Raw genomic sequence first — 57,671 nt, 5'->3', positions numbered from 1 at the left:
GATTGCTATCTATATACAGGGTCATTTAATGGTGGATCTCCGTAATGATTTGTTTTAATATAACACCATTTGTAGAATTATGGTAAGTGATACGTTCTACAGTACCAGAGATATACTCTTTATTATTTTGACCCCAAACTTCCGAAAGATTTACGTAATATAAATTTATACCCCTGATATCTCTAATGTTGTTTATAGAAAAGACTTGTAATGCACTGTCAGACCCTTAATTGTATAGGGTGCCATACAATATGTTACGTAAATCTTTTGGAAGTTTGGGTTTGAATATTGTGCAATTAATATGACTATTTTCTCATTAATATCTTAATTTTAGCGCAATAGCTCTGTTCTGAGCAATTAGAATAAGCTTTACTTGAATAATAAGTCTATTTTGGCTGCTAGAATAAAATCATTTTCGGTAAGACCATCAATTTTATGTGTCCATATTTCAACGGCACATACTCCCCAGGCAATCATTAAATTAGGATGATGAGCTTCGGCTTGCGCAAGTGCTGCAATTTGATTGGCAAAGTGCATAGCGCCAATAAAGTTTTTAAATTTATACTCCTTGTATAAGTGCGTAGTATTATTAAGCACCCAATCATTATTTAACTCTATAAATAACCTGTGAGCCACTTCTTGAGATAAGGCTGATGCCTCTCCATTACATGGCGTACATGTTTTTTCTATTAAGTGTATATTAGATGTATCCATATTTATTCAAAGTCTAAAGACTTACTATTAATCATATTCTGGGGCAATGCCAAACAAGTGGCTTCTATCTAGATCTACATCACCAACTATACCATCTATTCTACCTTTACTGGAATGTTGCCACCAAACCCATCCTTTATCTTGCCAAGTGGTTGGAATGGTTGGTGACTTTTCTTTTGTCCAATGTGCTATCCATAATTTATAGGGACTAAAATCATATTTTTGCCAAGCCACTTTGTTCTCCCAATAATTAGGGCTACAATAGATATATATATTATTAAATGTTTTATTTAAGGCCACTAGCAAACCATATAATGTATCAGCCATTTGTTCGGGTCCAACATTTTCATTCAGTTTTTCTTCGACATCAATAGCTAATATATCATTACATACATCAAAATCACATTTTGCTACTAATGCTTCTTTAATATTAGTTATTTGGGATTCAGGAAGTTGATAACCTTTTAAATAATGATATGCAGCTGCTTTAATATTATTATTTTTCATTCCAACCCAATTACTTAAGAATTTAGGATCTTGATAATCGCTTCCTCCAGTAACTTTTGCTATAGCAAAGTTGATACCAACTTCTTTTACTTTCTGCCAGTTTATTTCTCCCTGCCAATGAGATACATCAATACCATTATCATACTTATCTTTTGCCATTTTTAGTCCTCCAGTTAGTTAACCTGATAATATAACTTAATTATAGAAAATTCAGGTTAGTGAGATTAATTAATAATAGAATGAAGTAATTATTAAATTTATGGTTTAACCCCGACTATGGATACCGTCTTAGGAGTCAAGAAGAAAAGTATTATGTTTAAGCATAGAATTTAAACAGACAATAATCTTCCTCATAACAGCAACAAGAGCAATTTTAGGAGCTTTACCAGCGTTAAGTAATTTATTATAAAAACCTTGCATAATTTTATTATAGCGAGTTGCAACCAAAGCCGCCATATAAAGAGCTTGACGTACAACAAATCTACCCCCGGTAATGTGAGCTTTATAGACTTTCTTACCACTTTCGACTGTTTTAGGAGCAAGGCCTACAAGAGAGGAAATCTCTTTATTACTAAGTTTGCCTAATTCTGGAAGCTCAATTAATAGCACTCTGGCTATTTTCTTTCCTACTCCTTTATAACTAGTAATAATTTCCTGCTTCTTACTTAAATTGTCATCTTGAGTAATCAGAGCCTCAATATCCTTTCTAATCTGTTCTAGCTGCTTATCCCCCAAATTTAATAGACAATTTGTGTAAAATTTATTAAGAATTGATAACCTTATTCAAGGCCTAACAATTAGCTGTAACCATGAATAATATATAGCTTCATTGTGTATCTTTAACGACTAAGCATAAGGTACAAGGTTTGCTATTTCAGCACAAGACTCATTACTTCCTATCATACTGCTGTCATATATACCGCTATCATCTGAGATAAAGGAATCAATTGTTTTACGCTGCTGCGAATTATCATATATAGAGGTATTATCTGTATCATCTAATCTTTGGATCTTTGCTTTAGGATAATCCTCTATCTTTTCAGTGTTACTTATTCTCTTATTATCGATCTCCAAATCTACCATTTCTTGTCCTTTACTATACCAAGCGCCTAATATTTGATTATGCTGAATTTCATAGGTTGTCTTATTACTGTTAGAACTTATCGTCTCTATGTCTTCTTTAGTAATGCTGTGTAGTGGTGAATTCATGACGACTAATTTTGCATATTCAATAAACTGGGTAATAGATATATGATTTATACTTAAATCCTTAATGCGTAAACTCAATGTATTATCTAAACCAGAACAAGCTATTCCAATATCTTGTAATATGGAATATACCTTAAATCCACAATTCTCACCAATTATTGAAATGACTTTTGCTGTAGTACTCATTGATGAATCTAATAAAACTTCTATTAGTACCGCTTTATTAATAACACCTTCTACAGTTTTTTCTGCAATTACATAGAACTTAGAGATATTTTGTTCATTACTCTCCCATTTATCATTAGCTATATTAAGGTTTAAGCTCTTTTTAAGATCTTCACGATTTTTCTCTATATTCTCTTCATATATCTTTATATCTATAAACTGTTTTTTAGTTATTTCTTTTAATATTATTCCTATGTTTTCAGGAGTATAGCCACTTACTTTTTCTTTCTCATTCTCCCATTCTGATGTTTCTTCAGATTCAGTTTCAGACTGTTCACTATTCTTGATAGATTCAGTATCATTTTCACTGGCAGTACGTTCAGAAAATATATCTATATTATTATAGCTTGTGATATATTCCTCCCATACTCTAAAAAATATCTCACTTTGTTCATTTGGTAAAGAAGAGTACCTTAGTATAGTTTTGCCAAAATTTTCCTGATTTAAGATTTCATCATCTCTGAATGTTTTATATTCTTCCTTAAAAGCATATTCTAAATCTTTATCTGTGTTCGTAACTTTTCTTGTTAAAGTAGTATATATAAGCTTTTCATTATGATCTGTTAATTCTATAGCATTTAGTATTATTTTAAACACATTGCGAGCGGCGTTAATATTGTGGCATAATTCCTGATTTGACATATTAGAATTATTCAAATCTATAGTTTCTGCATAATTTTTTAATAACTGTTTTAATTCCTCTTGAAATCTACTTAACTCAATAGATGGTGTAGATATCAACCGTTTTATTTTGTCATTTAACGCTTTAACTTTTCCACCTTCTTTTGTATATTCTGTATGCGATTTAATTTTATGAAATATTAATTCTGCTTTATCTAACTGCATTGCACAAAAAGCTATAGATCTTTTTATAATAGTTTGTTGTAGAGCAACAGACGCATGTTCATAATGAGGTATTTCTTGCTGTTCTTTATAAGCATCAGTAATATATTCTTTAAGACAATTAAAGGTATCATTTAACTTTTGATCGACTCCATATATGTTAACTAACTTGCCAAATGTGCTTTCTTCAAAAGGTTTATTGACTAAGTGATGTGCTATACTTTGGAAAATTGTGGTAATTGGTATTACATGATTACCACAATTACTGTCTGTACTACCCTTATCTTTTATTGCTTTACCCCTATTTATTGTTAAGCTTTGAATATGATAATCACCGTTATTGTTTTCTGTTAATTCTAGATCTATATTAATATTTGTAGTTAGATAGGTATCTAGTACTTTTAATACTTTGGCTTTAATTTCTCGTGTTAATGGGGCATTGCGTAAACGAAATTCTTTCAATGCTGTATTAAAAGAAGTGTCATTTTGGTCTTCTTCAATTGAATTTAAAAAAATATAGTCTAACCATTCTTGTTCTTTAACTGGCATATCACAGTCTGAATGTAACCATAGACAGATCTTCTTCTCCAGAATTTTTATGTCTTTTCCCTCAGAACTTTGAAAATTCAAATATATATCTAACAAATCACAAATTTTCTTATCCCAATAATCTGGATCTTGTTCCTTAGAACATTGTGCTTGTAAATATTCCTTAATTTCGTATAGTGAAATATTGCTATTCTCTTGATTAAAAAATAATAAGTATTTTGCAATTGCAGAAGAGCTACCCTCAGATACTTTTTCTACTAGTGCATTTTCTATTCTTATAATATCAGCTGGATAGGCTTGTTTTTGTAAAGAATTATTAAATTGTACTATCTGTTCTTTTAATGTATTAAGTGCTGGTAATCTTTGCAATCGATTAATTAATTCTAGATGACTGTATTGATTGCTATCTTGAAATGGTTCTATCTCAAGTTTTAACAGCTGTTCATTAATTTTGTTTAGCCTTATTTTTTGTAATTTGCTATATAGACAATCCTGTGCTAAATCTTCTGATGATATATTACTTTGTTCTTTTTCCTGTAATTTGATCGATACATACGCATCTGCTATCTTTTGTTTCTCAGATTTGGTGAGTTGAGGTGCTGTTAATATGTTAAAAGCATTATCTAACTTTCTTATTAACTCTTCTTGTGATATCTCTGTTGCTCTTATATACTTTTTTAATGCTTTAAATAATATTCTAGCATCACAATTAGATTGATCATAATTATATAATGCTGATTGTAGTGCATCAGAGTTAAATAACATCTCTTTATTATCTGTATCCTTATCTTCTAGGGGCATAGCTTGTATTAGTATACTTGTGTTGTTTAGAATGACGTTATTACCAACATCTGTATTATATTTGTATATATATTTTTGGTTATGCCATGTAATCTCTTTTTTTTTATCTAATATCTTTCTTGTTTTAGCTATGGGCTCCATTGAATTGGATGTTAACTTTCTTTTTGTCATATCTATTTTTACAAAAAATGAAATAAAGGTATAAAACTATCAAAAACTCCAACTCTCTATTTGTAATCAAAAGTTGTTAAGTAATTTGATCCTAAAAACTTTATTTAACAATATCTATTCTGCTCCTATTTTTTGAATTTATATACACGGCTTTGCTCAGGTCCTTTCATTCTATAGTTAAGTTAGTTGAATTTGAGCACAAGGCATAAACCCTAGAATTACTAGGTGAGTAACGAATAATGACCTACTGAAGTGCAAATCATTTAACGGTGGTTCTTAATATTATTACTAATATAACAAAATCCTTAAAGAATTTATATAAAATTTTTAGATATCCACTTATTATATCTCTAAAACTTTTAATGGGAAAACTAATTAGACTCTATATTGCACTTACATCCATCCCTAGTGCTCCTAATTCCTCAAGCATACAATTAGAATTATTATTACTATAACACGCTTTAGGCAACTTTGCTTTTAATTCATCGTCTAATTCTTTTTTTTCAATATCTAAAGTAATTGGTAATATAGGTAAATCGTATACCATCTCTATAAGCATAAGTAATTTTTGTCTAACATGATTATATAAACTATCTTCTACTAATTCATATTCTGCGTGCAATACATCTAAAATCATTGTGTTAAACATATCTTGCTCTTTCTCACTTACTAAGTGAGAACCTCTATTATCTTGTAGTGCAAGCAATATTTGAATTATTTTGATACTACCTGCGTCATATCTTAAATAATTATCTATTGCATAATAAAGTGCAGTGTGGTTATTACTATCTTCAAGATTAATATATTCTCTTAACTGCTCTATATCATTTTCAAAAATACCTTGCCAGTTAGTAATTAAGTAACTAACTAATAACTTAAAAACTTCAACTTTATAGCCTTGAGCTGCTATTATTAAAGCTGTTTCATTATTTTGATTTTGTTGCTTAATGTTTATTTGTGGATGAGTAAGAAATGCTTGTACAATTTCTGTATTGCCAATTCCGACTGCTAATAAAAACGGCTCATCATTGTTAGGGCAACGTATGGTTGGTACAGGAATACTTTTGTTAATATCTATTTCAAAACATTCTAGTAAATATTTAACGGTATTGGAATCTTGGCGTAATATTGCATCTGTTAATAATGTGTTGCCATTTTCATCTAATTGGTTAATATTCATTCTATTTACAAAACTGATGCTTAGTTTAGGAAAACTATTGATTACCTCCATAAGCATAAGTAATTTTTGTCTAATATTATTATGTAAACTATCTTCGTCCAATTCATATTCTTTATCCAATTCATCTAACAGCATTGTGTTAAACATATGTTGCTCTTGCTCGCTTACTAAATGTTCACCTCGATCATCTTGTAGTGCAAGCAATATTTGAATTATTTTGATACTATCTGCATCATATCTTAAATAATTATCTACTGCATAATAAAGAGCAGTGTGGTTATGGCTATCTTTCAGATTAATATATTCTCTTAACTGCTCTAAACCATTTGCACAAATATCTTGCTTGTTAGTAATTAAGTAACTAATTAATAACTTAAAAACTTCGACTTTGCAGCCTTGAACTGCAATTATCAAAGCTGTTTCATGATCTTGATTTTGTTGCTTAATGTTTGTTTGTGGATGAGTAAGAAATGTTTGGACAATTTCTACATTGCCAATTCCAACTGCTAATAAAAAAGGTTGATCCTCATCCTTAACACCACATATTACTGGTATAGAAGTGCTTTTATTGATATCTATCTTAGGCCAGTCTAACAAAGATTTAACGGCTTTTGCATCGTGACGTAATATTGCGTCCTTCAATAAGGTATTGCTATTTTCATCTGTTTTATTAATATCTCCTATTATATCTACAAAATTCATTTTTAATGTAGGCAAACTATTTATTACTTCTATAAACCTAGGTAGTTTTTGACTAACCTCATATAAGCTAATTTCGTCAACTTCATATCCTTCATTCAATGCACATAAAAACATTATGTCAACCATATTTTGTTCTTGCTTACTTACTAAATGTTTACCTCGATCATCTTTAAGCGCAAGTAATGTTTGAATTATTGCAATATTATCTTCATGGAGATTTAAATAATTAGCTACTGCATAATAAAGTGCAGTATGATTATGCCTATCTTGAAAATTAATATATTCTCTTAACTGTTTTAAATCATTTTCAAAAATATCTTGTAATTAGGCAACTAATAGCTTTAAAACTTCTACCTTATTAGTTTGAGCAGCTATTATTAAAGCTGTTTCATGATCTTGATTTTGTTGCCTAATATTTATTTGTGGATGAGCAAGAAATGCTTGTACAATTTCTATATTTCCTATTCCAACTGCTAATAAAAAAGGTTGATCTTCATCTTTAACACCACGTATTGCTGGCATAGAAGTGCTTTTATTGATATCTATTTCAGGCCAATTTAACAAAGATTTAACAGTTTTCGAATCTTGTCGTAATATTGCGTCCTTTAATAAAGTATTGCCATTTTCATCTGCTTTATTAATATCTCCTATTATATCTACAAAATTAATGTTCAATGTAGGTAAACTATGGATTATTTCCTTAAGCATAAGTAATTTTCGTCTGACCTTATATAGACTACTCTCATCAGATTCGTATCCTTTACCCAAGCCTTTTAAAAGCATTGTATCAAACATATTGTGTTCTTGCGTACTTACTAAATGTTCACCTCTATCATCTTTAAGCGCAAGTAATGTTTGAATTATTTCAATATTATCTTCATGGAGATTTAAATAATTAGCTACTGCATAATAAAGTGCAGTATGATTATGCCTATCTTGAAAATTAATATACTCTCTTAACTGTTCTAGATCATTTTCAAAAATATTTTGTAAATAGGCAACTAATAGCTTTAAAACTTCTACCTTATTAGTTTGAGCAGCTATTATTAAAGCTGTTTCATGATCTTGAGTTTGTTGCCTAATATTAGTTTGTGGATGAGCAAGAAATGCTTGTATAATTTTTACATTTCCTATTCTTACTGCTAATAAAAATGGCTCATCATTGTTAGGGCCACATACTGCTAGAATAAGAATACTTGTATTGATATCTATCTCAGGATGTGCTAGTAAATATTTAATTGTTTTTAGGTCATCGCTTAATATCGCATCCTTTAATAGTGTGTGCCCATTTTTATCTGATTTATTAATATCTATTTTATTTGAAAAATTTATTTTTAAGGTCGGTACTTTATTATCTATGTTTTGCAGACACACAGATAATGTTTGTAGAGCTACCTTTGTTTGCGGTTCTTCTATTTGATCTATATAGCAATCATTGAATTTGTTATCTTTTTTGTTATTGTTGATATTAGTTTTTATATGACTATGCTGATCATTTTGTCTTGGTGATTCTGTAATCAATAAAGGTTTATTCCTCTCTTCAGCAGGAAGTTGCTCTATTTTTGTTTTTAGATTCAGGCTCGTTTTACTATCATTAATAGTGATAGTGGTATTGTCATTGTAATTATATATTGCTATCTGCGCTATCTGCTGATTATTTAACTGAAGGATCTGATTAGTATCACTTAGTTCAATATTGTTAACTATAAGGTGAAAAGCAAATTGATGATTAGTAAACATCGTTCTAAGCACAGAGACAGTACTTTCATTATATGGTTTCACAGGATTAGTGGTTAAGTCTAAATGTTCCCTTGGTTTTCGTAATGCAAACACTATATTACTACTATTTTGATATGTATTAGTAGCATTATCGTTTAATGAAAATCTGCTATTTATATTTCGTACTACAATAAACTCTTTTATCTCAAATTTATATAGTCTGGAAATAGGCTGTTTTACTGCTCTAACTGGCTCTTGAGTTCTTAATATATTCACAAGGGGTAAGTATGCTGTTTGATATAAAGATCGATATATGTTATATATCTTTTCTTTAATGATTGATGGCTCCCTTTTATATTGCCAATGTGCTGCTTTGCCATATTGTGCAGTCTTATCCATTTCCTGAGTGCGTATTTGGATTTCGATATTTCTTTTAGTTGGACCAATAATTACAGTATGTAAAGATTGATAGCCATTAGATTTTGGTAGGCGAATGTAATCTTGAAATTGTCCTTTAACAAGCGGGTATTGGTTATGAATAATAGCAAGGGTCCTATAGCATTGCTCTACATTATCAACTATAATTCTAAATGCTAGAATATCGTATAATTGTTCTACACTAACGTTTTTCTGCAGCATTTTTAACCAGATAGAATAAGGAGATTTGATTCTTCCTAATATCTTTGCTTTAATACCGGCACTATTGAGATCATTATGTAATAAGTTAATAATCTTATTTATCAAAGCTTTTACGTTGTTACCAGAGATTGTATATAGATGGCTTAAAATATATTCTCTGGTATCTGGTCGTAGGATTTTTAAACAAATTTCTTGCAGCTCAATTTTAATTTCTTCTAGTCCAATTCTGGCGATTAAAGGGACGTAAAGTTCCATTATTTCTAATGCAGAAATAGTATATTTTCCAATCGAGGGACTTACGCTAAATACACTAATGTTATGTAGTAAATAGCTTAGTTTTATAAATAATACCTCTCTAGCTACTTCTTCTGGTATTGAAAATAATGAGTTGAAAAATTTCTGAGCTTGAATAGTGTTATAAGGCAAGTAATTAATTGTTGATAATTTAATGATATTATCCACTATATTAGCTATTTCTACGCCAAAACGATTTGCAATTACTGATAGCTGTAAATCTGTTGAGGACAAATCTATCTTTGTGAAAACAGTAGATAATATACCTGCAATGAGTGCATTACTAGTTGGATAAATTGCTAAAAGAATTTCAGCTATTTCTAATGGGTAAGTACTATGGTTGCCATGATACACAACATAATCTATAGCTTTTTGTAATCTTTCTTCATTAAACTTAACAATAGTTTTAAAGAGCATAAATGCAATATTGAATTATGCGACTTGTTTGCTAAGTTGTAGATACCTGCCTTAATCATAAGAATGTGAACATATAGCATTAGGTCAAAACACTTTAGGAAAGTACTAAAATGCAGTACTAGGGTTACTGCATTTTGTCCTTTAATTAAATTTTGTTGTGTTCCTAAAACTAGCACATCCTCTCCATCTTTGATGACATTGGTGCTGGGAACTATAAACCATGCAAACAATCATGCCCTATCACCTTTACGTAGAAAAGCGCTATTGTATAGTGATAGGATTCCCAGCATAAAGCTCAGGAGTCCGATATTACAGTTCGGAAAGACTGTTGTTTGTACGGTGTTTTAGTACCAGGCTTGTGACGATAATAGAAATTGTAGAACTCGTCAATATTTAATTAAAATTTATTAATTACAATTAAATATTTTTCATTGCTTATATTATCTTTCTCTCTTTTCATAATTAGTACTCAGGGCCTTCTAATGAAATAAGGAGGCTGATCTACACGACAAATCCTATAGAAGGATTTCATCGTTAGATCAGAAAATATACTAAAACCAAGGGAGCATTTACTAGTGAAAATGCATTGTTTAAACTAGTATTTTGTGCTATAAAACAGATTACTCCAAAGTGGAATATGCCAATCTCAAATTGGGCATTGATTATTTCTCAGCTCGATATTTTCTTCCCAGAAAGGTTGAATTTTAAAGCTTAATTTGCTACCTGATACAGTTCATTGAACGTTCTCATTCTCTGACGAAAAATAAACCTGCGATCAATTGTAATTTCGACTTTCCTCTAAATTATAACCTTATCCCGAATTAACGTTATAAGGTTGTACTTCAGCGCACTCTCTCTTCTCTGGGTACATTTCACTCTAAAGCTTTAAACCTCTTACATTTAGGTTCATCATCATCCATAGATATATCCAGCTCTATTATTGTCCGTTTTTTAGGTTTGCGGCTATAATGTGCTCTAGATATATCTAACTCTAAAGCTTTAAACTTTTTACGGTTAGGTTGATCATCATCTATAGAGGTATCTAACTCTGTTATTTTACGTTTTCTAATATTAATTTGATTCAGTAAGGGTCCTATATTATCAATATTATCATCTTGCCCTTGTTGTGGGCTTTGATTTGGTGGTGTTGTTGCTATTAGTGGTATATTGACATCATTTGTTACAACTCTACTATCCACTATTCTATTAACAGCTAATGTATCTACAATAGGCTGGCTTTGGGAGTCAGTATCCTGACTGGTGAGTTCAAAGTTTATTTCTGGATTTAGGTTAGTAATATTAGTATGCCTGATTGTATCACACTGAGGATTGTCATCAAACTGCCTAACCATATTAAGTTGCATAATTGCGTCATTCAGTTGATTTATTGTACAAAACTGTCCTGCTGCTTCGTTATGATTCACTTCGGCAAGTTGATTAACTGTATTAACAAAGTTATTAGCTACTTTAAGATGATTAATTGTGTTAACAAAGTTATTATCTGCCGCAAGCTGAGTAATTATATTAACAAAGTTATTATCTGCCGCAAAGTTATTAGTTATAGCGAACTGTTTAACTGTATTAATAAAGTTGCTATCTTTAGCAAGTTGTTTAACGGTGTTATCCACGTTATTAGATTTAGCAAGCTGATCCATCATACTTACAAAATACTGATTTGGAATAAGCTGATTAACTGTATTAACAACGTGATTAGCTTCAGCAAGCTGATTAACTGTATTAATAAAGCTATTAGCTTCAGCAAGCTGTTTTGTTGTACTATTATAGTTAGTAACTGCATAATGATGTTGTATTTCATGAGCAAAGTTATTATGACCTGTTCCAAGCAGCTTGGTAGCTACAGCCAAGTTATTAGTTACAGTAGGTATACGAACGTTAGTAAGATACTGAGCTGCAGCAAGCTTACGATCTACAATAAACTTATAAGCTGCAGCAAGCTGATCAACTGCATGAATATTATAAGCTGCAACATATTCACCAGATATAGTAGCAAACTGAGTAGCTGCAGCAAGCTGATCAGTGATAGTATGCTGATAAGCTGCAATAATTTGAGGAACTCTCACAATCTTATTAACGATATCAAACTGACTAGCTGCATTAAGTTGATTAGCTGTATTAATAAACTGATTCACTACATAATAAAGTTGGTTAGTTGTATTAATAGAATAATTCGTTACATTAGGCTGCGTCACTACCGTAGCAAGGTCATGTAGTGCATCATGAAATTGAATAGCTGCCGCTACTTGATTCTGGTTAAAAAACTTAGAAGGTATAACTACCCGATCAACTGCGGTAGCACCTTGTACTGTGACAATTGGTTTAACTATCAACATCTGATGCTCCCCAGAAAGAGTATGAGCATTATAAACGCGAGCAAGAAACAGAATTACTGAATCCTGATGTACTGCACAAAAGTTTTTAATTATATTAACAACCTTATCTTTAATCTCCTGAGTAACCTGACTAACTGTTTCAAGACGAGGTATAACTTCCATAGTGCGATGAAATCCATCAAGATGCGGAACATCATACACTTTTATAAAAAACAAATAGTCCGGTTCTAGGATCATTTGAGGCGGGTAGAGAATATCAAGAAATTCATTATCTGCACTCTGGGTGGGTGTATCATTTGTGAGATTTCTTATAATCTGTTCACGCCCAGTAGCTGGAACATCTCTATCAACTTGTTCTTGTTGCAAAGTAAGATTATCTGAAAGATCAGCAACCTGAACATGTGGTAAGATAGCTATAGTACTACTTACAGCACTTGCATTACTTTCATTATTACCTTGTACAGTCGAAGTATCTACAGCATGTTCACTATCTTGATTATTTTGAACAACTACAGCATTTGTACCGTTATCTACATTAAATAACCCCCCTTGCTTTTCTTCGACCAGCAGTACATTTTCTGAGGTATTTTGATTATTTGAGGTAGTTGCAGTAGAAGCTACTGTAGGAGATAGAACTAGCGCAGAATCTGCTCCTGCTTTTACGCCAGTTTGGTGAGATGCTCTAGGTACTGCTCGTTTTACTCTCTGCTGTGAGGTAGCTGGTACTGCTAATATCGCAGGTGGTGGTGTATTACTTGTAACGCTAGCTATAGTATTACTTACAGCACTTGCATTACTTTCATTATTACCTTGTACAGTCGAAGTATCTACAGCATGTTCACTATCTTGATTATTTTGAACAACTACAGCATTTGTACCGTTATCTACATTAAATAACCCCCCTTGCTTTTCTTCGACCAGCAGTACATTTTCTGAGGTATTTTGATTATTTGAGGTAGTTGCAGTAGAAGCTATTGTAGGAGATAGAACTAGCGCAGAATCTGCTCCTGCTTTTACGCCAGTTTGGTGAGATGCTCTAGGTACTGCTCGTTTTACTCTCTGCTGTGAGGTAGCTGGTACTGCTAATATCGCAGGTGGTGGTGTATTACTTGTAACGCTAGCTATAGTATTACTTACAGCACTTGCATTACTTTCATTATTACCTTGTACAGTCGAAGTATCTACAGCATGTTCACTATCTTGATTATTTTGAACAACTACAGCATTTGTACCGTTATCTACATTAAATAACCCCCCTTGCTTTTCTTCGACCAGCAGTACATTTTCTGAGGTATTTTGATTATTTGAGGTAGTTGCAGTAGAAGCTATTGTAGGAGATAGAACTAGCGCAGAATCTGCTCCTGCTTTTACGCCAGTTTGGTGAGATGCTCTAGGTACTGCTCGTTTTACTCTCTGCTGTGAGGTAGCTGGTACTGCTAATATCGCAGGTGGTGGTGTATTACTTGTAACGCTAGCTATAGTACTACTTACAGCACTTGCGTTACTTTCATGATTACCTTGTACAGTCGAAGTATCTACAGCATGTTCACTATCTTGATTATTTTGAACAACTACAGCATTTGTACTATTATCTACATTAAATAACCCCCCTTGCTTTTCTTCGACCAGCAGTACATTTTCTGAGGTATTTTGATTATTTGAGGTAGTTGCAGGAGAAGCTATTGTAGGAGATAGAACTAGCGCAGAGTCTGCTCCTGCTTTTACGCCAGTTTGGTGAGATGCTCTAGGTACTGCTCGTTTTACTCTTGTACTGAATAACCGATACATTTTAGTATTATAGCTCTTAAGCTTACTAGCTGTGCCCAGAGGAATATTAAAATTAACTCCTATATAAAAATTACCTTTCTTATTATTAAATAATTTTTTATTATATACTAAGTATTCAGCTTCTAGACTCATAATGCGGCTTACTTCATATATTATATTTTGTCCCCATCCCCATATTTTTGGTAATCTTTTTGATTGAAAAACATATCCTGTTACTCCTATCCGTAATCTGTCAAATTGAGGATGAGCATAACTTACACTTAAATCTACACCATTAAATATTTGCTCGTGTACCTTCAACTTATCATTCACTAACCCACGGTAGTTATTTTGTTTAGCAACAATACGCTTTGCTGCACGCGTGGTAGGTAAATTAAATTTTTTCTTCTTAGTTAAAGCTAAATAAATATTTGCTTGACTTTGCCACGTAGAAGTTAGGAAATGTGCATTAAAACCAGAATAGGTATAATAGTGTTTAAGGTTAGATTGAATACGATCAATATACGGCCCTGTACCAACTACCACATCATCAGCAAGTTGATAACGATACACTAATCCTATGTTAAACTTACGATTGCTGTTATTATCAATAATATACCCTACATCTAGAAATAGTAATGAATTATCAGCTTGAGTAATAGGTATAAAAAAGGCCAGGTTACTAGTATTATAATTCAAGTGCCTTGTTTTAAAAGTGATATCTAAATATGGCAATATACGCTGCTTTACATTAGTTTTATATTCAATAGCAGCTAGAACAATATCAATATTTAGATATTGATAGATTATAACTGTTAAAAGTAATACCGTAAAATAACTAAATTTAATTTTTGTAGTATAATCTATACAGCTCATATAACTAGCTAAAGAATCGCTTTCAATATTTTTTTAGGGCTCCAGCTCTCAAAAGGTTCAAGCGAAGAACAATTAGCACGACCATAAAACAAATTTCCTGCAACTCAGCTGCAATTTCTTTGAACTCAAGTTTTTCCATTAACGGGATATAAATTTCCATGATTTCTAAAACAGTAGTAATATGTTGCTTAAGTGATGGATTTAAGTTAAAGACACTAATATCATGTACTAAGTAACTTAGCTTGATACATAATACTTCTTTAATCATTTTTTCTGACATTAGCATTAATAAGTCATAAAATTTCTGACCTTGAGTACTGTCATAAGGTAAATAATTAATTGTTGATAACTTAATAACCGCTTCTACAATATTTGCTACTTCTCCACCAAAATTATTAGAAATTTCTTGTAACTGCAAAATAGCCGTGGGCAAAGTGGCTTCCTTTAAAGTGCTAAATAACAACCCTGCAACGAGTGTATTAGTAGTTGGGTAAATTTCTAGAAGAATGGCAGTTATTTCAAATAGATAAGCGCTATAGTGGCCACGATAAATAATATAATCTATAGCTTCTTGTAATTTTTCTTCATTAAGCTTAACAATACTTTGAGTGAGCATAAATATAATATTTGTAATATTGAATTATGCGACTTTCTTGCTAAGTTTAGGGAAGTGATTTTACTGAATCAGCAAATAAACATATAAAGCTTCCCTTTGATACAGTGATATTGGGAGCTAAAAACCATGCAAACAATCATACCCTATCACCTTCACGCAGAAAAGCGCTATTGTATAGTGATAAGACTCCCAGCATAAAGCACAAGGAGTCCGATATTACAGTTCAGAACAAACCGTTGTTTGTATGGCGTTTTTAGTACCAAAGTTATTAACTTTAATAGAAATTGTAGAGCTCGTCAATATTTAATTAAAATTTATTAATTATAATTAATTATTCTTCATTGCTTATATTATCTTTCTCTCTTCTCTTAATTAGTACTCAGGGCCAATTTAAGATAATCCCAGTAGGTAAGCAGTTTCATTATTTTCTTGTAAAAATTTTGTGTTGGCATTATTTATTGTTAAGTTAGATATTCCTTCTTCTGTGGTAAGATAATAGTTACGATGTAGGTTACTATTGGACATCTCACCTGAATCAAGGTTATTCTGCTGTGTAACAATAGTTTTGTTAGCATTTTCTCTAATTTCTGTTAATTCTTCTTTTAAAGCATTAATATTATCCTGTAAATCTTCTATGTCATTTGCGCTAATAGTGATTTTATTTTTTAAATTTACCAACTGACTGTTTATATACGCTATTATATATTTTGCTTCTTCCTTTAAAAATATGTCATTAGGTGAAGTAGTTGAGATTTAATCTTACATTTAGTAAAATAAACAAATTATTAAATGGAGATTAAAATGAATTTAAATCAGAAAATAATAAGACCAAAAATAGGATTACTTGAACTAGCAAAAAGCTTAGGAAATGTATCTAGTGCATGTAAGACAATGGGGTATAGCAGAGATAGTTATTATAGATTCAAGGAATTATATGAGAATGGTGGCGATGAAGCCTTGTATGAAATAAGCCGTAAGAAACCCATATTGGCTAATAGAGTTGATCCTATTGTAGAGAAAGCGGTATTAGACATGGCAATAGAGTACCCCGCTTATGGTCAACTTCGTGTATCGAACGAATTAAAAAAAGATGGGATTTTAGTATCTCCCGGCGGCATTAGATCTATCTGGCTTAGGAACGATCTCAATAATCTTAAGAAACGGCTAGTAGCTTTAGAAACTAAAATGGCTCAGGATGGCATTATACTTACGGAAGCTCAATTACGTGTCTTGGAGAATCGTAAGAATCTTAAAGAGGCACATGGGGAAATAGAGACAGAACATCCAGGCTATCTTGGTTGTCAAGATGTTTACTATGTTGGCAACTTTAAAGGAATAGGTAAGGTTTATGGTCAAACTTTTATCGATAGCTATTCCAGGGTGACGGATGCCAAATTATACACAGACAAAACAGCTATAACCTCTGCTGATATGTTAAATGATAGAGTTCTACCTTGGTACGAAGAACAAGGTATTCCTATACTACGTATATTAACTGATCGTGGTACTGAATATAAAGGAAATATAGAACATCATGCCTTTGAATTGTTTTTAAGTATTGAAGGAATAGAACACACCGTTACAAAAGCATATTCCCCTCAAACTAACGGGATATGTGAGAGGTTTCATAAAACCATGAAAAATGAGTTTTATGATACTGCAATGCGTAAAAAGATTTACAATTCACTTTTTGAATTGCAAAAAGATCTTGATACCTGGTTACGTTATTATAATAACGAACGTCCTCATTCTGGTAAGTATTGTTATGGTAAAACGCCTATGCAAACCTTTAAAGATAGTAAAAAATTAGCGTTTGAAAAAAATAATGAGATCTTGTATCTTGAACACTTATCTGACAGTCAAAATTTATCTGACAATCTAATAAGTTAATTTATGGGGTCTGTAAGATCAAATCTTGACTTCTACACATTAGGTTTTTGTGTACTTAATGCTCTCAGTTCTTTTTTAGCTTCTTCTATTTCTTGTTGTTGTATTTTTAACGAGGCTGTTGTCTCTGCTGTACTTAAGAATAACAATTCTTGTTCTGCATCTTGCTTCTGTACTTTATTACTCTTTAACCATTTATAACATTTAGTAGCATAATGTACTATATATTGTATTAAGGTTAGGTGTTCGTTTACATAATCAAATATCCGAGGTTCATAATATGGTATGTAGATCATGCTAGTCTTTGTTCCTTTACACATTATTGAGGGTGTGCCTTGCCATTCTACAGAATGACAGGAATTGAAAACATCATCATTATAAATAATTGGTGGTATACAAGTTTCGCTACTGCTTTGAGGAGCTATTAAAACCTTACTCTTACCTGCATTACATCCTATTCCTATCACTATTTCAGTATCTGTAGAAGTGATTTTTGTCAATCGGCACCCTTGCAGTGTTGCATCCCTATTAGTCTGGATTACGGTCTTACTGTTGTTGTAAGGAGCAAGAATATGGTCACTATTTTTACTCGGAAATTTTACTATATTTTCAGCTTTATTAGCGATATCACTATCCTCAGAAGAAAAAAGGCCGCTAAAGAAGTGAGTTAAATACGATTTATAATTAGGGATCAGGCTCTTACCCTTAGTTATCCAAACTAGACCAGGGTGGATCCACGATGATACTTTACTTGCTCCACTTGAAACTGCAGGTTGTTGATTTTGGTAATGCTCAGATATAGTTTTACTAGACTTAAAATCTATAGTATCCCTATCTAAATTATTAATATTACTAATTTTAGCGTGAGAATTCTTATCTCTCTTACTTCTATGGCTAAATGACGCTAAATTATGGTCAGATGGTATATAATTACTATAATTTTGTATATTTAGGAAAGTTACATCTCCAGGCACAATATCTTTTACAATACATCCTTCCTTTAAAGGATCTATATTATTAAATGATAATTGCTGCATTGTAGCTAATTGTTCAGTAGTACATTTGGTAAAATCTAATAATCCTTCCTTATGTAATAACATTGCTCTATTATTTTGGTCTATATCCCAATTAAATATTTTTGCTACTGTACCTAATAACCTTCCGTCAGCCTCATGAGTCGTACACCTTATTAATAAGTTATCACTCTCTTTAAGAAAGTTAATATTCCCTATTATTGTCACTTTACTTAAATCTAATATAGCAGTTTTGCCTGTATTATTAGGCTGATTTATATATATATTACTTTCTTGTATTAGGTTTAGTGGTCTCTGAGGGTTAAGGTCATAAATTATATAAGAGCCTTGAAGCAGATGTACCAGATAGTTATTTATCTCTTGTGCTTGGGCTACTTTCTCATAAAATTGTGTTGTATTTAATTGCTCATTCCTTAATTGAATTGTAAGAGAATATATTGGTAATATTTTATCATAAAAATTGTTAATAATTATGATTTTATGTAGTTCCTTCAATTCTAAAATTAAACTTTGTTCTTGTTGATACAAACCTAAATCTGCGCTATAGTCTAATTGAGGTATAGATAAAATTTGGTAGGTATTTAATTCTTGCGCTTCGAGTACAAGTATAGTTTTGTCTTCAGGAATTATAAGTAATAATCTCTTATCTACTATAATTTCTTCTATTTGAAATTCTCCACTTTATATTGTTAGATCATAAGTCGCATTGTTATTAATAACTTTAAAGATCCTACTATTACCAAATACCAATGCATTATGTAATAATATTTTACCAGATTTTTGTAGAATAGCTTGTTCATCAGTTTCTTGATATCTTATTTCTATATCATCTTGTTTACCAAAAAATTTTATATCTATATTCGATAATTTAAATATAATAGAATCATATTGGTCTGTAGTATTACCTTGGGCATCAATTGTGATCGCATGATAATTATCAATTAAGTAGAAACTATTGCCTGGATTTAAAGATAAATAAAAAGCTTTAGTGGGGGTGCTCTTTAATTGTTCTACTGATATATAATCCATAGCTGGTAATGTTTCTATCAGATATTTTGTAGTTAGCGTCTTTGCAGAAACACTAACTTTAAGCTTGTTATTATTGAGTTGTTGTAATTTTTGGATAAATTGTCTTTCATTATCTGGGTTAGACAAGCAGATAATGTTGATATGTAGGTCTTTTACTATATGTTCTACAAAACTCTCTTTTTGTTTTATTATTAATATCAATTCTGTACTACATTCTGTACTACATTCTGTAGCTATATCTTCTTTGATAAAAAATTGTGGTCTTGCAAATTTTTCCATATCATAATTATGGATCTTAATTTTTCTTGTTGAAATATCTGAATTAGCAAATTTTATTTCTAGCTTTTTTATGGTATGATAATATTTTATTTCTTCTATTTCATCCAGCTGATACAAAAAATAATAGCTTTGCATGCCATCCTGCACAGCATCTACAGTAACATCCCCCTCTTCTTTTGGTATTGATAATAGTAAATTATTTACTGAGTTAACAATAATTTTATCATTTCCATGTAATACAATAATTGTATCATTATAAGTATGATTTAATTGGATATTATCCCCTCCACCGTGCAGATCAATATATTTGAAAGCGGTAGTTATATTTACTTTCTGTGGTTGATGAATGCCATAAAATATCTCTACATTATTAATTTTATCTAAGGTTGTTTCAAAAAAATCTCCCTCTATAAATATAATATCTTGCTCTCCTCCTGCACCATCAATGTGCTGAAAATCAGTATTATTATTTAAAAAAAATATGTCTAAATTGCTACCTCCTTTATACTTACCATTATTTTTTATGATAATATGATTAGTATCATCACCTGCTTCTACAATATCTAAATTTTGATATGCCACAGTTATATTTTGCTTAATTGTAATATTTGGCTTAACTAAAGCTATGGCATTATGGCACGAGTTTTTGATATTATATAAATTAGGATTATTCCCTATATTATAAACAGTTTTTCCACTAAAATCTGGCGGGCGCACATTATGACATAGCGCTATAGAAGATTTGATATTGTCAACATCATGGTAGTGACAATCCCAAGTAGGACCTGTGCTGGATGGCAAAGTTGATATTTGCTGCTTTGTATAGTCTTGCTCATTAGGAGCACAAGCTACATTCTCTTTAAAAATATAAGAATTTTTGTTAGAAAACTTATTTTCATCTTGAAAAGATACAATATAAGCTGTACTTAATATTGCAGAGTCAAGCGTAAAATTATGATTATTTTTTAATGTGCATGCGCATGTATTAGGAGAAAAGACCCCATTAAATTTTATTGGGTGATATAAATAATAACTATCGCATTTATATGGGCTCTTCAATAGACCTTGATAATATCCTTGTGGTCTACACATTATCTTTACAAAATTATACTGGCTTGTCTCTACAATATGGGGCAAGGAGGTAACATAAACATCCAATGCTTTATTGTGTTGTAAAGTATCATATGTATTTTGGATAAAATTTTTGTATATGTTATATATTTCTATTTTTTCCTGGATATTATTTGGCAACGGCCTACCTATAAGGTTACGAAAAAATATTTCTACCTTTTCCTCAGCAGAACATGCTACTTCTGCACATACTTTTTCTACGCCAATAATTGACAAAGCAACTGTTTCTGCAATTAAAACCCCCACTCCTATTGTAGCAGGAATACGAGTTGCTTTGCCAAGTAAAAAACTTTCTAATTCCCATGCATCCAATATTATAAAGAGTGCATTTGTAGTAATTTTTACATCAGCAGCTTTAAGATCATAAGTATTATTAACTGTATATTTCTCTTTTATTGCTGCTTTTAGCTCATATACATTCAATATTTGACTTATTAAACCTCCTATTTTCGCTCGTATTGTTGGAAAATTTGAATTAGTACCTAAAAAGTTCGTAATTGTTTCCGCCATTAAATCAGATAATTTTGGTATCCCATAGATTATAGCCGCAGTACGCATAACAGTTTCAGTATTACCTGCTACCAAGCCTTGCGCTAATAATAGTGTTCTGCACTTATCTGCTACATTGTGGAATGTCTTAATAAGATGATTATTATCTATTTTAATATCGCTGTGAACATCAGCTGTTGCAGCTAACTCATTTGCTAATTTTTGATATGATTCTGCGCTCCCATATTTCTTATAATTGTTAGAATCGATACAAATTAGTCCTCCTATATTTCTTTTATCCCTACTACTACAAAATCTTTTATTTTGCGGTGCATGAAGTTCTGATTCGGAAGCCGAACTATGATCAATTAACTGAGCTACACCTCCTCTTGTTTTTACCTCTTCAACAGACCAGCTAATAGAAATTGGAATTGATTTAGCTATACCATATATAGAGGAACTATCCTGATATTGTTGACGTATAATTTGAGCAAATCCTTTATCCAATTCATTGGTTAAGTGATTTTGATTAGTGCCTGTTGTGACCTTAAATTCCATGACAATAGCTATCTTTAGGTCTAGGCTGCGAGGAATAACCATAAGATCTAATCTCCCAATACCCATTTCCTGATTAGAAATCAAAGTATAGTGATTATTATGATTTGATAAGAGACCTAACATTCCTCCATGATAAAACGCTTCTTTAGGGGTTGCTGTAGCAAAAACGTCTTTCCCCTGATTCAGTAATGATTGTGCATATCCTAATAATTGATTATCATATTTTGCTTGATGATATATTTGCTGTAATATGACATTTATCGGAGAGGTAGCTTTAACTAATTCTTTAGTATTGCTTACAGTTAATGGAGCTTGGATAGTAATACTCTCATATTTTTTGATCTGTGGCTTTTTATCTTCAAATGTTAATTGTACATAGTGAATATGAACTTTTACATCTGGGGATATATTAATTTTATGATAATATTCTGCAATGTGCTGATTTCTGATTATTTCATTCTCTTCATGAAAACCGTAGATAATATGTTTGTTATCTAAAGTAATAAGAAAAGCAAAATTATCATAAGGCTGTTTTTCAGTGTAAAATACTCTGGCACTAGTTGTACTGTCACTTATCCCATCTAATAACTGCCCCATTGCAAGACCAGGGACAAAATCAGGGTTTCTCTTATTAATATCATGACAACTAATTACAGATTGACAAAATAATTGCATATTATGTTCAAATGCAATATCTCCTTGCACTAATAGATGAAAAAGACTATTTGCGCCTAAAATACTATCTATTTTTTGAATATTGCTTTGAACTTTCGAGTGTATTATGATAGTTTCATCAACCTGGCAATAGGCAATAGCTATATTTCGAGCAGACTCAATATTAGAATATTTATTTAATGTAGCTGCATAGTGCGTGTTATCAATTTGTTTATACGCATTATCTAATTCTTCACTTAATTTTTTTTCCGAAGTAGCATGCTTTAGCTCAATGATTAAAGCTGTTTTTTGGTTATTATTTTTGGGAATAATTGCAATATCAAAACGTCCCTCACCAGATTCTTTATTAGATTGAATAGTAATATCTATAGTCCGTCTATTGGCCAAGAGTGTACCAATTATACTACCGTGTAAATAAGCTTCATCTAACTTAGCACCTTTTGCTGTTAGAGAATAAGCTTGCATCATGTTTTTAAGCTTATTACTTAACGAATCACTAATATCGTCACTTAAAAGAATATCGCCTCTTAAAGAAGTATTAATGAGGTCTTTGATATTAATCAGGTCATTATTGATGGCTATTCGTGCTAGTTTTGCAGTACTCGCAGGTAAAACATTTGGATCTTTATAAACTGTTTCATAAAATTGATTATAAGTTAATGCCTGAAGTTGGCCATTTTGATTAATATCTAATTTACGAGGCGCTAAAATGTGGCGTATCTTTGATGTCTTAACACTGTCATATAACTCTGCCGGCGTATCATAAAATTCTATACCACGCTGCGCCTTTTCTATTACCCCTACCGCAATTCCTATAATATTAACTGGCTTGCCTGTACTATCTATCGATTGTTCTTGTAATAAATTCTTAATTTCTTCTTGTGAGAGTGATGCATATGCTGCTTGTGCATATACTTGTAAGTTTAATAATTCTATGTCTAAATCTCCTAATGTCTGCTCTTTATTTCTATTGGGATTTAACTCACTTTGTAAGGCTTCTAATTGAGTTTCAACTAATGACTCTTTAGTAACGCGGCTTTTTTGACGGGGCTGTCCATATTTTTTTGCTACATCAGCTATAGCTTGATAAGAATCAGGATTTCTATTCCCTATATTAACTAAATTTAAAACATATATTTTCTCTTGTGAAACCATAATATATGCTTGTAGATCAAAAATAATTTTTTGTGCTTCTGGATAATAAAGTTTATATAGCGAGTATTTAGTGTCCTGTTGAGCAGATCCTAACCAACTATCAAATAAAGCAGGTGAAAAACTATATTTTGATATATCATGACAACTTAAATAATTTTAAATAAAAAGATTTTAAGTCTTTAAGAAACTTCGAAACATTATCTTCAAATAAATATTGTAATAATTCTTTTGTCATAAATCTTAAGAAGTAAAATTTGGTGTCTTGAGAATTCTTGCTTAAAAAATAGGATATCCCTATTGGTATGAGCACATATTGCGCTTTATCGCTCTTTGACTAACAATTATTTGCATCCAGTTGATATTTATTAACTTTTTTAGTTTGACGGCAAGAGTTATTTGGCTATACTTTATGTCAGAATAGTTAAGAATTATCAAGAAAAATGAATAAAGAAACTATATTAGAAAAAATAAATATATTAAAAACCATACAGGAAAATGCTTTAACTTACTTTGATAACGAGGGTACGGAATTAAAGAGTGATGAAGAAGTAGTTGAAAGCTTATTGCGCAATGAACTATCACTTTCTATTAATTTTCAATATCCAGACAAAACTTTGATTAGAAATAAGGAAGTAATTAAAATTATTGCTGAACTTTTAACAAATACCTCCATTATCTCTGACGTTACTCTTGTGGATACTGGATTAGGAGATAAAGATGCTTCTCTACTTGCTAATGCCTTAGCACTCAATAATTCAGCAACTTATATCAATTTAGGAGAGAATGATATAGGAGAGAAAGGGGCAATAGATATCGCTAAAATGTTAGAGGTTAACAATTATATATTTGAAATATCTTTATATAAAAATCATATAGGAAATGTAGGAATAAAAGCCTTTGCTGAAACTTTAAAATATAACAATTTTTTAATTAAAATAGGTTTAAAGGGTAATAATAGAACGGAGATCGCAGATTACGCTGAAATCGAAAATTTACTTGATTGTAATTTAAGAATAATGAAGAACTTACAGCAAAATTGGAAATTAAAACCAGATAGTATTGGTGTATATGAACAACATCTGCTATCTCTTTATCACCAATATACTGGAGAATATGCAGTACCTAAACCTACGCAAAAAGTATTACTAGCTAAATATTTACAATTGACTACTTTCAGCAGCGAGAGCTTGAAAGTTTTAAATTATGATATAGGAGAAAAAATAACCCAACATTTTACCCTTCTTAATGAACCAACTTTAATGCAAGAACGTAAAGGAGAAGATAACATTGCTAGTGCTGGATATATATATACTAATTTAGATATAGATACTATACTCACACTGCGATTAAACGAGGTTGGAGCCAAAGTACAACAGTTAGAAGCAACTATAGGCAATAATATTGTTGAAGAATTAGATAAAGTGACAAATTTTTTGCAAGATACTGCTACTAATTGTACTATTATACTACCATATAGCTTAAATAGTTACCATTGCGTAGGATTAATTTTTACTACTGATCATCAATCTAATACTGTTTCTATCAGCTATTTAGATAGTTTAGGTATAAGAATCCCAAATAAGCTTGCTATAGAACTACAAAGAATATCTAATATTATAAATTATAAAGTAGACATTCAAGAAAAAGAGAGCTCCACTAATGAAAGCAATCCTTTTAACTGTGGACCTTTAACTATAGAAAATTTTATTAAGAATATTGGTTACAAGTCTTATGAAGCTGATGATATGCGTTTAATGCATCAAGCTCTAATAGCACAAACGACTCATCACCAATCTAACTTGTTAGGACAAGATGAAGTAGCAATGCATACTATGTGTGATTCATATACCTGATTACAATAAAGACGTAAGGTTAAATAGTTTGTAGAAGTCAAGATTTGATCTTACAGGCAGGGTATTATGTAATTCTTGTTTATAAGCCTCTCCCCGATGGACTAGGCGGCCTAGGTATCTTAGAAGATGACTGTCCAATATTGATGGTATTTCCTTCATTTTTATACTTTGGACTAATTTTCACTTGTTTTACTAGTTGTTTGTTAGATTCTTTCTGACACTTTTCTAGGAGAGAACCCACAACAGCAGCATTATTATCAACAGCTTTCCTTTCCTCTAATTCTGAGATTAGATTAGTTAACCTATTCACTATGATTGAGTTAGATTCGATATCTTGTGGAATATCTTTTCGGATATTTTTCATTATTGCTTGGAATATCATCTCAGGCTCTTGTTGTATCATTGTTGATGATAGCGCATATTCGCCCAATTGATTTTTAGCATTAATATCAGCTCCCCATTCAATTAATTCTTTTATTAATTCTTTTTCTAATTCTGCATCTTGTCTTTTCGTTGCTAGATGTAACGGAGTGTTGTCATCTTTATCTACAGGATTAATATTAGCTTCCGATTTAATTAATTCTTGTACTATAGGTAAGTATCCCATTTCTGCTGCATAATGTAACGGAGTCTTCTTAACTTGCTCTATAGCATTAACGTCACTCTTACCTGTTATTAATACCTTTACTATTTCTAGGCAGTTATTGAACACTGCTATATGTAGAGCAGATCTTTCTTGTTTGTCCCTAGCGTCTATAGTAGATTTCTTATCTATTAATTTTTTTACCATTGATACATTCCTCGCATCTATTGCGGCGACATGTAGTGGAGTGTTATCATTAGTGGTTTTAGTGTTAACATCAATTCCGAGCTCTATGAATGTCTCTGCTAGTTCTACGTACCCTTTTCTCGCTGCTGTATGAAGTACAGTGTAATTATCTTGACCCTTAACTTTAATGTCAGCTCTAAGGTCTATTAATTTATTTGCGACTTCTAAGCGTCCCTCTTGTATTGCTAATATGAGTGGAGTGTAATCATCCATATCCTTGGCGTTAATGTCAACTTTATACTTTTTTATTAATCTCTCTGTTAGTTCCAAGTATCCATTTCTTGCTGCTATATGTAATGGGGTGTAATCGACTTGACCCTTAGCGTGAACGTCAGCTCCCTTATCTATTAATCTATTTGCTATTTCTAAGTGTCCCTCTTCTATTGCCATAATAAGTGGTGTATTAAAAAATTGACCCTTAGCGTTAATGTTAGCTCCCAACTCTATTAATTTATTTGCTAGTTCTAAGTGCCCCATGTTTATTGCTATCATGAGTGGAGTATTACCCAATCGACCCTGAGCGTTAATGTCAGCTCCAAGCTTTATAGATTCCTCTGCTAGTTCTAAATATCCATTTCTTGCTGCTATATGTAATATAGTGTTATTATCTCTATTTTTTGCAGCTAAATCTATTAGAGAAATTATTTGTGGTAAATTAGTGGCAGGGAGGTTACTATTTGCTCTAAAAATTCCATTTAATAATGGCTCACTACTAGTTATGTCAAGCTTAGTACCAGCTATTTTATATTTTTCTATCTCTTGAGTATTATTAGTGAATATAGCACGACCTATCTTTAAAGCTTCTACTGGTCTATTGTACTTTCTGTTATCATCTTCAATAATTTTCTTTAAGGTGTCAATTACACCAGTGGCAAGCGCATAATCTTCTAGACATGTATAATTTTCATCAAATTTTACAGAATCAAATCCTTCTAATTCTTTCCGAGTTGCAGTATATACGAAATCAGCAGAGCTTAATCGTTTGTTTTTTAATTTCTCCAAGAGGCCCGGTTTCACCACATCTATAGCTTTATCATGACTTAGGCCAGCTAATTCTTTTGGTCCCTGCTCTTGGTTATCACGATAATAATTACGGGTTATATTCCATAATTTTTTTAGATTATTGTAAAAGTTTTCAGTGTTAAAGTAACGCCAGGCCTCTAATGTCTCATGATTTGTTGCCATTAATTTTACTTCTTCTGGTCTTAATATACCCTCCCGTACTAATGGATGATCCGCCATATCTACGCTATTGGGTTGCGACTTTTTTTGTAAATCTGCTTGTTTTTGTCTAACCTCTTCTGCAATTTGTTTACTACTAGCTTGTTCAAGTTTTTTATTATATTCATTTATTAACTGTTGTTTTTCTTGAGACAATTTATCAGCCTTCTCCTTATCATCTACGTCTTTTAATTGCAGATTTATATTATAGAGCTTTATAGCAAATTTATACTCCTCCCTACTTTGGTGTTCCCATTGCTCTTTCATCTGTGATAGCTTTTCCTGTTTATCTTTTTCTCGATTCTCTCGTCTTTGTTGTAGCTTTGCCTCGATATGTTCTTTCTGATCTTCTGGCCTCCTGGAAGCGCGTATTTCCTGATCTTCTCTTTCATATCTTGCATTAATTAATTTAAGGAAAATGTCTTCTTGTCCAGAGTCATCTTGTTTTGGTTCGAAATCTTGATTCAAAAATTCGTCTACTTTTTGGTTACATAATTTTTTATCCTGCTCAATTCCTGCTAATTCCTTTATACGGTTTTGTTGTGTTTCAATATGACCTATATTTTTTTCTAATAGTTGCATCCATTCTTTGTTATATTGTTCTATCTCAGAAGTTTCAGGAGAAATGCCAAGAACTTGTTTATAAAAATGGTCATATGTTCCAATAATAGATTTACATTCGTCTATTGTAAGTTTCGTCAACTCTTGATCTAGTATTTGTAAATCTTTTGGTAATGAAATTTCCAGGTCTCTTATTTCTTGATCATTACTTTTCCAATTTTTAAGTTCATCTTTAACATACTTTAATAAAGCAACTTGCTGTTCATATTGTAACGGCAATATATCATCTTTTAGATTATTTATATTAAATTGAATTGCTGCTATAAATTCCACTGCGTTTTGTCGCGAATCTTTTGTCATATGAACCTATCTATATAATTTATCATTTTTGTAAAATTAAACAATTCTAGAATGAACTCAAGTTAACTATTCAAGCATTTTATAAATGTGATTTTTTACACTTAAAACAACTTCTTCGGCACTTTCCATTTTTGTTATCTTGTGGTTAGAACAAGTGTATGTTATCTAAACTAATCGAACTGACACTCTCTTTTGCTGGGTTTCTGCTATATCTTTTAACTGATATTTGATCTCTTTAGCTATCTTTGATTCTGGTTTAATATATCGCATTACCTGTTTATCTTTACCTATCGCTATCAGGTAATCTTCTGGCACTACGTGGCTTTTGCCTTTAAAGTCGTATATGACTATATCACGAAATCTAGCGTCCACTAAGTGATAATTAGGATTAAATTTATTTTGCATGGTTTGTAAATCTGCTATTATTTTGTGTTCAATCGTTGTAGAGCAGATTTTATTGCTATAGGTGATGAAAGTTTTAAGCCCGTGATCTTTGTAGATTGGTAGAGCAGTGGTGATATTTTCTGGGGAAACAAATCTTTCTAGTGATTTTATTGCATTTTGGAAGGTTTGTAATGTCTGAACATTATTAACAGTTGCTCCCTTGGAAAATTCTAGTTCGATAGATTTTATCTGATTATTCTGATGTCCTGTTGCTAATTTCTCAATCTCTGGTACTATCAGTTCTCTTATTGGTTCTGGTCCTTGCGTTTTAAGCATGTCATGGCACTATTAACAAAGTAATTTTTCTAGATAATTTTTATCTTTTTTGCTATTAAATTTTGATAATCTGCCAAATTTAAGTCACTAGTAGTGTAAAAAACTACAATAATTTTGGTTCTAAAACGTTATTATTAGCCGATTAAGGAACTTTGTTAACAGTGCCATTACTATGCGCTACCGGCCTTAAGGTTATTGGTAGATTAGCATTGGATCCATATGCGCAAAGCTTATATTCAACAGATAGTAGTGATTTTAGATTCCTGCAAGATGCCCGGAAGAAAGGCATCAGTAAAGATGAAGCGATCAAAGAATTAGCTAAGAAGTATGGGAAATTGCCAGATTTAGATGTAGTTAAAGCTAGCACAAGAGGAGAAGGAAATAGGATTAGGGCAGGTAAGTAAAGTGTTTAAGAATCAAGGCAGCAATATAGCATCACTATTAGTATTATCTTTAATTTTTTATTAGGGATAGGACTTGGTTGGCTGAGTTTTTTACTATTTGGCGATATGGCAGCAAATACTAGAGTCCTATATGTCTCACAGAAAGAGATCCTGCAGCTGGAGCAAGTAAGGGTTGAGGCGGAACAAGAGGCCAGTTTATTCTTTGGTAAAATAAGCCAAGCTTTAGGGGAGATACAAGTAGTTGCTAAGAATTATCAGAATCGCCGAAGTAAAGTAATATTTGTAGCAGATGAATTGGTCACTGGTGATAATGTTCATTCAATTAGCAAACAAGTTCATAGGCAGATGATAGATAAATTAAGAGTAAATAATAGCAGTAGATAGGAAGATGAACACAAAAAAATTAATTGAGAATGAAAAGAATCAAAAAAAGATATTGCTTAATAGTACCATAAACAGTACTATTAATAAACATTTTAATAAGGAGTAACTATGTCATATTTAATAGCAAGTGAAGCTAGAAAGAACTTATATAAATTGATAGATCAGGTGGCTGAACAACACGAACCAACAATTATCAAAGGAAAAAGAAATGCTGCAGTGTTAATTTCTCAGCAAGATTGGGAAGATATTCAAGAAACATTATTTGTAGCAGCAAATAAAGAATTAAGTGAGTCAATAATCAAGGGTCTTGCTGCTGATTTTAAAGATTGTCAGACAAAATTGGTGGATTAACCTAAATGTATAGTTTGTATTATACTAGTGATGCTTGCAAAGATTTTAAAAAAATTAAGAAATCGCCTTTGCAGACACAGATGCTCAAGTTATTAGAAATAATAAAGAATGATCCATTTCAAAATCCTCCACCTTTTAAAAGATTAAGAGGTGTGTATTTGGGAGCATATTCAAGGCGGATTAATTTACAACATAGATTGTTTTATGAAGTAGATGAGGTAGGCAAGCGAATAAAGGTGCTGCGCATGTGGAGCCATTATGGCGACAATTAAGAAAAGCAATCTAGTGATAATAATATTATTTCTTTTTGAAACAGACTGTGTGTTAGCCAAAGATTTTGGTAAGTATGGGTCAGTATTTGCCATAAAAGAGGAAGGGTTTATGGCGATGGTCCAGCGTAAGTTACAGCAGGTAGATATTGAGTATCACTATAGAAAGATGATAGAGATTGCTAAGGAAAGAGTAACAAATCCTTGGCCCATTATAGGTATTAGTAGAGCAGCAAAGGTACGAGAGTTTTATTATGATCCGACTTATATATTAGCTGAAGATATCGTACTGCCATGTGGGAAAATACTACATAAAGCAGGTGCAAGCGTCAATCCATTAGATCATATGGATTTATCAAGAAGATTGATCTTTGTTGATGGTAGAGATCAGCTGCAAGTTACCTGGTTAAAAAATCAGATATTGAATATTTCTACTAATAGTGAAGATAACAATATAGAAGATCGGGTTATTCTAGTAGGAGGTAAGATTTTAGATTTACAAGAGGAGTTAGGCACGCTTTTGTATTTTGACCAAGCGGGGGAGTTAACTAGCAAGTTTGGTATTAAGTTTATGCCAGCTATAGTAGAGCAAGAGGGTAAGAGTTTGAAAGTAACAGAAATCTTTATAGAGGAATAATAAAAGAAAAAGCATTTATTGTTAATCAAGTTAGTACTAAAATAATCTAGCTAATCTAGATTTAGTAAGGAGGATCCATATGGACAAATGGCAATTACATGACGCAAAGAATAAATTAAGTTACTTAATTGATATAGCAATGGCAGGTAAACCTCAATTAATAACAAAAAGAGGAGACGATGCTGTAGTGATGATGTCAGTATCAGAATATAATAAAATAACTAAACCAAAAATTGGATTAAACAAGTTTTTACTCCAAGGACCTAAGTTAGACGATTTAGAAATAACACGAGTTGTTGGTAGAGTAAGAGGTGAAGATTTATGAAATATTTATTAGATACTAATGTAATTTCAGAGCTTCGAAGAAAAGTGCCTAATATTCAAGTAATAGAATGGTTAGAAAAAATTGATCCCAATCAGCTTTATTTAAGTTGTATTACCATTGGTGAGATTAAGATGGGAGCCCTTAAAAAAGCCAAAAAAGATCAAGTATGATTACTGATTTTATTTGTTTAGAAAAATCTAGCTTTGACGTAGCCTATATGAGTGAATTTGACGTTACCTGGAATGATGAGAAGTTACAGAATTTATTAAACCCGGAAGCCTGATTGTTTGCAAGCCCTTTAGCACAAGAAGTGTGTAGTCCTAGACTGTGCAAGTAGCACCTTATCGATGCCGCTAGATAGGATGTTTTGGTGTGCTGGTTGCTTATGGCCAGTTAAATTAATTGCCCCTATCACATGCTTCCTTTTCCAACCACTAAATGTTGGTAAAGTTTTATCTTGATTCTTTCTTATCCAACCACAACGTGCTTTTGTTTGATACTGAGGATGCACGCTATCCATAAAATATATAGCTTCTTTAGCCTGAAGATTCCCTTTTAACAAACTATATTCTAACTTAAATAATTCTTGCTTATCTACATCAAGTCTGCCTGGCACAATCTTGGGCTTTTGATATACAAAATCTAATCTGCTCGATAGCTTTGTTACTCCTGCTATTGTATAGGTAACACCGTATTTTCCTTCTATGTAATTGCTGATATCTTTTGCATAAACATAATTACACTCTTCTAAATGTTCTATTAATTCTTTTTCTGCCAAAGTACTTAATTTGCTTGTGCTACCGCCGTTAGCTGTCTCTAATTTATTAAATTTTTGATAATCTCTTAAGTGCTTTCTTATCGCTTCTTTACTTAATAATAATGCTTCCACTATTTCTTCATAGCTCCAACCTTTATCATATAGCAAAACTGCCTTGATTCGATCGCACACTCTTCTATCTCGCTCATTACCATGACGTGATTTCAGTGATACTCGCTGCTCAGATGTTAAAATATTCCTCTTAACTTTATTCTAACTTCTTTCCTCACTTCTTGCAATTCTTCAGGTGCGAGCAGTATATTCCACTAGAGTACAATCAATATGATTTTTAAATTTTAAACCTCATTTATTTAAAATTTAAAAATCATAGTTGATACTATAAACGGTTAGTTTAAATGAACGTTTATTGTAGACGTTTGTTATAATTTTTGCAGTTAATGTTTTGTTTAGAAATAGCTAATTTGATAAATTTACTCATCGCATTGTCTCAAGAAGAATCTAAACTAATAATGATATTTACATTGCATTATATAAATAGTATTATCTTTAGTAGTATATACTAACCTATGTTCCTGATTTATTCTTCTTGCCCAATATCCAGATAAACTAAATTTTAAAGGTTCAGGTTTTCCAATACCTGAGAAAGGTGAACGAGATATATCCTTAATTAACTGGTTAATTTTTTCTAAAATTTTTCTGAAAATACAGATAATCATCCCAAGCATCATTATGAAATAATACTTTCATCTATAGTGGTATTTTTAAAATTGATATTTTCTTTAAGGTCATTAATTGCACGGTTAAGCCTTTCTGCATTTTTAGGACTCCGTAATAAGTAGCAGGTTTCTTCTAGGGCATTATAGTCATCAAGAGACATTATCACTACAGATTTTTGTTTTTGTCTAGTAATGATTAAAGAGTGGTGATTTGTACAAACTTTATCCATAAGACTAGCTAGTTTATTACGTGCTTGTGTATAAGATATTGCTTCCATCATATTGACATATTTAAGTACATGTACATAATATTAGTACATACTCTACGTTAAATCAATATTAAAGAGAAAAATTCAGCAATTCCTACTAAATCGACAGTAGAACCGGTGTTTGGTATTATCAAACATATTATGGGATTTAGGCAATTCAGCTTAAGAGAAGCCAAAAAAGTAGTTGGTGAGTGGAATTTAGTGTCAATTGCCTGGAATATTAAAAGATTACATAAAATCAGTAACCTTTTTAGGTAAAATGCTGATTCTGTGCAAAATTTTACTTATTATTCCGGAAGAATTTTACAATTTTTCTATAACAAGATCGAATTCAAATTTATTCTTTTAAAATTAATACATTTTTAATCACTGATCTTGTGTCAAAAACGGTGGTTTTCGTTAACAAAAAATTCTAGTCAAAAAATCACTGCAAGGCTAGCAAATAAAGTTAAGTATTGCTGTACATTAATTCAAGATCCAAATAAGCTGAAAATGATAAGTAACATGGACTAAAATCCCTATGAAGTACGGATATGCAAGAGTGTCAACAAAAGATCAAGTTTTGGATATGCAAATTGATGCACTAAAAAATGCCGGCTGTCATAAAGTATTTTATGAAGTAGCAAAAGGAGCAAAACCTGATAGACCTGAATGGCTAAAACTTTTAAATGAAATTCAAGCGGGTGACACATTGATCATTTGGAAATTAGATCGTATGGGTAGGTCCTTACAACACCTCATTAAAATAGTAAATGATTTGATAGCCAAAAATGTTGATATTATTAGTTTGCAAGATCCCCTGAATACTACAAATGCTCAAGGAAGGCTGATATTTAATATGTTTGCATCACTTGCTGAATTTGAAAAAGATCTGATTCGTGAAAGAACAATGGCTGGGCTTAAATCAGCAAGGGCTAGGGGTAGAATGGGTGGTAGACCAAAGGGATTATCAGAAAAAGCAACACGAGTGGTTTGTACAGCTGAAGTATAATACTAAATCCCATTCTTAACATGGCAAATAATTTATAGAGTTAAATTGCAATACTATAACATAATTATGCCAAATTATCTACTCTATTAAGAATGGGATTTAGTATTATACACCCAAAACGAACTCAAATCCAACGAAATAGCTGCTCAACTAGATATTTCAAAAACTACATTATACAAATATTTAAGAGTGAGAAAGGTGAAAATTGGTGAGCATTTGTAACAGCAAAAACTGAAAACGACATTTATGGTGTTTCTTCCATTTGACCTCTACTCGACTCGTTATTTTCACTAAAATTAATTAAAAAATTAATAAATATTTCTTGCATGTTAAGAAGTATTTTGTTAAAAACATATTGTTTACCTAACTAAACAGCATGAATTAATATTCTGGTCGGTAGAACAAGAAATAGAACAATATACCATTTCTTCATCTATTTTGCACAGTGGATTAGATGACAATGGGTATATTACAAACAAATTTTCTTATGTCTACGCATTTTCATATCAGAGGGGTATAGTCATTTAGGTTAAACTAGCTACATTATTGCCCCTATTTCATCTAGTATCTAATTCAGCCTAAATCACTATAAAATAAGTAGACAAATCAATTTATACACAAGAGACTAAATATGACAAAAAGAAAGTTAGAAAAACCTCTCCTGAATTTAATTAGCACTAATATAATTAGCCAAGAAGAAAAAAAATTTTTTGTACGTGATGGCCTTGAGGTGCTTGAGTCATATAGTAGGCACCCTAATATAAACACTCTAATTTTGTCTTTTAAGGAGTATTATGGAAGAGAAGCGGGACTAAGACTATTAGAAGAAAATATAGATATATTAGATGAGATTCTAGATATAGGACTAATCAAACATTTAACTAACGGAAGTTTAGATATTTCTCAAGTCCGATTAATTGTTAAAGAGGAAATGGAAGACTTTAGGTATAGAATAGTAGATAATGCTACCTTGATAGATGACGCTATTGCTTGCGGCATGCAGCAAACTTTACAAAATATATTACAACAGGAAGAAAAGGAAGCTAATAAACAGAAAATTACCTTAGGACTAAAAATTTTAACAAATCAAGAATTAACAGCACCAGATATTGAATATATAAGAACTCTAGGAGTTAATGAGATTATAGCACATGGACATAATTTAACCTGGTTACATATAGCAGCAAAATTTAAAAATACTAGTATAATACCATAGTACCCCACAGATTTTACAGGAGGGTTAAAATAATAAATTGAATAAGTGACTGAGAGTCACTAATCTCCGCTGAGAAACAAGCAACAGGAGGTATTAATGGACTCTCAATCACTATACCAAATATTATACATATTTTTAGATTGGCACCCAGCACGAATTAAAACATTTGCAGAATTAATTTGTGCAGTAGTAAAAGCTAAAACTGTGAGAATCAAAGAATTAGCACTGTATGTCACTTCTAAAGGCAATTTGCATGCCAAGATTGTTAAAGTTGAGCGTTTGCTTTTAGAACAAAATATGTGCTTTATCATAGTACCCCACACTTATTGTTGAAGTTGAAAGGCATGCATAATGTGTTTTCGTAGTAATGAAAACAACATAGCAGGGGTATCACTTAACGAGTTATAAAAATAATCTTTTATCCAATCAAATCCGTAAGTAAATAATGAGTATAATTTACGACCATGTTTTTTGATCTTTATAGGATAAATTTTGTTCTTAATGTCACCAGCAAGCACGCAAATAGCTAAGGATAAAGATACTATTGCAAATAGTTTTTCCAGCTTTTTTTGATCTGTAATGTGGGTATCTTCAATATTAAATCCAGATGACTTGAGAGACAGAAAAGGTCGCTCAATGCTCCACCTCTGCTTATATGCTAGCAAAGCACATTCACCAATAAGCACATTACTAGCAATAAATAGTTGCTCTCTTTCTAATTGCAAACAAGTTATTTTAATTGCCATACCATTGTAAATTTTGCTTTCTATAGTTTTAGTGTCACCCATTTGCATATCGGCAAAACATTTATTCAACTTCATCTTGCCACCGTTGAAATGCTTGACCTTCTCACTTTTTCTTAGCCTGATAGCAAAAGGTAATTTTTGGATTCCACCCATATATTGCAACCATTCCTCACCAACAAATTCCCGATCGGCAAGGATAAGCTCTATCATTTCCTTAGGTATAATTGTTAAAATTTGCTCAATCAATTTCTTTCTTTCATTAGTAGAAGAGTTGCCTTTTTTATCAAGTAACAACCATGCTATAGGAATTGAAATATTACCATAAACGATAGTTGCAACAAAAAAATTCAAATTTTTAATACCAAATTGCCAGCTGGTTCTATCTATGGCAAGGCTAATTTTACCTGTTAGACAGAGCAATTTAACAATAATTTTCCCTAAACTTATAAAGCACATATTTTGTTCTAAAAGCAAACGCTCAACTTTAACAATCTTGGCATGCAAATTGCCTTTAGAAGCGACATACAGTGCTAATTCTTTGATTCTCACAGTTTTAGCTTTTACTACTGCACAAATTAATTCTGCAAATGTTTTAATTCGTGCTGGGTGCCAATCTAAAAATATGTATAATATTTGGTATAGTGATTGAGAGTCCATTAATACCTCCTGTTGCTTGTTTCTCAGCGGAGATTAGTGACTCTCAGTCACTTATTCAATTTATTATTTTAACCCTCCTGTAAAATCTGTGGGGTACTATGGTTAACAACATATTTATTTTTATTGCTATCTTATAACTTCAATTTTATTACCCAACCTGTTCTATTATATTACCATAGTATGGTCTGAATATAATTTGTATAAACTAGGAGAACCCTCGATTTACCTCACTAAATAAATGTTACACTTGGCTCTAATACTGAAGGTACTCGGATAATTTAAGATAAAGTCAACTTGACTTCTGTGCTGTTTGCTCTATCTCTGTGAATGCATAATATTTGTAATTAAACCAAAATTTTTTATCATAAAGCAAGAGGGAGTATGACAGAAAAATCACAAAAAGCTACCAAGGCCATTCTTTTAGCTAGAGTTTCTTCAAAAGAACAAGAAGATGGCTACTCTATTGAAGCGCAGAAATACCGATTGCAAGAATATTGTATGCGTAAAGGTTTAGAAATTCTACAAACCTTTGAATTCTCTGAATCATCAACAGTAGGTAATCGTAAAAAGTTTCAGGAGACTATTGATTTTGCTAAAAAACAGAAGGAAGTTATAGCAATAGTAGCAGATAAAGTAGATCGATTACAACGCAGTTATAAAGAAACACCTTTACTAAATGATCTAATTGAAAGAGCAAAAATCGAACTACATTTTTACACAGAAAATTGTATCATTCATAAGCACTCTACCTCTCAAGAAAAAATGGTCTGGAATCTTTTTGTGATGATGGCACAATCGTACGTAGATAGCCTTAGAGATAATGTAAATCGCAGTATTGCTCAAAAATTGCGCCAAGGAGAGTGGGTAAGTACAGCTCCTATTGGCTACTTGCATATAAAAGGCAGTAATAGTAGAGACAGAGGGAAGGGAAAAATAATCGTTGATCCTAACCGTGCTCCTTTGATTAAAAAAATATTTGAAACATATGCTACAGGTGGTCATACTCTACCTGAGATGCTAAAGAAAACTAAAGAATGGGGATTGCGTAATTCTAGAGGTAATCAAGGCTATCTATGCCAATCTCATCTTTATGCCATTATTACAAATCCATTTTACTACGGAGTAATGAGAGTACTTAAAACTAAAAAAGAATATCAACATATTTATCCGCCTATTATTAGTAAGGAATTATTTGATACTTGTCAGGCAGTAAGACTTGGTTGGAATAAAAAACCATTTAAATATGGAGAAAAAGAATATATATTTAGAGGATTAATAAAATGTGCAGCAACTGGTCGAATAGTTACTGCTGCTACCAAGAAGAAAAATTACACAAATGGTCAAGTTGGTGAATGGACATATTTACGAACATGGGATGCAAAAAATCATAATAGGGCAATATACGTGAAAGAAGAAATAATACTAAAAGAAGTCGAAAAAGTTTTTGAATCTCTAAGATTAGAGCCTGAATTACTAAAAGACGTAATAGCTTATATAAAAAGTTCAGCGAGTATTGAACAAGGTTACCACAAAACTCGTATATCTGAGTTACATGCTGAACATAGTAAAATGAAAAATCGTCTGGATAGATTAACTGACTTATTTTTAGATGGTGATCTTACAAAAGAAGCTTATGAAGAAAAACGTCAGCAATTAATCCAAAAACGTGATGATCTTGTCAAAGAAATAGCCAACCACAACAATGCTGATGATAAGTTCGGAGAAACGCTGATTACCTTAGTAGAACTAGCCTCTGGGGCTGGAGAAGCCTTCAAAGGTTCCACTACAGAAGGAAAACGCAAATTGATAAATTTAGTGTTTGTTAACCTGGAATTAAAAGACGGGAAGCTAGACTTTAAGCTACGTCCACCGTTCGATGCATTCGTAAAATGTACCAAAATTGCAGAATGGCGCGCCCTAAAGGATTCGAACCTCTGACCTACGGATTAGAAATCCGTTGCTCTATCCAGCTGAGCTAAGGGCGCATATAAGATAGATTGACTTTGTTGTAGATACGCTATTTGTGCTACAACACGTTATAGCACTCACGTTTGCCCTTTAGAGTACAATATATTTATTGGTATAATAATGACCTATTTTAAGGATGGCTTGTCATTTTATTGAGGGTATTCTTTTACCCACGTAAGTTTAGTCCTGTGAGTACCTCTCCCCTCAACATCACATTCAATTCTTGAAAACAACTGAGTATACTATAAATACTTGCTTTATATCACCTAACATTGACTTTTTCAAGCATAAAAATGACTAATATGATACCAGGGTTAGTTGAACTTCTCTAACAAAACGCTTCAGAATAGTAACAACCTTAATAGCTTGCTGCTTTTAAACCCAGATAGCAGAGAAGTTCAAAATCGTTTATGGAGTACTTAAAAATAAAACTCTTTTTAATGAAAGTTTTACTTAAATTAATGAAAGTTTTACTTAAATTATAGATAATTTTATAAAAATTTGTTGACTCTCAAGACGGTATCTTGACTTCCACAAAAAGAATAATTTTTGCCTCCCCTTTATATCTCGACAGTAATTGCACTGCTAGCACCTTGCATATCAACGTACAATTGAGGTTCAGAATTGTTTAAAATGGGGGCCCTATTAAATGCAGGTTTATTAATAGATACTGGAACATCATAATAGTGCTCTTCTTTACTAATGTTCTGATAAGTATTATTACCCTCAGAATTACTATCTAATGTTTTGTTAAAAGTAGTTATTGGGGTATTTTGAGCAAAAGTTACAAATTTTTTAGGTATAGGTACCAGATATCCTTCTCTTTCTTTAAGAGGTTGAGCAATAGGCAAACTATTTAGGTGGTCATATTCATTAGGGTCTTGAGAGAAGTTACTTTCAAAAGAATCGCTATCCTCCGTTGTTAAGTATAACGGTGCATTAAATGAATTGAGAGTATCAGCTTCTTCCTTGTCTACAACCTTTGATAATGCCATGCCATTATCGTTAATCTTTGTACCAAATATTCCACAAATTCTAGTAATACACTTATAAGCCATAATTGGCCATTTAGTAATCGTAAAACAATATTTATTAGTAAGGTATAAGGCTACACCACTCAAAGCTATGCCCCCTATCGTAATAGAGTATATATGGTATGGGTTAACTTCAGTGTTACCAATTGATTTATTCGTAGAGTTTACATTACCAGGGTAATCATCTGGTAACACAGTAGGCGGTTTATTGTAACCAATTGTTGCAACCGTTTCATGATATGATCAATATCGTCGTTTACCTGCTTTATCATCACATCATAATGATCAGTTGTTCCGTAGCTTGTCATAAGGCCTCCTTGATTTTTATTATAATTAATATTTTCTTCTGATATACTAAACGAGTTTTGATCATCTGGTAATCTAAGTGATTTATTAGCATCATTACCTTTTGTGCTTTTAACGAAATCATCTTTTACATCAGAATTATCATCTTCCACTTTATTTATTATTTCACTATTTTTTACTTCTTGCCCTGTTGTAGTTATATCAGATGTTTTAAGATTACTTTCAGTTAGGTTGTAACTTTGTAAATCTTCTATTTCTTTTTCTTCGTTTTGATGTATTCGAGATTTTAATATGTTATTTGCTCTTTCAATTGATGCAAACATTGTCAGTATTTCTTCAACTTTTCGTTCAGAATCAGCAACTCTTGCTTCATAAGAAGCATCCATAATTTGCTTAGAGACTGCATAATTATCTTGTGTTTCATTATATTGATTATTGATATTACGTTTCGATATACCATGTGTTACAATATCTTGTATTTGATTATTTAAAACCGTTACATTATTATGAATTTGATCTATACGAGATAGGGTAATATTTAGAAGTCCATAGGTATTATCCAGCTCTATATTCTTGTTTTGTAGTTGGTGTCGTAGCCTCTCTATCTCTTGTTCATCTGTTTTTATATTTTGGTGTGTATCTCTGAGTGACTTATCTGTTGACTTCTTGTCTTGTACATAAGAGTTTAGATGATTTGTATAGTTTTCTTTTTGTCTCTCAAAAAATATAGTGTCATCATTCACAACATCGCTGTTTCTTAGTTTTTTGACCGCAAGTGATACGACATGTACAGAGTGATTCGCTTTCTGGAGCTGAGCAGTAGTTTCATCTAATTTTACTTGTAATTCTTTTTCGTGATTTTGAGCAGTAGTAAGATTTGTTTGTAATACTGTCATCCTACGGTCACATAACATTATTTCAGCTTCTAAATCGAGCAGCACCTGCTTGCGAAGAGAATCTCTCTCCTCTGTTACTTTCTTTAGTTCAAGCCTTAAATTACTATTTTCGTTTCTAAGGAATAGCATATTAAGTAATGATAGTTGTGTGTTGATCACTGCAGTTTTATTGGCAAGACCGTCAACTCTTTGTTTATAATATGTGAATCTCTCATTTTGTGGTACTATAGTAGTGTTCATACTTGTTACGCCTCTATTACTGTCAATAGTAGTATAATGGGTTGTTGTAGTCAAGGGGCATATTGAATCAAGTGAATTGAAAAGAAATATAACGTCGTTTGATACAAGAGCATTATAACTAGCGATACAATAACCTTGGGAACCCTGTGAATTACAAACCATTTGATATATTTTTTGCAATCTACCTGAAAGCCAATCACTCCAGCTCTCATTAACAGGACATAGTGAATCTTCTGTATTATTAAGATCTATTTTCTGATATTCAGAATATGTATTATTGTAATGCAAAATCACATCAATTGTATTATTTATATTTGACGGGAATATACTAGTGTAAAACAATGTATCTGAAGTGATATTTGAATAAGTTGCTATAGAACAAGATTTTTCTATGAAAGAATGCAGATATCTATGATCACTCATCAACTCTTTTTTATTAGATTGTATGTCTGAGTATATGTCAGAATTGCATTGAAATATTCTATCTTTAGGGTTGTCAGAAGACAAGAATGTTCTATTCAATAAGACAAGGAAAAAATTACGCATAGCATTTAATTATAGTCAGGGTGTAATTGTGAACACCATCTTTGAGTTCGTATAGAAGTTTTAGACGGAGTGTTGAAAAAGTACCAATTGTTTAAGTTATTCCTTTACAGCATTATCTTACTGTATCTTATCGTAACTCATACAAAGTTTGAGATCAACTATATTAGAATAAAAATTTAAATATTTCTATACTTAAATTTTAATTTAAACATTTTGTTATAAAATGCTTCCGTATTCTTGCATTAGCTATTACGCTAATTTTACGCATTAACACTATACGAGCAATCATTTTCTTCAAAACTTATGCTATGAGTAAAAAAGTAACTTAAACAATATGCACTTCTTCATATATATTTTCTGCTTTCATCACATTTATATAGTTGGGAGTATTAGGGTTAGGTGTTAAATATAACAGTTTTGGTATATTACAATTGTCATTAAATGAGTCATTAGTATCATCTTCCTCATGTTCTACAGCCTTGGGTAATGGCATGCCATTATCGTTAACCTTTGTATCAAATATTCTGCAAATTCTAGCAATATATTTATAAGCCATAATTGGCCACTTAGTAATCGCGAAACAATATTTATTAGTAAGGTATAAGGCTACACCACTCAAAGCTATGCCCCCTATCGTAATATAGTATGGGTTAACTTCAGTGTTACCAATTAATTTATTCGTAGAGTTTACATTACCAGTGTAATCATCTGGTAGCACATAAAGTGATTTATTATCATAATTACCTTTCGTGCTTTTAACGAAATCATCTTTCACACCAGAATTATAATCTACCACTTTATTTATTATTGCATTATTTTTAACTTCTTGGCCAGTTGTAGTTATATCAGATGTTTTAAGATTACTTTCAGTTAGGTTGTAACTTTGTAAAACTTCTATCTCTTTTCCTTCGTTTTGAGGTATTCGAGCTTTTAATATATTATTTTCCTTTTCAATTGATGCAAAAATTGTGAGTATTTCTTCAACTTTCCGTTCAGAATCAGCAACTCTTGCTTCATAAGAAGCGCCCATAATTTGTTTAGATACTGCATAATCATCCTGTGCTTCATTATATTGATTATTAATGTTACGTTTCGATATACCATGTTTTGCAATATCTTGTATCTGATGATTTAAGACCATTACATTATTATAAATTTGATCTATATGAGATAGGGTAATATTTAGAAGTTCATAGGTATTATCCAACTCTATGTTCTTGTCTTGTAGTTGGCGTCGCAAACTATTTATTTCTTGTTCATATGTTTCTATATTTTGGTGCGTATCTCCGAGCGACTTATCTGTTAACTTCTTGTCTTGTACATAAGAGTTTAGATGATTTGTATAGTTTTCTTTTTGTGCCTCAAAAAATATAGTGTCATCATTTGAAACATCGCTGTTTCGTAGTTTTTTGACCGCAAGTGATACGACATGTATAGAGTGATTCGCTCTCTGGAGTTGATAAGTAGTGCTATCTAGTTTTACTTGTAATTCTTTTTCATGATTTTGAGCAGTAGTAAGACTTGTTGTGAAGAAGTCAATCTTATTTGTCAATAACTTTATATCAAATTCTAAGTTGAGTACCTTATTGCTAAGAATATCTTTCTCCTTTCTTACTTGCTCTAGTTCAAGCCTTAAATCTCTATTTTCGTTTCTAAGGAATATATTTTGTTCTTCAAGTACTCTATTCCGATTTTGAAGTAATGCTGTCGTTTCTGATATGTTAAAGCCTAATATTTTAATGTTATGATCCTTTATACAGAAAGCTTTATACATAGTATTTAAAGTAACATCAATATTGTATATTGTACCTGGGTTATGAATACTAACACAATTCTCTTTTGCTGAAGAAGATTGATAATTACAAATCATTCTGTATAGTGTCCCAAGACGAGCTAATCCCCAAGTATCTGTACCCATTGTATTAATCGTACATAGTGTGTGTGTCTCAGGAGTGAATATTTCATATTCACTATATGTATTATTATAAAACTTAATCACATCTGTTGTATTCTTGTTGCTTGATGGATATATGATAACTTGAGGCAATATACCTGACGTCACCTCCGAATAGGTTGTCACAGAACAATAATCGTCTATAAAAGAATATAGTTTGGTATTATAATCAACCAACGGTCTGATGTAATACTTCATGTTAAAGTATATGTCAGAAGTACATGCGTGTACCAAATCTGTAGCGTTGGGAGAATATAATGTTCTATTTAATAAGATAATAAAGAAGTTATGCATAAAAATTATCTAGGTATACAAGCCAAAATTTTGATCAACTATATTAGGCTCTGTGAACTTTTCTACTTAATTTAATTTCGCTTCTTTCTTGCTGTAAATTAACAGGATTTTTTTGAAATATGGCCAATATTCCTGCAAAAATCCTGTTAATTTTCGCTAACAAATAATCAGAAATATAACTTTAAATAGAAAGGTTCACAGAGCCTAGAATAAAAATTTAAATATTTTTAAGTTCAAATTTGAATTTCAATATATTATTAGAGAATACTCCTGCATTTTAGCATTAGCTATTACGCTCATTTTAAGCACTAAAGCTATAAGAGCAACCGTTTTCTGCAGCCTATTATAATATTCACAATTATACTATAGACGGTTAGTTTAAATGATCCATTTTTTTATTATACCTTTAGATTAGTAATGATACCTACATTGTACTATAGTTATCGTTTCATTATCATATTTATACACGAGGCGATGTTCTCTATCAATCCTACGTGACCAATATCCGGCCCAATTATGTTTTAAAGGCTCAGGGTCTCCTATTCCAGTATAAGGATATCTAGATATATTTTTAATCAATAGATTAATACGTTGCAGAGTTTTCTTATCGATAGCTTGCCAATATAAATAATCTTCCCATGCTTTCCCTGCCCAGGATATTATCATTTTTCTATTAAATTATGTTTAACTATTTTATCAGACTCTACTTGGTTAATAGCTTCTTGTAGGCGTAATGCATTTTTTGGGCTTTTCATTAAATAAAAAGTTTCTTCGTAAGATTTAAAATCCTCTAATGAAATAATCACCGCAGCTTTACCGTTTTGTCTTGTGATAATTACTGGAGTATGATCATCGTTAACCTTATCCAAAACTTGAGCTAGGTTATTTCGGAGAGAAGAATAATTTAGGGTATTCATATATCGTTACTTTTGTGGCTGCTAAATAATATCATTATAATTGTACTTAAATAAGTACGCAATATTTTTTTATTCAGCAAATAGCGTCCCAAAATCACGATCTATTGCATTATAATCGTTATAACCAATGGGCTAGTGGTTTAATAGATAACTAGTACTACAGAAGCAAAAATAAAGGTTACAGGGGGCACCAGAAATATACATGTCTACTCAATGGATTTCAAGAGTTGGATTTTATTTGCCAGGGGGGTGAGAGTGTAAGAGCTTCTAGAGCTTTATTTATGCTGTTTACAGAGAAGGAGTTGATTCTATAATGATGAGTTGGTGCAACTTTGACACCCTTTTAGATCAAGGGATTCAGCCTTAAGGTTAATTTATACAGCTAATAGTGTAGAATCTGTCAATAGTCAATTACGTAAGATTAAGCTTAAAGGTTTAGTTCAAATATTATTTCCTCGTTTTAGTTTTTTAGGAGAAGTAACCACAGGAGGAGTAGGAGATGGGATAAACGATTGATTATTAGGACTAATTGGTAAATTGTCCGTAGCACTCCTCTTACGTGATTGGTTTACACTTGGTAATCTCTGTGTCAACTCTTTGCTAAGGGTATTTAGTATCTGCTGTACAACATGGTATTCGTCAGAGTTGTAATCAGGATATTGTGTTTGTTTCACTGCTTCTATTGTTTCCAGGAGTATTGAAGGTTGTTTGTCAGCTGGCGCTTGCTCTACTCGTTTCATTATATTTGGCAATACTCTCTGCTCATCCTGGTTTCGTATTATCACTGCTAGAGTAGTTTGCTCTTGACTATTTTGAGCATTTAAAGGAAAACCAAATGCAATTAACTGATCTATTACATTAGTTTTCTTTCTAGCAACATGCAAAGCGTTATTGTTTGTTTGGTTGAATTTAGCATTAGGATCAATACCCTCCTTTGTAAGTAAACCTTGTAATTGATTAACATTGCCGCGCATAGCTGCTCTATATATTTCCTGATTAATATCTGAATTAGTAGGAGACCTTACTTGGGATTTAACATTTATTTGAGCGGATTCTGAGATAGGTTGGGCTGCTTTTGGTATAGGTTGATTAGAATCTTGATTTTTTGGAATGGTGGCCACAGTAATATTGTCTTGTTTGGTATCGTTTGCCTTAGCCCCAAGGGCTCGTAGAGTTTTTACTATATTAGTATTGCCTTTTGATTGCGCAATCTGTAAAGCATTAAGGCCGTGATTAGTTGAAGCATTTATATTAGCACCCAGCTCTTTTATTAATATTTGTAACATTTTATCATCTCCCTGTAAGGTTGCCATCATGCAAGTAGTAAAGCCGTCGGGAGTAGGAGAATCTATATTAGAAGTAAGTTTAGCAAGGGTTTTCACTGCTTCAATATCTTTGTGATGTGTCGCAACCATTAAAGCAGTAATACCTTTCTGATTGGGAATATCTATTAAATCAGGTTTAAGTTTAAGCAAGGTTTCCAGAGCCTTAATCTGTCCTTTCAATACTGCCGAATGTAAAGGGGTGTGCCCTTGGTGATCTGGGGCATCTAGATGAGCTCCTTTCTTATGTAATATACTTATTGCATTGACATTCCCTCTAGCTGCTGCCAAATGTAAAGGAGTAGAACCAGCAAAATTCTTACTATCTGGCTGATGGAAGAAATACAGTGAGAAACTTTCTAATAAATTAACCATTTCTTCCTGGGCTGCAAAATGTAATATAGTATTACCCTCTTTATCTATAGCGTATTTATTCATTATTGGCACCATTATCTCTAAGTCAAATGCCTTATCTTTACTCATAGTACCCCACACTTATTGTTGAAGTTGAAAGGCATGCATAATGTGTTTTCGTAGTAATGAAAACAACATAGCAGGGGTATCACTTAACGAGTTATAAAAATAATCTTTTATCCAATCAAATCCGTAAGTAAATAATGAGTATAATTTACGACCATGTTTTTTGATCTTTATAGGATAAATTTTGTTCTTAATGTCACCAGCAAGCACGCAAATAGCTAAGGATAAAGATACTATTGCAAATAGTTTTTCCAGCTTTTTTTGATCTGTAATGTGGGTATCTTCAATATTAAATCCAGATGACTTGAGAGACAGAAAAGGTCGCTCAATGCTCCACCTCTGCTTATATGCTAGCAAAGCACATTCACCAATAAGCACATTACTAGCAATAAATAGTTGCTCTCTTTCTAATTGCAAACAAGTTATTTTAATTGCCATACCATTGTAAATTTTGCTTTCTATAGTTTTAGTGTCACCCATTTGCATATCGGCAAAACATTTATTCAACTTCATCTTGCCACCGTTGAAATGCTTGACCTTCTCACTTTTTCTTAGCCTGATAGCAAAAGGTAATTTTTGGATTCCACCCATATATTGCAACCATTCCTCACCAACAAATTCCCGATCGGCAAGGATAAGCTCTATCATTTCCTTAGGTATAATTGTTAAAATTTGCTCAATCAATTTCTTTCTTTCATTAGTAGAAGAGTTGCCTTTTTTATCAAGTAACAACCATGCTATAGGAATTGAAATATTACCATAAACGATAGTTGCAACAAAAAAATTCAAATTTTTAATACCAAATTGCCAGCTGGTTCTATCTATGGCAAGGCTAATTTTACCTGTTAGACAGAGCAATTTAACAATAATTTTCCCTAAACTTATAAAGCACATATTTTGTTCTAAAAGCAAACGCTCAACTTTAACAATCTTGGCATGCAAATTGCCTTTAGAAGCGACATACAGTGCTAATTCTTTGATTCTCACAGTTTTAGCTTTTACTACTGCACAAATTAATTCTGCAAATGTTTTAATTCGTGCTGGGTGCCAATCTAAAAATATGTATAATATTTGGTATAGTGATTGAGAGTCCATTAATACCTCCTGTTGCTTGTTTCTCAGCGGAGATTAGTGACTCTCAGTCACTTATTCAATTTATTATTTTAACCCTCCTGTAAAATCTGTGGGGTACTATGAGCGAGAATATAAAGTTGGTAAATTTCCATTTATAGCTAATAGTCGAGCAAGGACTACAGGCACTGCTGAGGGAATGGTAAAAATATTGGCAGATAGTATTACTGATCAAATACTTGGAGCACATATTATTGGCCCCGATGCTGGGACACTCATTGCCGAAATAGTCGCGTTTATGGAGTTTGGTGCTGCTGCAGAGGATATTGCTAGAACATGCCATGCTCACCCTACTTTAAGTGAAGCTATCAAAGAAGCGGCCTTAGCTATTGAGAAAAGAACTATTAATATTTAAGATGAACCTCAATTCGATATAAGAATTATTAATTCTTATATCGAATTGGCTCTAGAACTATTTAATGCCATAAAAATCTTTAGCGCCTTGTAGTAAAATATCAAATTCCTTATTATTAGGGGTAGCTTTACTTGCCCCTTCAATAAAAGTACCTCCTAATACCCCTATATCGGTTGCCTGAGTATTAGTTAAATGTTTAGGGAAAATATAGAATGAACGTTTTATTTTTTGCCCAGATTCAGTAACACCATCCTTCAAATAAATCAAAATCATATATTGCAAATCTTTAGGCACTTGATTCTTCAGCATAATCAAATGTCCTTGTATTGACACCATCTCTGTATCTTCATTAAGTGCGGCTGAACCAAGGCCAGTACAATTAATGATTACTGGCCCTTTTATTTCAGTAAATGATTTAATTTCTTTTTTGATAAACTTAATTTTTTTCTTTTTTAAGTAATTGGTAAGATCTGACATCATACGAGCAGTATCTATAAAAATACCATCATCATATACTACCATGTTCCTAGTAGTACCATTACCGAAATCAAGTATCACATCTTTTGCTGGTTGCATTACTTTACCAACATAAGGTTCCAATCCTGAATCTTCTCGATTCTCAAAATATGTTGGAACAATAATAGCTCCTTCACTAAAATCTGGATGCACTTTTTTAGCAATAGCAGCATAAAACTTATAAGCATCCACTCCTATCTGATCAATGGTTTGTTGTATTGCTGGGTCATTATCCATAGATACTGGTGCCAGCAACCCTCCAGCATTATGAGAAGCCAAGTGTTCAAATTGCGCCGCAATAATTGTTAGATTATTAAAGCCTTGTTTCTGTAAATCATAAGCGGTAAATAGCCCTAAAGCTCCTGCTCCAATAATTGTTATTGGGGTATTTTTAGTTAACCTAAATGAAGATTGTAAATTGTCTTTATATTTTATTAATAAATTATTAACATATTCGGCAGAACCAGGCCCCAAAGTCCAACCGCTACCACCATGGCCATAATTATGAGCTATTATCTTCCCATATTTTTGCTCTATGGCCATCTTAGGGGCCCCATGCCTAACAGGACGATGACAAAGTATTTTCTTCCCTAAATACTTACTCCCTAAATTTGGAGGAGTAATTTTTCTGACTTCTATTTCATTAGCTAAAATGACCGGAGGGATCCACAACAAGAAGAATATAAAAAACTTTCTAAACTTGCTTAACATATTCATGATATATCCTATTTGTTAAACTTTATTAAACAGTATGCTATATCTTCTTTTATTCAATGTCTATCTCAACTTAGATTCTGTTAATAAAATTTTTTAGTAGAATTTTACCAGTAAAACAGTTAATCTCTGTGAACAAATTAGGACAAACTACAGAGTATATATTTTGCTTTATTTTAATAAACTAGTTTGATATAAGGATAATTGCCCCTTGTATCAAACTTTTCCTCTATCTAAACGTTTTGATATAAAACTATGAAATCTGTATTATTAACTAGAAGCACAGAAGACAATTATGACATTATTCAAACACTAGAAAATAATAATTTTGCTTACCCTAATGCAAGTATTGTCAGGAAAAATGGTATATCGGAAAAACAATTTAAATATATTTGTTCTCCCTTAGTAAAATATCATGCTCTAGATTTTGACCCTACTATTTTACATAATTATAATAACGTAATTATTACCAGCAAAGTAGCAACTAAACTTTTTGTTTCCTGGTTTAATAATTATCCAAACTTACAACTGCAACCCAATATTACAAAAAATATTTGGGTAGTGGGCGATTCTTCCAATATCATTCTGAGACAACATAATTTTACGGTGCACTATATTGCTAAAAATATCCAAGAGCTGATATACAACATCCCCCCCCAGCTTTATAACCATAGTATCTATTTATCATCTAATGAAATCACTCAAGAGTTACCCAGCCCCATTAAAAGACAAATTATTTATGAAGTCCAATATGCTAATACTCTGCAGCACCTAGAAGAAATTAAAAAAGGAGTGGATTATATTTTATTATATTCACAGAACAGTGCTAAAACTCTCATTACCTTACTAAGAGCAAATAATTTATTAAAATTATTTTTTTCTACTCAAGTTCTCACTATTAGTGAAAAAGTTGCATCTATTATTAGATTTTTTACAAAAAATGTGGTTTCTTGTAAAGAAGGTAAACCCGAGGAAATGTTAAAATTGTTAATCTCTACTGCGGCTGCCTCAAAGATAAGAAACTTATTGTAGAATGGAATTAGGTTTTGTAAACATTTCTAGGGAATGAGTAGATTTATAGCCATTGTCACTCGCAACACTGCAGCACCCTAGGGTGTATGTGAGGAGTCGAGAACGAAAATACCAACAAAATCGACCATTAGATAGCAATGTTCACACAACTTAAACCATTTCCGGGAACTAAATTAGCACTAGGAGTACGAGTGTCGAGGACCGGAGCGTACATATACTAGTACGTGAGGAGCGGAGATCATGAAGTACGACGACGTGATGATTAGTTTTCGGAAATGGCATTAGACCAAAACCACTGAATATCTTTTATAGCTAAGAGGAATATATGGAAAAGATCGAGAATAAAGGATTAAAAGTGCAGAGCAGCCATCCCATTATTTTCACCATAATTCTTATTATGGTATTTGTGCTATCTATAAGCTATATGGCTTTTTATCAGCTAGATTTATTTAAAAACCGCCAAAAAGCTAGTGCTACAAACGAAATAGCTTATAAAAATATTGTGCCCAGTGATCCTGTATCTCTACTAGCCACAAGTTATACTAATACAATATTAGGCAATAACAACTTAAAAGAAGTCAGCTCTACTTCGTTAGGAGCAGTAGACAATTTTAATGAATCTCAAAATAATGCCCCGCTATCTGAACTGCTACCCTCCTCTGATTTATCAGACAAACCTGCTAATAACTTACCTCAAAAGAATATAGCATACCCATCTCCTATCGTGCAAAATAACTACCGTAATTATTTACTTAATATAAATCTTTTAATAGCAAACTTTTTACAGGGTAAACATTATACTGCACAAATAGATAAAATCGCAGAGGTGGCATTACCTCAAGACATAAAAAATGTTCTAGCAGATTTAGTAAATTATCATAAAAATTACTTATTTAATAATAGCGCCAAAACAGAAAAAATTTTTCCTTCTTCTCCTTCCTGGCTAGAAAAATTTATTAAGGTAGAAAAAAAACATATCTCTACTCAGGAGCAAGAAATTTTAAAACAGAAAATAACGTCACAGCTAGATTTTATAATTAATTTCTTTTATTCCCAAACATTCCAACAAAATTTTATAGAGCAAAGCAATGATTAGGTTGTTAATAATTTGCATTATATTTCTATTATTATATTTGAGTTTTACTCTATTAAGTCAACTTGATTCTGTATTAACGATCACCCTCTATGACTATCACATAGAAAGTACTTTTTTTACTTTTATTATTATATATATATTATCAGCAATCATTGGTTTCATTGGACTTAAGATAACATTTTTACTCCTAGACCTACCATTCTATATCAAAAGACTATTCCTAGCACGTCAAGTTCACAATATTAATGGCCAGCTCATAAAAGCTCTAGGAACATTGATTATGGGTGATAAAGCCGCTACTCAAAATGCTATTAAACGAATAAAAGCGCCGATCAAAAGTGATAATCAAATTTTCTATACTTTACTGCTAGCGGAAACTTCTGAAGATCAGCATCAACAAATAAAGTATTTTCAAGAATTAGAACAGTTTAAACTCACTACAGCTTTTGCTACTAAAAGATTGGGGCAAATTTTTTATCAAAAGAAGATGTATAAAGAAGCTGAAAACTATGCAATTCGCTCTTTTTATTTAAATGAGTATGATACAGATACTCTAGAAATGTTGATTGATTGCTATTTTAAGCTTTTTGAATGGGAAAAGCTTACCTTCATTATCAGTAAATTTAATAGAATTAATCCCAACAAATTCGGACCGCTAAAAAATAAATTAGCTAATTATTATACGGTTGCCGCAAAGGATATGCTAGCAAGTGACGATACTAAAAAAGCCATATATTATTTAGAAATAGCTTTACAACTGGTGCCCTCTCATTACGAAGCATTAAGTCTTTATTGTACTGTAAATTATTCTATTAAGCAAAATCTTGATATTAAAATCCTTGAAAATGCATTTACAGCAAATCCGACCTTGGAGATTGCAGCATTATATCAGCAATTTACTTCCCTCCCCCCTGCAAAGATTTATGAAGATCTAGCTACTTTAGTTAGCCCGGAACATCATATAGGTTTATTTCGAACCATAGCAGCTTTTTTAAACGTGCCTGATCAGGTACAATATTTTCAATCTACCCCTGACTTGATACCTGGTATGCCTAAAACTTTACCAACTACCCTAGAAGTCAACCAGAAAAAAGGTTAGCATAATAGATTTGTTCATAGTACCCCACAGATTTTACAGGAGGGTTAAAATAATAAATTGAATAAGTGACTGAGAGTCACTAATCTCCGCTGAGAAACAAGCAACAGGAGGTATTAATGGACTCTCAATCACTATACCAAATATTATACATATTTTTAGATTGGCACCCAGCACGAATTAAAACATTTGCAGAATTAATTTGTGCAGTAGTAAAAGCTAAAACTGTGAGAATCAAAGAATTAGCACTGTATGTCGCTTCTAAAGGCAATTTGCATGCCAAGATTGTTAAAGTTGAGCGTTTGCTTTTAGAACAAAATATGTGCTTTATAAGTTTAGGGAAAATTATTGTTAAATTGCTCTGTCTAACAGGTAAAATTAGCCTTGCCATAGATAGAACCAGCTGGCAATTTGGTATTAAAAATTTGAATTTTTTTGTTGCAACTATCGTTTATGGTAATATTTCAATTCCTATAGCATGGTTGTTACTTGATAAAAAAGGCAACTCTTCTACTAATGAAAGAAAGAAATTGATTGAGCAAATTTTAACAATTATACCTAAGGAAATGATAGAGCTTATCCTTGCCGATCGGGAATTTGTTGGTGAGGAATGGTTGCAATATATGGGTGGAATCCAAAAATTACCTTTTGCTATCAGGCTAAGAAAAAGTGAGAAGGTCAAGCATTTCAACGGTGGCAAGATGAAGTTGAATAAATGTTTTGCCGATATGCAAATGGGTGACACTAAAACTATAGAAAGCAAAATTTACAATGGTATGGCAATTAAAATAACTTGTTTGCAATTAGAAAGAGAGCAACTATTTATTGCTAGTAATGTGCTTATTGGTGAATGTGCTTTGCTAGCATATAAGCAGAGGTGGAGCATTGAGCGACCTTTTCTGTCTCTCAAGTCATCTGGATTTAATATTGAAGATACCCACATTACAGATCAAAAAAAGCTGGAAAAACTATTTGCAATAGTATCTTTATCCTTAGCTATTTGCGTGCTTGCTGGTGACATTAAGAACAAAATTTATCCTATAAAGATCAAAAAACATGGTCGTAAATTATACTCATTATTTACTTACGGATTTGATTGGATAAAAGATTATTTTTATAACTCGTTAAGTGATACCCCTGCTATGTTGTTTTCATTACTACGAAAACACATTATGCATGCCTTTCAACTTCAACAATAAGTGTGGGGTACTATGATAAATATCAGCCAATATTTTATGAGTTACCTTTTGTTCTGTAACCTGATACATCTTATATACGTGTTTAACCTGTTTATATGCTTCTTGGTATCTACCAATAGCATTTAATATTTCAGCTCTAAGTAGGTAGCGATTTATAAATAATGAATCTTTACTATCTGTTCCATTATCAATCAATATTTTTATAGCTTGATCCACTTGCTCTAAAGCTTCCACATACTTTCCTTGTAGATAAAATAGAGGTGCCTTAAGCGCATATAAAAACATTCTATTTACACTAGCTACCAATTGGCTACTATACATTTTTTCCATTATTTGAATATTTTCTTCTGCTTTTTGAAAATCCCCTAATATAGTATTAATGTTAGCTAACCCAGAAAATACATGATATTTAAAAGCTTCATAACCTGTGATATTATTCAATATATCTCTATCTCTTGTATAATATTCAAGGGAAACAACCCGTTCACACATGTTCATATAATACCATCCTATAGCACCTAAATAACGTGCATAGATAGCTTTTTCATTATTACTCATTAACCATAGTTTAAATTTTCCTTGTTTATCATTCATATTAAACCAACTAACTAATTTTTCACCATTATAGAAATCGAAGGCATTAAGGTATTGCAATATTAATTGTAAATTTAGCTCCATCAATTTATATATACTGATATTATATTTTTCTGCATTTTTTACAATTATTTCAAAATTATTGTGGATAGTTTTAGAATTTCTAAAGTGATGAGCCTTGATAATATCGTTAGGAATGACGCTAACTAACTTAACTATTATCTCCTCTAAATAACCCTTATTTTTATTACCATTTATTTTTCGTATTTTATCAGCAATTATATCATGCATTTCAAAAATTGGATTCTCCGATCCCGAGTCAGTGCAACTAATTAACAAAAATTTAGATAATTGGACAATATCCTCATTTATCGTATCTTCATTTGGGGTAATAGCACGCAGCATTTCATACGAAAAGCCCTGATTATTTATTAAGGCTACTTTACTCAGTAAACTCACTGCACTAGGTTTTAGCTCTTTAATAGCACTATTGATATTTACCGCTATTTTATCTGCTGATTGATATATCTTTTTTTTATATTCTTCTTTATTTAAACCTTTAATTTTATTCAATAACTGCGCCCCCTGTACTATCAATATTGGGTAGCCATTAAAAGCTTTTATTAAAAATTCTATATCCTTATCATTTGCACTCACTAATAAATTCTTGGCTAAATTAGTAGTGTTTACTCTATCCAGTAGGAAGATTTCTAAGATATTTGGTAAATTTTCACTATCCTGAGAACAAAATATAATATGGCCCTTATGTTGCCAATCAACTATTTCTTTTACTCTGTTGTTATTCCCAATTTTTAGATTATCAAATATTAATAACCATCTTTTTTTATGAGATAAATAGTCTATTACTTCTCGAAAGGCGTACTCTATTTCTTCAGTTATATTAGTATTTAACATTTGATTAAGTTGCTTCGCTAATTTAACAAACTCTTCATTTATTCCTATATTACCATCAAAAAACCAAGTTATATCATAATTTTCGTTATTTTTATAAGCGTATACCCTAGCAAGTTGAGTTTTTCCTATACCACTAGTACTAATAATACTCACTTTTCTATCTTGACTCAAATAATCCTTAATTTCTCTTAACTGTTTTTCCCGGTTTACAAAATAACTAACTGGCATAATCAAATTAGTAATTTTTGGTACCGCCAAAACCTGACCATATGTTAATAATATTAATGTTATTATTAAGGTGTATAAAATTTTTGTCATTAAGGATAATCTCTCTTTATCTACACCCTTAAACTACAGAACACTATAGATTTAATTGATTAGGCTAAGACAGGGTGTAATATAAATTCTAATTATGCATTTACTGCATATTACTAACTCTTATAGGCTGATTATTCAGAACTTAATACAAAAATCTTACTGCAATACGGGCACACAATAGAGTGGTTGTTAGGATCGATTTCTAAATAAATTTTTGGATGATCAAAAGGAGATTCGTTGCCCAAACACATCACAGATAGAAACTTAGTCTTAATAATTTCCGTCTTTATCATAAATTTAAAGTTACATAAATTTTTTTTAGTATTATCTTATTATAAACTAAAGCGGAAGGCCATGTTTTGACAATAAAATCACCAACTAGATAAACTAGTGCAGGAAGTCTATTCTATATGAATAAATTATACTTACACAGGCTTTAGGTTATTATAAACATAACTTGCATTTATTCAAAATAAAAATTAGGAACGATTGTATGATAGATAAAGTAGTAGTTATCACTGGGTCAACAAGCGGCATAGGTCTAGAAATCGCTAAACATTTTGCAATCTTAAAGGCAAAAATTATTCTTCATGGATTAGAGAAGAAGGAAATCTTAGATAAAATATCAACCGAACTAATAAATCTTGGAGCTAGCGATATTTTCTATCAAGCGACTAATTTATCTAAGCCTCTTGAAATATCCCAAATGTTTACAGCAATTCTTAATAAGTTTGGTAAGTTAGATATTCTAGTGAATAATGCGGGGATTCAATTTGTTTCCTTAATTGAAGATTTCCCTGAAGAAAAATGGGAAGAAATTATCAGAGTTAACCTAATATCGTCTTTTTATACTATAAAATATGCCATACCCATTATGAAACAAAATGGTTGGGGGCGCATTATCAATATCGCTTCGGCCCATGCCCTGGTCGCCTCCCCTTACAAATCAGCTTACGTTACTGCAAAACATGGCCTATTAGGATTAACCCGCACCGTTGCTTTGGAAGTAGCAGAACACAATATCACGGTGAATGCTATTTGCCCTGGCTATGTTAAGACTCCATTAGTAATAAACCAGATAGCTGATACGGCTAAACTGAAGAATATGAGTGAAGAAGCAGTAATGAGAGAGGTAATCCTTAAATCGCAAGCAACAAAAAAATTTGTTGAGATAGAGGAAATAGCTAAAATGGTGATTTTCCTCTGTGATGAGCAAGCAAGTTCAATAACTGGTGCTCCACTATCGATTGACGGAGGTTGGACTGCGCAGTAAGTGATAACGCGCCTTAAATTATCTATATAATTTTTTTACAATAATCTGCCCAATCCATTTTATTAAATTGTTAGAAAAAATTCTAAATACTACTTTGCTAATTATTATAATAAGGATAGTGATCACAAAACTATAAATAATATCTGCTGGATAATGCATAGCTAATGCTATACGAGAGAGGGCAACTAACAGCACTACTAAGAAAGTGAAAAGTTTTTGAGTAATTGTTATATTTGTCCAAATACTATATGCCACCACCAGTGCAAGGCCCACATGACTGCTAGGGAAGCTGGATAAACATCTTGCTAAGCTTACATCGGCAATAGTGGTAAAACTGTAGGCTGGTAGGGAACAAAATGGCCTAGGCATAT

At 31.9% G+C, this 57,671-nt stretch carries 46 protein-coding genes, 1 tRNA gene and 4 pseudogenes (1 of these 51 only partly in view); 22 read left to right on the top strand and 29 right to left on the bottom strand.

Annotated elements, in window-relative coordinates; translation table 11 throughout:
- Positions 1-369: 369 nt before the first annotated feature.
- The 6 genes from ACFELV_RS01785 to ACFELV_RS01760 form a co-directional block, all read right to left on the bottom strand.
- A complete protein-coding gene (locus ACFELV_RS01785) occupies positions 370-714 on the bottom strand; it encodes a 4a-hydroxytetrahydrobiopterin dehydratase (protein ID WP_375326497.1) in 345 nt (114 codons plus the stop codon).
- Between the two features lie 27 nt (positions 715-741).
- Entirely contained in the window at positions 742-1,380 is a 639-nt protein-coding gene (locus ACFELV_RS01780; RefSeq protein ID WP_375326496.1) for a glycoside hydrolase family 25 protein, read from the bottom strand.
- 129 nt (positions 1,381-1,509) lie between these two features.
- Positions 1,510-1,956: a transposase gene (locus ACFELV_RS01775; protein WP_375326495.1), complete on the bottom strand. Its 447-nt coding sequence runs from the start codon at positions 1,954-1,956 to the stop codon at positions 1,510-1,512.
- A 111-nt stretch (positions 1,957-2,067) separates the two neighbouring features.
- Positions 2,068-5,019, bottom strand: coding sequence for a hypothetical protein (locus tag ACFELV_RS01770; RefSeq protein WP_375326494.1), 2,952 nt, complete (start codon positions 5,017-5,019; stop codon positions 2,068-2,070).
- A gap of 382 nt (positions 5,020-5,401) precedes the next feature.
- Positions 5,402-7,027, bottom strand: coding sequence for an ankyrin repeat domain-containing protein (locus ACFELV_RS01765; RefSeq protein ID WP_375326493.1), 1,626 nt, complete (start codon positions 7,025-7,027; stop codon positions 5,402-5,404).
- A 198-nt stretch (positions 7,028-7,225) separates the two neighbouring features.
- Positions 7,226-9,970 carry an ankyrin repeat domain-containing protein gene (locus ACFELV_RS01760; RefSeq protein ID WP_375326492.1) on the bottom strand — a complete coding sequence of 915 codons (2,745 nt, stop codon included), beginning with the start codon at positions 9,968-9,970 and terminating at the stop codon, positions 7,226-7,228.
- A gap of 466 nt (positions 9,971-10,436) precedes the next feature.
- On the opposite strand from ACFELV_RS01760, the pseudogene ACFELV_RS01755 reads away from it, so the two are divergent.
- A pseudogene (locus ACFELV_RS01755) lies at positions 10,437-10,685 on the top strand (transposase); the annotation flags it as partial.
- Positions 10,686-10,842: 157 nt separating this feature from the next.
- On the opposite strand, the gene ACFELV_RS01750 reads toward ACFELV_RS01755, so the two are convergent.
- The 3 genes from ACFELV_RS01750 to ACFELV_RS01740 all read right to left on the bottom strand — a co-directional run bounded on the left by ACFELV_RS01750 (position 10,843) and on the right by ACFELV_RS01740 (position 16,258).
- Entirely contained in the window at positions 10,843-14,964 is a 4,122-nt protein-coding gene (locus ACFELV_RS01750; RefSeq protein ID WP_375326491.1) for a hypothetical protein, read from the bottom strand.
- Positions 14,965-14,986: 22 nt separating this feature from the next.
- On the bottom strand, positions 14,987-15,580 hold the full coding sequence (locus ACFELV_RS01745) for an HD domain-containing protein (protein WP_375326490.1): 594 nt from the start codon (positions 15,578-15,580) through the stop codon (positions 14,987-14,989).
- 390 nt (positions 15,581-15,970) lie between these two features.
- On the bottom strand, positions 15,971-16,258 hold the full coding sequence (locus ACFELV_RS01740) for a hypothetical protein (protein ID WP_375326489.1): 288 nt from the start codon (positions 16,256-16,258) through the stop codon (positions 15,971-15,973).
- Between the two features lie 123 nt (positions 16,259-16,381).
- Here ACFELV_RS01740 and ACFELV_RS01735 point away from each other — a divergent pair, with 123 nt between their 5' ends.
- Entirely contained in the window at positions 16,382-17,470 is a 1,089-nt protein-coding gene (locus ACFELV_RS01735) for an IS481 family transposase (protein ID WP_375326314.1), read from the top strand.
- A gap of 32 nt (positions 17,471-17,502) precedes the next feature.
- Here ACFELV_RS01735 and ACFELV_RS01730 read toward each other — a convergent pair whose 3' ends face one another.
- A complete protein-coding gene (locus tag ACFELV_RS01730; protein ID WP_375326488.1) occupies positions 17,503-19,029 on the bottom strand; it encodes a hypothetical protein in 1,527 nt (508 codons plus the stop codon).
- Positions 19,030-19,182: 153 nt separating this feature from the next.
- Positions 19,183-23,817, bottom strand: a complete 4,635-nt coding sequence (locus tag ACFELV_RS01725; protein WP_375326487.1) for a PD-(D/E)XK nuclease domain-containing protein — start codon at positions 23,815-23,817, stop codon at positions 19,183-19,185.
- A 440-nt stretch (positions 23,818-24,257) separates the two neighbouring features.
- On the opposite strand from ACFELV_RS01725, the gene ACFELV_RS01720 reads away from it, so the two are divergent.
- A complete protein-coding gene (locus ACFELV_RS01720; RefSeq protein WP_375326486.1) occupies positions 24,258-25,670 on the top strand; it encodes a hypothetical protein in 1,413 nt (470 codons plus the stop codon).
- A gap of 79 nt (positions 25,671-25,749) precedes the next feature.
- Here the strand turns inward: ACFELV_RS01720 and ACFELV_RS01715 are convergent, their stop codons facing one another.
- Both ACFELV_RS01715 and ACFELV_RS01710 read right to left on the bottom strand, forming a co-directional pair.
- Positions 25,750-28,641, bottom strand: coding sequence for an ankyrin repeat domain-containing protein (locus ACFELV_RS01715; protein ID WP_375326485.1), 2,892 nt, complete (start codon positions 28,639-28,641; stop codon positions 25,750-25,752).
- Between the two features lie 165 nt (positions 28,642-28,806).
- A complete protein-coding gene (locus tag ACFELV_RS01710; protein ID WP_375326484.1) occupies positions 28,807-29,361 on the bottom strand; it encodes a hypothetical protein in 555 nt (184 codons plus the stop codon).
- A gap of 161 nt (positions 29,362-29,522) precedes the next feature.
- On the opposite strand from ACFELV_RS01710, the gene ACFELV_RS01705 reads away from it, so the two are divergent.
- From ACFELV_RS01705 to ACFELV_RS01670, 8 genes are all read left to right on the top strand, one after another.
- A complete protein-coding gene (locus ACFELV_RS01705) occupies positions 29,523-29,765 on the top strand; it encodes a hypothetical protein (RefSeq protein ID WP_375326483.1) in 243 nt (80 codons plus the stop codon).
- A 105-nt stretch (positions 29,766-29,870) separates the two neighbouring features.
- Positions 29,871-30,149, top strand: coding sequence for a hypothetical protein (locus ACFELV_RS01700; RefSeq protein WP_375326482.1), 279 nt, complete (start codon positions 29,871-29,873; stop codon positions 30,147-30,149).
- A gap of 108 nt (positions 30,150-30,257) precedes the next feature.
- Positions 30,258-30,500 carry a type II toxin-antitoxin system Phd/YefM family antitoxin gene (locus tag ACFELV_RS01695; RefSeq protein WP_375326481.1) on the top strand — a complete coding sequence of 81 codons (243 nt, stop codon included), beginning with the start codon at positions 30,258-30,260 and terminating at the stop codon, positions 30,498-30,500.
- A gap of 5 nt (positions 30,501-30,505) precedes the next feature.
- A complete protein-coding gene (locus tag ACFELV_RS01690) occupies positions 30,506-30,772 on the top strand; it encodes a Txe/YoeB family addiction module toxin (protein WP_375326480.1) in 267 nt (88 codons plus the stop codon).
- Positions 30,759-31,406, top strand: coding sequence for a conjugal transfer protein TraW (locus ACFELV_RS01685; RefSeq protein WP_375326479.1), 648 nt, complete (start codon positions 30,759-30,761; stop codon positions 31,404-31,406). Before ACFELV_RS01690 ends, ACFELV_RS01685 begins: the two co-directional genes overlap by 14 nt.
- A gap of 79 nt (positions 31,407-31,485) precedes the next feature.
- Positions 31,486-31,731: a type II toxin-antitoxin system Phd/YefM family antitoxin gene (locus ACFELV_RS01680; protein WP_375326478.1), complete on the top strand. Its 246-nt coding sequence runs from the start codon at positions 31,486-31,488 to the stop codon at positions 31,729-31,731.
- Positions 31,728-31,901 carry a hypothetical protein gene (locus ACFELV_RS01675; protein ID WP_375326477.1) on the top strand — a complete coding sequence of 58 codons (174 nt, stop codon included), beginning with the start codon at positions 31,728-31,730 and terminating at the stop codon, positions 31,899-31,901. The genes ACFELV_RS01680 and ACFELV_RS01675 overlap by 4 nt, the downstream gene beginning before the upstream one ends.
- Entirely contained in the window at positions 31,898-32,014 is a 117-nt protein-coding gene (locus ACFELV_RS01670; protein WP_375326476.1) for a TraU family protein, read from the top strand. Before ACFELV_RS01675 ends, ACFELV_RS01670 begins: the two co-directional genes overlap by 4 nt.
- A 15-nt stretch (positions 32,015-32,029) precedes the next feature.
- Here ACFELV_RS01670 and ACFELV_RS01665 read toward each other — a convergent pair whose 3' ends face one another.
- From ACFELV_RS01665 to ACFELV_RS01655, 3 genes and pseudogenes are all read right to left on the bottom strand, one after another.
- On the bottom strand, positions 32,030-32,656 hold the full coding sequence (locus ACFELV_RS01665; RefSeq protein WP_375326475.1) for a winged helix-turn-helix domain-containing protein: 627 nt from the start codon (positions 32,654-32,656) through the stop codon (positions 32,030-32,032).
- A gap of 356 nt (positions 32,657-33,012) precedes the next feature.
- Positions 33,013-33,256: pseudogene (locus ACFELV_RS01660) on the bottom strand (Txe/YoeB family addiction module toxin).
- Positions 33,237-33,506 (bottom strand): type II toxin-antitoxin system Phd/YefM family antitoxin, encoded by a 270-nt coding sequence (locus ACFELV_RS01655; RefSeq protein ID WP_375326474.1) that lies wholly within the window; start codon positions 33,504-33,506, stop codon positions 33,237-33,239. The pseudogene ACFELV_RS01660 and the gene ACFELV_RS01655 overlap by 20 nt, the downstream one beginning before the upstream one ends.
- Positions 33,507-33,593: 87 nt before the next feature.
- Between ACFELV_RS01655 and ACFELV_RS01650 the strand changes: the two are divergent.
- From ACFELV_RS01650 to ACFELV_RS01635, 4 genes and pseudogenes are all read left to right on the top strand, one after another.
- Positions 33,594-33,752: pseudogene (locus ACFELV_RS01650) on the top strand (transposase); the annotation flags it as partial.
- Between the two features lie 262 nt (positions 33,753-34,014).
- Positions 34,015-34,485 carry a recombinase family protein gene (locus ACFELV_RS01645; RefSeq protein ID WP_375326473.1) on the top strand — a complete coding sequence of 157 codons (471 nt, stop codon included), beginning with the start codon at positions 34,015-34,017 and terminating at the stop codon, positions 34,483-34,485.
- Between the two features lie 631 nt (positions 34,486-35,116).
- Positions 35,117-35,701, top strand: a complete 585-nt coding sequence (locus tag ACFELV_RS01640; RefSeq protein ID WP_375326472.1) for a hypothetical protein — start codon at positions 35,117-35,119, stop codon at positions 35,699-35,701.
- A gap of 96 nt (positions 35,702-35,797) precedes the next feature.
- Positions 35,798-36,034, top strand: coding sequence for a hypothetical protein (locus ACFELV_RS01635; RefSeq protein WP_375326471.1), 237 nt, complete (start codon positions 35,798-35,800; stop codon positions 36,032-36,034).
- Here the strand turns inward: ACFELV_RS01635 and ACFELV_RS01630 are convergent.
- Positions 36,025-37,104: an IS4 family transposase gene (locus ACFELV_RS01630; protein ID WP_375326208.1), complete on the bottom strand. Its 1,080-nt coding sequence runs from the start codon at positions 37,102-37,104 to the stop codon at positions 36,025-36,027. The genes ACFELV_RS01635 and ACFELV_RS01630 overlap by 10 nt on opposite strands.
- 381 nt (positions 37,105-37,485) lie before the next feature.
- Here ACFELV_RS01630 and ACFELV_RS01625 point away from each other — a divergent pair, with 381 nt between their 5' ends.
- Positions 37,486-39,042 (top strand): recombinase family protein, encoded by a 1,557-nt coding sequence (locus tag ACFELV_RS01625; RefSeq protein WP_375326470.1) that lies wholly within the window; start codon positions 37,486-37,488, stop codon positions 39,040-39,042.
- Here the strand turns inward: ACFELV_RS01625 and ACFELV_RS01620 are convergent.
- The 8 genes from ACFELV_RS01620 to ACFELV_RS01585 all read right to left on the bottom strand — a co-directional run bounded on the left by ACFELV_RS01620 (position 39,013) and on the right by ACFELV_RS01585 (position 48,156).
- Positions 39,013-39,089, bottom strand: a tRNA-Arg gene (locus ACFELV_RS01620). The genes ACFELV_RS01625 and ACFELV_RS01620 overlap by 30 nt on opposite strands.
- Before the next feature lie 543 nt (positions 39,090-39,632).
- Entirely contained in the window at positions 39,633-40,301 is a 669-nt protein-coding gene (locus tag ACFELV_RS01615; protein ID WP_375326469.1) for a hypothetical protein, read from the bottom strand.
- Positions 40,271-42,094, bottom strand: a complete 1,824-nt coding sequence (locus ACFELV_RS01610) for a hypothetical protein (RefSeq protein WP_375326468.1) — start codon at positions 42,092-42,094, stop codon at positions 40,271-40,273. The genes ACFELV_RS01615 and ACFELV_RS01610 overlap by 31 nt, the downstream gene beginning before the upstream one ends.
- Positions 42,095-42,419: 325 nt before the next feature.
- Complete coding sequence (locus ACFELV_RS01605) at positions 42,420-44,012, bottom strand: hypothetical protein (RefSeq protein WP_375326467.1); 1,593 nt, start codon at positions 44,010-44,012, stop codon at positions 42,420-42,422.
- 741 nt (positions 44,013-44,753) lie between these two features.
- Positions 44,754-45,008: a Txe/YoeB family addiction module toxin gene (locus ACFELV_RS01600; RefSeq protein ID WP_375326466.1), complete on the bottom strand. Its 255-nt coding sequence runs from the start codon at positions 45,006-45,008 to the stop codon at positions 44,754-44,756.
- Positions 45,005-45,259, bottom strand: coding sequence for a type II toxin-antitoxin system Phd/YefM family antitoxin (locus ACFELV_RS01595; protein ID WP_375326465.1), 255 nt, complete (start codon positions 45,257-45,259; stop codon positions 45,005-45,007). Before ACFELV_RS01595 ends, ACFELV_RS01600 begins: the two co-directional genes overlap by 4 nt.
- 440 nt (positions 45,260-45,699) lie before the next feature.
- Positions 45,700-47,064 (bottom strand): ankyrin repeat domain-containing protein, encoded by a 1,365-nt coding sequence (locus ACFELV_RS01590; RefSeq protein WP_375326464.1) that lies wholly within the window; start codon positions 47,062-47,064, stop codon positions 45,700-45,702.
- Positions 47,065-47,076: 12 nt separating this feature from the next.
- A complete protein-coding gene (locus ACFELV_RS01585; protein ID WP_375326208.1) occupies positions 47,077-48,156 on the bottom strand; it encodes an IS4 family transposase in 1,080 nt (359 codons plus the stop codon).
- 55 nt (positions 48,157-48,211) lie between these two features.
- Between ACFELV_RS01585 and ACFELV_RS01580 the strand changes: the two are divergent.
- A pseudogene (locus ACFELV_RS01580) lies at positions 48,212-48,547 on the top strand (dihydrolipoyl dehydrogenase); the annotation flags it as partial.
- 57 nt (positions 48,548-48,604) lie between these two features.
- Here the strand turns inward: ACFELV_RS01580 and ACFELV_RS01575 are convergent.
- On the bottom strand, positions 48,605-49,774 hold the full coding sequence (locus tag ACFELV_RS01575) for an FAD-dependent oxidoreductase (RefSeq protein WP_375326463.1): 1,170 nt from the start codon (positions 49,772-49,774) through the stop codon (positions 48,605-48,607).
- Positions 49,775-50,032: 258 nt separating this feature from the next.
- On the opposite strand from ACFELV_RS01575, the gene ACFELV_RS01570 reads away from it, so the two are divergent.
- The 4 genes from ACFELV_RS01570 (at position 50,033) to ACFELV_RS01555 (ending at position 54,200) form a co-directional block, all read left to right on the top strand.
- Positions 50,033-50,809: a uroporphyrinogen-III synthase gene (locus ACFELV_RS01570; protein ID WP_375326462.1), complete on the top strand. Its 777-nt coding sequence runs from the start codon at positions 50,033-50,035 to the stop codon at positions 50,807-50,809.
- A gap of 325 nt (positions 50,810-51,134) precedes the next feature.
- Positions 51,135-51,905, top strand: a complete 771-nt coding sequence (locus ACFELV_RS01565; protein WP_375326461.1) for a hypothetical protein — start codon at positions 51,135-51,137, stop codon at positions 51,903-51,905.
- Between the two features lie 37 nt (positions 51,906-51,942).
- On the top strand, positions 51,943-53,004 hold the full coding sequence (locus tag ACFELV_RS01560) for a tetratricopeptide repeat protein (RefSeq protein WP_375326460.1): 1,062 nt from the start codon (positions 51,943-51,945) through the stop codon (positions 53,002-53,004).
- A 116-nt stretch (positions 53,005-53,120) separates the two neighbouring features.
- A complete protein-coding gene (locus tag ACFELV_RS01555; protein WP_375326208.1) occupies positions 53,121-54,200 on the top strand; it encodes an IS4 family transposase in 1,080 nt (359 codons plus the stop codon).
- On the opposite strand, the gene ACFELV_RS01550 is transcribed toward ACFELV_RS01555, so the two are convergent.
- Positions 54,159-56,027, bottom strand: a complete 1,869-nt coding sequence (locus tag ACFELV_RS01550) for a tetratricopeptide repeat protein (protein ID WP_375326459.1) — start codon at positions 56,025-56,027, stop codon at positions 54,159-54,161. The genes ACFELV_RS01555 and ACFELV_RS01550 overlap by 42 nt on opposite strands.
- A 131-nt stretch (positions 56,028-56,158) precedes the next feature.
- On the bottom strand, positions 56,159-56,278 hold the full coding sequence (locus ACFELV_RS01545; RefSeq protein ID WP_375327486.1) for a zinc-finger domain-containing protein: 120 nt from the start codon (positions 56,276-56,278) through the stop codon (positions 56,159-56,161).
- Positions 56,279-56,520: 242 nt separating this feature from the next.
- Here ACFELV_RS01545 and ACFELV_RS01540 point away from each other — a divergent pair, with 242 nt between their 5' ends.
- Complete coding sequence (locus ACFELV_RS01540; protein ID WP_375326458.1) at positions 56,521-57,300, top strand: 3-hydroxybutyrate dehydrogenase; 780 nt, start codon at positions 56,521-56,523, stop codon at positions 57,298-57,300.
- 18 nt (positions 57,301-57,318) lie between these two features.
- Here ACFELV_RS01540 and ACFELV_RS01535 read toward each other — a convergent pair whose 3' ends face one another.
- Positions 57,319-57,671, bottom strand: partial view of a phosphatase PAP2 family protein gene (locus ACFELV_RS01535; RefSeq protein ID WP_375326457.1) — the 3' portion only. Its footprint extends 304 nt past the window's final position; the window shows 353 of its 657 coding nt (coding positions 305-657); its start codon lies beyond the right edge, outside the window — the gene reads right to left on this strand; its stop codon occupies positions 57,319-57,321.

Origin of the sequence: Candidatus Tisiphia endosymbiont of Nemotelus uliginosus (genome assembly GCF_964264835.1) — a bacterium.
Classification (GTDB): domain Bacteria; phylum Pseudomonadota; class Alphaproteobacteria; order Rickettsiales; family Rickettsiaceae; genus Tisiphia.
Note: the sequence above shows the minus strand (reverse complement) of the source record. Positions and strands in the feature narration are given on the sequence as shown.

What these genes read in the sequence shown, in the direction of transcription:
- ACFELV_RS01625 (WP_375326470.1), top strand. Translation starts at nt 37,486, where the DNA reads ATGACAGAAAAATCACAAAAAGCTACCAAGGCCATTCTTTTAGCTAGA.
- ACFELV_RS01685 (WP_375326479.1), top strand. Translation starts at nt 30,759, where the DNA reads ATGGCGACAATTAAGAAAAGCAATCTAGTGATAATAATATTATTTCTT.
- ACFELV_RS01600 (WP_375326466.1), bottom strand. Translation starts at nt 45,008, where the DNA reads ATGATAATATCCTGGGCAGGGAAAGCATGGGAAGATTATTTATATTGG.
- ACFELV_RS01700 (WP_375326482.1), top strand. Translation starts at nt 29,871, where the DNA reads ATGGCAGCAAATACTAGAGTCCTATATGTCTCACAGAAAGAGATCCTG.
- ACFELV_RS01760 (WP_375326492.1), bottom strand. Translation starts at nt 9,970, where the DNA reads ATGCTCTTTAAAACTATTGTTAAGTTTAATGAAGAAAGATTACAAAAA.
- ACFELV_RS01770 (WP_375326494.1), bottom strand. Translation starts at nt 5,019, where the DNA reads ATGACAAAAAGAAAGTTAACATCCAATTCAATGGAGCCCATAGCTAAA.
- ACFELV_RS01720 (WP_375326486.1), top strand. Translation starts at nt 24,258, where the DNA reads ATGAATAAAGAAACTATATTAGAAAAAATAAATATATTAAAAACCATA.
- ACFELV_RS01540 (WP_375326458.1), top strand. Translation starts at nt 56,521, where the DNA reads ATGATAGATAAAGTAGTAGTTATCACTGGGTCAACAAGCGGCATAGGT.
- ACFELV_RS01695 (WP_375326481.1), top strand. Translation starts at nt 30,258, where the DNA reads ATGTCATATTTAATAGCAAGTGAAGCTAGAAAGAACTTATATAAATTG.
- ACFELV_RS01565 (WP_375326461.1), top strand. Translation starts at nt 51,135, where the DNA reads ATGGAAAAGATCGAGAATAAAGGATTAAAAGTGCAGAGCAGCCATCCC.
- ACFELV_RS01590 (WP_375326464.1), bottom strand. Translation starts at nt 47,064, where the DNA reads ATGAGTAAAGATAAGGCATTTGACTTAGAGATAATGGTGCCAATAATG.
- ACFELV_RS01655 (WP_375326474.1), bottom strand. Translation starts at nt 33,506, where the DNA reads ATGATGGAAGCAATATCTTATACACAAGCACGTAATAAACTAGCTAGT.
- ACFELV_RS01645 (WP_375326473.1), top strand. Translation starts at nt 34,015, where the DNA reads ATGAAGTACGGATATGCAAGAGTGTCAACAAAAGATCAAGTTTTGGAT.
- ACFELV_RS01585 (WP_375326208.1), bottom strand. Translation starts at nt 48,156, where the DNA reads ATGGACTCTCAATCACTATACCAAATATTATACATATTTTTAGATTGG.
- ACFELV_RS01670 (WP_375326476.1), top strand. Translation starts at nt 31,898, where the DNA reads ATGATTACTGATTTTATTTGTTTAGAAAAATCTAGCTTTGACGTAGCC.
- ACFELV_RS01575 (WP_375326463.1), bottom strand. Translation starts at nt 49,774, where the DNA reads ATGTTAAGCAAGTTTAGAAAGTTTTTTATATTCTTCTTGTTGTGGATC.
- ACFELV_RS01715 (WP_375326485.1), bottom strand. Translation starts at nt 28,641, where the DNA reads ATGACAAAAGATTCGCGACAAAACGCAGTGGAATTTATAGCAGCAATT.
- ACFELV_RS01635 (WP_375326471.1), top strand. Translation starts at nt 35,798, where the DNA reads ATGGACTCTCAATCACTATACCAAATATTATACATATTTTTAGATTGG.
- ACFELV_RS01785 (WP_375326497.1), bottom strand. Translation starts at nt 714, where the DNA reads ATGGATACATCTAATATACACTTAATAGAAAAAACATGTACGCCATGT.
- ACFELV_RS01630 (WP_375326208.1), bottom strand. Translation starts at nt 37,104, where the DNA reads ATGGACTCTCAATCACTATACCAAATATTATACATATTTTTAGATTGG.
- ACFELV_RS01570 (WP_375326462.1), top strand. Translation starts at nt 50,033, where the DNA reads ATGAAATCTGTATTATTAACTAGAAGCACAGAAGACAATTATGACATT.
- ACFELV_RS01710 (WP_375326484.1), bottom strand. Translation starts at nt 29,361, where the DNA reads ATGCTTAAAACGCAAGGACCAGAACCAATAAGAGAACTGATAGTACCA.
- ACFELV_RS01640 (WP_375326472.1), top strand. Translation starts at nt 35,117, where the DNA reads ATGACAAAAAGAAAGTTAGAAAAACCTCTCCTGAATTTAATTAGCACT.
- ACFELV_RS01610 (WP_375326468.1), bottom strand. Translation starts at nt 42,094, where the DNA reads ATGCGTAATTTTTTCCTTGTCTTATTGAATAGAACATTCTTGTCTTCT.
- ACFELV_RS01745 (WP_375326490.1), bottom strand. Translation starts at nt 15,580, where the DNA reads ATGCTCACTCAAAGTATTGTTAAGCTTAATGAAGAAAAATTACAAGAA.
- ACFELV_RS01780 (WP_375326496.1), bottom strand. Translation starts at nt 1,380, where the DNA reads ATGGCAAAAGATAAGTATGATAATGGTATTGATGTATCTCATTGGCAG.
- ACFELV_RS01765 (WP_375326493.1), bottom strand. Translation starts at nt 7,027, where the DNA reads ATGGTTGACATAATGTTTTTATGTGCATTGAATGAAGGATATGAAGTT.
- ACFELV_RS01675 (WP_375326477.1), top strand. Translation starts at nt 31,728, where the DNA reads ATGAAATATTTATTAGATACTAATGTAATTTCAGAGCTTCGAAGAAAA.
- ACFELV_RS01750 (WP_375326491.1), bottom strand. Translation starts at nt 14,964, where the DNA reads ATGAGCTGTATAGATTATACTACAAAAATTAAATTTAGTTATTTTACG.
- ACFELV_RS01550 (WP_375326459.1), bottom strand. Translation starts at nt 56,027, where the DNA reads ATGACAAAAATTTTATACACCTTAATAATAACATTAATATTATTAACA.
- ACFELV_RS01545 (WP_375327486.1), bottom strand. Translation starts at nt 56,278, where the DNA reads ATGTGTTTGGGCAACGAATCTCCTTTTGATCATCCAAAAATTTATTTA.
- ACFELV_RS01735 (WP_375326314.1), top strand. Translation starts at nt 16,382, where the DNA reads ATGAATTTAAATCAGAAAATAATAAGACCAAAAATAGGATTACTTGAA.
- ACFELV_RS01690 (WP_375326480.1), top strand. Translation starts at nt 30,506, where the DNA reads ATGTATAGTTTGTATTATACTAGTGATGCTTGCAAAGATTTTAAAAAA.
- ACFELV_RS01680 (WP_375326478.1), top strand. Translation starts at nt 31,486, where the DNA reads ATGGACAAATGGCAATTACATGACGCAAAGAATAAATTAAGTTACTTA.
- ACFELV_RS01595 (WP_375326465.1), bottom strand. Translation starts at nt 45,259, where the DNA reads ATGAATACCCTAAATTATTCTTCTCTCCGAAATAACCTAGCTCAAGTT.
- ACFELV_RS01725 (WP_375326487.1), bottom strand. Translation starts at nt 23,817, where the DNA reads ATGGTTTCACAAGAGAAAATATATGTTTTAAATTTAGTTAATATAGGG.
- ACFELV_RS01605 (WP_375326467.1), bottom strand. Translation starts at nt 44,012, where the DNA reads ATGGGTACAGATACTTGGGGATTAGCTCGTCTTGGGACACTATACAGA.
- ACFELV_RS01555 (WP_375326208.1), top strand. Translation starts at nt 53,121, where the DNA reads ATGGACTCTCAATCACTATACCAAATATTATACATATTTTTAGATTGG.